The organism is Niabella soli DSM 19437, assembly GCF_000243115.2.
Classification (GTDB): Bacteria; Bacteroidota; Bacteroidia; order Chitinophagales; family Chitinophagaceae; genus Niabella; species Niabella soli.
On the sequence record NZ_CP007035.1, the window covers coordinates 3,055,917 to 3,113,587 of the forward strand.

Here is a 57,671-nt window from a genome sequence, read left to right on the forward strand (position 1 = left end):
TTATATTTTTTGATTTTAAGAAAGTATTGTTGCAGCAAAACCATTTTGCCGCATAAGATGGGTAACCTCCAGGACATTTACCGGCACGGAAGTTTCAATACGCAGTATGTTATCACAATCCTCCAGATCAAAGTTTATTTTAGACCCCGGCAGCAACTGCTTCAGGCTTCTTACTAATAATTTGGCAACGGGCGGTTCCAAAACATTGGTCTTAAATATTGCTACAGATGATTTCATTTTGACGAGGTTTAATGATCGTTTCCTGTACAAAATAAAACCAGGGTAGTGACAGCAGTGTGTCAGGAGTAGTTAATAGTGAACAGTGAATAGTCAATGGGCACATCACTATGCACTATTGCCTATTGGCCATTGCCTTTGATCTTCTGAGGGTTCTTTTTTATAAAATCTTCCCAGCCCTTAAACCCTGCTTTTTTTTGAAGGGGCGAGCTGATCTGGTAATGATGGCATAACGCCACCGCAAGCGCATCGGTAGCATCAAAATGCTCCGGAGCTTCTTTTAATGACAGGATCTGCTGCAGCATTTTCCAAACCTGTTCTTTGGCGGCGTTCCCGTTGCCTGTTACAGATTGTTTTACTTTCCGTGGCGAATATTCTGTTACCGGTATATGGTGCTGCATGGCTGCTGCAATGGCCACTCCCTGTGCCCGGCCCAGTTTGAGCATACTTTGCACGTTCTTTCCAAAAAAGGGTGCTTCGATGGCGAATTCGTTCGGTTGATGGGTGGTAATTAATGCCACTACCTGTTCATGAATCCGGCTCAGCCGTTCATAATGATCCAGGCGCGCGGAAAATTTTACAGCATGCATTTCGCGCAACTGTACCTTATTATGCCGGCATTCAATGATGCTGTAGCCCATAATCAGCGTACCCGGATCAATGCCCAATATTATTTTGTCGTCTGATTGATGGCCGGGTATTAATTTTGCGTTTGATTTCATGAAGATTAGCAAAAATATCAAATTATTTTTCAATTATTTTTTAGGCCCTCTGCTGTTTGTGTGGCTCTGCTGGTCTATTTACAAACAGGTGCGCAGCCAGGAGAATCTGGTGGCTTCCTGGCAACAGATTAAGGCTTCTTTAACAAGTTCCAAAATTATTTACCTGGCGGCAGTTATTGCGTTGATGTTTATTAACTGGGCAACGGAAGCCTATAAATGGCGATTGGCAATAAGGACGGTACAAAAAATTTCATTACCCCGCGCCTTCAAAGCGGTGTTATCAGGGGTATCCTTTTCGGTAGCAACCCCTAACAATATTGGAGATTATGTGGGGCGTATTTTATATGTGGAAGAGGGTAAGCGTATAAAAGCAGTCACACTCACTATTGTAAGCAATGCCAGCCAATTGCTGATAACCATCCTGATGGGTTTAATAGGGCTTTATTTTTTAAAGGATCCCATCGTGCAGTCGGGTATGATATCCCCCATATGGTTTGATGCGTTGTTTTATGGCATCGGGTTCTGTACGGCATTGTTATTGCTTCTTTATTTTCGCGTATCCTGGATGGTAAAATGGATCGACCGGCTTCCGGCCAGTAGGAAATTTTCCTGGTCTATTGAAGCGCTGGAAAATTTTAATGCAACGATACTGATCCGGTTGCTGTCTTTATCAGTAACAAGGTTTTTTATCTTTACCCTGCAGTATTATTTATTGCTTCAGTTATTTGAGGTTACTGTCAGTTTCTGGCAATGCTGGATGGGAATAAGCGTAATGTTCCTGATACTTGCAATTATACCCACTATTGCCATTTTTACTGATCTGAGTGTGAGAAGTAGTATAAGTTTACCTATATTAGGGTTGTTCAGCAGCAATCAGTTGGGCATCAGTTTAACCTCTGCCGGCATTTGGCTGATTAATATGATCATACCGGCACTGATAGGAAGCGTGCTGGTATTGGGAATTAAAAAAATATTTAAAAGCAAAAATGAAAACGCTTAGTTTATTTCTGGCTCCGTTTCTGTTTATGTTCCTGCAGGGTGAAAAAACACCGGTGGCACAGGAGGAGCACGCTACGGTTGAGGGAGGCTGCGCTATTCCTAATACTGCATTTCAGGCCGGAGAAAAAGTAGGGTTTACGGTGGGTTATAGCGTAGGCGGCGTTTTTGTTCCGGCAGGCACCGGAGCGTTTGTCACCACCTTAGAAAAATTAAACGGCCGGTCCGTTTATCATATCACCGGTACCGGAAAAACATTATCCTCCTATGAATGGGCCTACAAGGCCAATGACACGTATGAAACCTATATGGATGTAAATACGATGCAGCCACTCAAATTTATACGAAACATTAGTGAAGGGGGGTATAAAAAATACCAGAATGTAAGTTTTAACAAAACGGCGAATACTGCGGTAAGCGGCGATGGTGTTTTTAAAATTCCTGCCTGTGTACACGATGTGGTGAGTTCCGTTTTTTATGCGCGCAACATCGATTATAATTCCCTGAAACCCGGCGACCGCATTGCGTTTAACCTCTTTCTGGACAATGAGATCTTTAATATGTACATTCGTTACCTGGGCAAGGAAACCATCACTACCCGGTACGGCAAATTCAAAACAATAAAAATAAAGCCGCTTACCATAAAAGGAACCATTTTTGAGGGTGGTGAAAAAATGACGGTGTGGGTCTCTGATGATGCTAACAGGGTGCCGGTGCGCGTGGAAAGTCCGATCATTGTCGGTAAGGTTAAAATCGACATGACGAGCTTTGAGAACCTGAAAAACCCGATGACGGCGTTGATTAAAAAGAACTGAGCAAGTAGTTGTTAGTCTTCAGTTTTTAGTTTATCAGCTTTCGGTCTTTTGAACAACGCATATCCGGAATTTGCTTGCTGTCTGTTGACTATTCACTTTTCACCATTATTACCCTTTTTTTGGGAACCCTGTTTAAGAGTAAATTTTCTTAATGAATCTGATGACGGGCTATAAAGGCCTGCGTTTCCTGCCACCAGGGGCTATTTTCATCCCAACTGATCGTTGACCCACCGGCCGCCTTATTGCCGCTCCAGATCACTACACCATCCGTAAGCGGGTACAATGTTTCCAATTCAAACTTCCAGACAGCCGCCGGGACAAACTGCAGGTCCAGGCCGGTGCCTTCATGAAACTGGGGCCATATATAAGCGTAAATGTGTTTGCCGGTATTATATTTTTTTGCTTCAGATACTACTGCTGTAACAAAGTTCTTCCACGCCAGGGTGTCCGTATTAAAGGTATAACAAGCAGGAAAAAATATATCGACCACATTGGCCAGCGGCGTCAGGGCATTATTCGTTTTTTGCCAGTTTACATAGTTTGCGCTTCCCACAGGCTGAATATTGTTCCAGTTATATTTATTCTGTGGTATAGCCCCGTAGTAACCGACCGGGGATTGCGGGTTTGTCTTCTTAAAAATTTTCACTACCTGGATGTATCTTTCTATCGTGGTGGGGAGCTGTGCAGCGGCATAAGACCAGGATTCTATATCCAGCGTTACCGGCGTATTGGTATTTGATAAACTTTTTTTGGCCGCCGCAACTATTTTTGTTGAGTCCGGCAATTTATCCGTCGGGTTAGCAGGATCCGGAGTGATCAATGCGTTCTCATAAAAAATATTCAGGGCATGTACACCCTTACTGGTAAGATCCGGGGTATTCGAATAATGGATCGAATTAAAGATCTTAAATGAGGAAGCTGCGGGAGATTGAACCTGAGAAGCCCCTTTAGAACATCCCATAAAAAATACAAAAACGGAACATCCTGCTACGATCAGAAATAATGACTTATTGTGCACGGGAAGTAATTGTAATTCAAATAACCGCCAAAACTGCGCCGAATTTCCTTTGCTGCGCTTATTACCTGCTTATAAATCATTTTGCTTAAAATAGATTTTATCTCCAAGGTCCCGCAGATGGCGCTGATCTTGCGCAGAATAAATTGGGTTTTCAAAGCTCATTCAATTTAAAAAACTGGTCGGCCCGGATGCCACGTGGCGTTTCGCGCAGGGTACAGCATTCTATTTCTGGATCGTGCTCAAAAAAGAGCACGTAATTATTTGCAACAGCTTCTTTCAAAAAAGCTTCTTTTTCCGTCATAGTAATTAACGGTCGCGTATCATAAGCCATTACGTAAGGCAGGGGGATGTGCCCCGGGGAAGGCAGCAGATCCGCCATAAATACAATCGTTTTTTCTTTATACTGCACCTGGGGCAACATCATAGCATCGGTATGGCCGTTGGCAAACCGAATGGAAACATTTTCCAGAAACAATGCAGTATCGAACTGCACTGCATCACTGGTTATATCGTCAATGAACTTTAATCTGCCACTTTCCTGTATGGGCAGAATATTCTCCTTCAGGAAGGAGGCCTTCTCTCTTGGATTGGGGTACATCGCCCAGTTCCAATGTGCTTCATTGCTCCAGTAAACTGCATTCTTAAATGCAGGAACTAATTTATCATCTTCTTTTTTAATAGCCCCGCCACAATGGTCAAAATGCAGGTGAGTCAGGAACACATCAGTAATATCATCCCTATGAAAACCGTTCGCCGCCAATGATCGGTCCAGGTTGTCGGAGCCATGCAAGTAATAATACCCAAAGAATTTTTCACTTTGCTTATCGCCCATACCACAGTCCACCAGGATCAGCCGGTTACCCGTTTCAATCAATAAACTTCTGGTCGCCCAACTGCACATATTATTTTCATCTGCAGGGTTCAGCTCGTTCCAGATGCTTTTGGGCACCACTCCGAACATCGCGCCCCCATCTAATTTAAAATGTCCGCAATTAACTGTATATAGATTCATAAAACTGTGTTATAAGCTTATAATATTATAATAAATAATAATATACATAACTACTTTTGGGTTCAGAAAATGCCAAAAAAAATAATGAACCAAGTTAAACATATTTTGGTATTCTTCCTTCTATTGGTGGGAATTGCAGCGTGTCGCAAAAGAGACCCGGCTGGTCTCTTCCCGGCAAAGACGAACCCTGCGGCTACTCCAACTCATACCCCAACACCAACTCCAACCCCCAATCCTACTCCCAATCCTGGCACCGTTCCTACGCCTGATCATGTGGTAGTGCTGATAATGGAAAATCACTCCTACTCCCAGGTCATAGGTTCTTCGAGCGCCCCCTATATCACAGCGCTTGCATCGGCTGCAAACAGTACATCATTTATCAGTTCATATGCTATTGAGCATCCGAGCCAGCCAAATTATCTGGATTTGTATTCTGGCAACAACCAGGGCGTAACCGACGACGAGGTTCCTGCGGGAATACCTTTTACCACGCCCAACCTTGGAAGACAACTGCTGGATTCAGGAATGACCTTTACAACTTTTTCTGAAGATCTTCCCAGCGTAGGATACAACGGCGCCACTTCCGGACAGTATGCAAGAAAACACAATCCTGCTGCCAACTGGATGGGCACGGGAAAAAATCAGATACCGGCAACAACCAATCAGCCGCTCACCGCCTTTCCGGGCGATTTTACCAAATTACCCACCGTTGCCTTTGTTGTTCCAAACCTGATCAATGATATACATGATGGCACGGTGGCCCAGGGAGATTCATGGGTAAAGAATAATTTTGACGCCTATATTCAGTGGGCCAAAACGCATAACAGCGTTTTAATACTAACTTTCGATGAAGATGACAACAATCATAAAAATCAAATACCCACCATATTTAGCGGTCAACATGTAAAAACGCTCCAGGACGCAACGAATATCACCCATTATAGCGTATTGCGCACCATCGAGGAAATATACCATTTGCCCTATATAGGCAATGCGACAAATGCAACTACCATTGTGGATTGCTGGCAGTAAGGTAATCGTGAAACGTCAACCGATAAACGAGAAGTTCTCCCGCTTATCGGTTGACTACTCCCCGCAGGCTATCCTTTTTTGCTTTACCAATGCCGAATAGAGCCAGAAAAGGCCGATTACAAAAAAGAGCACTAAAGATAAAATAGAATTCTTCATGTTGCCGGTAACCTCCTCAATAAACCCGAAGCAGAAAATGCCAAATACGATGGCCAGTTTTTCGGTAAAATCATAATAACTGAAAAAGGAAGCCGTATCCCGCGTATCAGGCATCAATTTGGAATAAGTGGACCGGCTTAAGGATTGTATACCTCCCATTACCAGGCCTACGGCCGATGCCAGTGCATAGAAATAATATTCCGTATTCATTCCTTGTTCTGCCAACTGGGCGGTATAAAAAGCAGCAATACAGATCAGTATCCAGAAAACTACCACGGCCATCAGCACCACCAGGTTTCCCAAACGGGCAGACAGGCGCGACATAAACCAAGCGCCCAGAATGGCTACCAGTTGTATGACCACCACTGTAACAATCAGTTTGGTATCAGGAAGTTTTAGAACCTTGCTGCCAAACAATGTGGCGGCCAGCATTACGGTTTGCACGCCCATACTATAAAAAAAGAAGCCCCGCAAAAAGCGTTTTAATACCGGCAACTGTTTTACCAACAGGTACACTTTTTTTATTTCGGAGAACCCCTCTTTGAAAGCATTACCTTTAGTTACTGCTGGTCGTTTTATTTCCGGTACCCGGTTAAACGTAAGTTGTGCAAAACCCAGCCACCAGGCACCTACTAATAAAAATGTAATGCGTGTAGCCCATCCACTATCTTTCATGGTAACCACCAACGCAAAACCCACCAGTTGCATAATAACGCTGCCGATATATCCAAAAGAAAAGCCCCGGGCACTTACCCTGTCCTGGTCTTCCGGCGCCGCGATCTCCGGCAAAAAGGCGTTGTAAAAAACAAGGCTTCCTACATAGCCCATAGCAGCCAGCATAAAAGCCAGGATGCCCAACCCCAGCGTATCGCTTTTGAAAAAAAACAATGCGCTGCAACCCAATGCCCCCATATAGGTAAAAAAGCGCATAAAGTTTTTCTTGTTGCCCCGGGTATCTGCAATAGATGTTAATACGGGGTAGAGCAGTGCTATAAACAAGTAGGCTACCGACAAAGTGTAATCGTATAAAGAAGAGTTTACAAAATCCCTGCCCAGGAAATGCACTTTATGCCCATCTGCCGACCCGCCGGTAACGGCTAAAAAATAGATGGGAAAAAAGGTAGTGGTAATAACCAGATTATAAACAGAATTGGCCCAGTCAAACATCGCCCAGGCATTGATCACTTTCTTAGAAGCCGTTTGCATCCTTGTTTTGTTTCTATAAAAATAGAAAATACCGGGTAAAGAACAATCTATTTCATTTGACGAGTCTGCTCCTAGTACCCGCCTGTACCATTCACCCGCCTGTACCAAATGGCAGATTCGGGCGGGGCAGGCACGAATTAATAACACCGCCGCCCTCCAACATCGCTGATATTAGCCGCGGACAGGCATTTGGAAGGCCAACACACTAACAATAGGAACGGGGATATGATTGTTTTGTTGGTGATTTCGCTGCGCACCTGGCCACGCGCAACACCAACAAAGGAGAAAACGCCCATATAACCAATCAGGACGCGGTTTTTATCCTATTTTACCTTTGCGTTTTCGAAACCGGCGAGCACCAGTTCCCGTAATTTTTCAAATTCGATATGCAGGAATTTTCCCGAAATACCAATTGGCGTTTTATAGAGTTGATAATTCAATTCCATTGCCCTTTTCTTTAAAGGGTTAATCTGATTTTGGATATACTCTAATGGATTGGTTACCTCCAACATTAAAAACGGCTGAGCGGCTACCAACTCTGTGCGTATGCTTTTAATATCTTTCCATAAAACTTTTCCGGCGGCAATACCACTGGATTGATCGATAATGCCCTCTTCGCTAAGCAGCAGTCCTTCTTTTTTATTTAAAAGTGTTTTTGTTAAAAAGATACTGATGACTCCAAAAAAGGCAATGCACAAATACCCGATGGTGCGGATCATTGCCGGATCATCACTCCGGATAAACCAAAAGGGCTTTATAATAAATAATAGCCCCAATAGTACAATAAGCATGGAAGCAGCAAAATTGCGCGTTGTTTTTTTCTTGTCGACCGGAATATTGATGGGATAATTCATTGTGTATTACTTAAAAAGAGAACAGCCTTAGAATACCGACAAACGAAAAACGTGAGACGTTAAATAGCGCTTCTAAATTCATTTTTCTATCATTTTTGAGATCATCGCAAAACAACGGTTAAGCAGCACTCCGATATGATTAAGATCTTCTATTACAAAATAATTCAAATCGACTGCCGATTCAAGTGCAGCATCGATTTCAACTTCGGAACCCCTCGAAATTTCATAAAATCTTCTTCTTTCAGCTTCTGATTTTCTTGTAGACCCTTCTGCCAAATTTAGTTTGACTGAAATTGCCGCCCGGCGGATTTGCTGGATCATATTAAACCGCTCCTCAACAGGCAGAAGAATGTTTACTTTATACGTCTCTTTTACTAATTCCCTTATTACAAGATATACATCCAGCGATTTGTGTTTCAGGTTTAAAAACATAGAGGTGCTTTTTAGTATTAGAAAATAAACTTTATTAAAGATACCCTTTTATCGTTTATCGTCTCACCTCTGCCGCTTTTTAACCAACTATTTCCCATTCAATATCCGCACCGCGTCCTTTGCAAAATAAGTCGCAATCAGATCGGCCCCGGCTCTTTTGATAGAAGTAAGACTTTCAATAATCGCTTTATCTTCATCCAGCCAGCCCTTTTCCGCCGCAGCTTTGATCATAGCGTATTCGCCGCTTACATGATAGGCGCTTACCGGAACCGTAACTGCATTTTTTACTTCGCGGATTATATCCAAATAAGCCATCGCAGGTTTTACCATTACGATATCGGCGCCCTGCTCCACATCCTGCAGCGTTTCATTGATGGCTTCAATGCGGTTGGCATAATTCATCTGGTAGGTTTTTTTGTCGCCAAAGCCGGGTGCGCTATCCAGGGCATCTCTGAACGGACCGTAAAAGCAACTGGCATACTTGGCGGAATAACTCATAATGCCCACATCGGAAAAATTATTTTCTTCCAGCGCATTTCTGAAGGCACCAATGCGCCCATCCATCATATCGCTGGGTGCAATAAAATCGGCACCGGCAGCGGCATGGGAAAGACTCATTTTTGTAAGCGCTTCCACAGTGGCATCATTCAGTATCGTTCCTTTTTCAACATCAACAATACCATCATGGCCGTAAACAGAATAGGGGTCCAGGGCCACATCTGTCATCACCACCATTTCGGGCACTTTATTTTTGATCGCCTTAATGGCCCGCTGCATCAACCCCTCAGGGTTCCAACTTTCCCTGCCGGCGTTATCTTTAGTATCGTCGTTGGCTTTTACAAAAAGCAATACAGCCTTAATGCCCATTGCCCAGATTACCGCTACTTCTTCCAACGTCTTATCTAATGAACGACGGTAATAGCCGTGCATAGACGAAATTTCCTCTACAACACCGTTGCCTTCAGTAATAAAAATGGGCAGGATGAAATCGTCAGGAGTTAATACTGTTTCAGCCACCAATGCTCTTATTGCGGCGGACTTTCTTGTAATCCTGTTTCTTCTTTGTAAAATCATAATTTTATTATTTCTGATTTTTTGATGTCTGATTTATGATTTGTTGCGGTTCCATTTTGCCGTTTTATCTGTTGCAGCGAAAATTGCAGTCAAATGATTCGCCTCATCAGTTAAACGATCCAGTTCTTTCCCGCGCATTAATTCAGCTTCCTTGACAACTTCCAGCCAATAATGACTTTCATCTGCTTCCTCTAAAACGATTTCGATTTTATATATAAAGTCTGCGTTAGATTTCGCCCTTGCCGTCGCCCGGTAATTTGCCCCAACACTTCCCGCAGACCGAATCAACTGTTTCGCTGTTTCAAAACCTGCAGCATTTCTGGGAAAATCTTCACAAAGTTTAATAATATCCACATGAAATCTTTTTGTTCTTTGTTGGAGTTCATTTCGTGTCATAATGTTATCATTTAGGTTAGAGAATTAAGTCCCGCAAATTATATCGGAGATCAGACATCAAACATCCGGATTTACGCCCACTCCCTCGGATGCTTGCACGCCTGCAACAATTGATCTTCCAAACTGCCGGGCTCGGGTTCATAATTATATACAAAACGCACGGTTGGCGGCAGGCTCATTAAAATACTTTCGGTACGGCCATTGGTTTTTAATCCAAACAATGTGCCTCTGTCGTGGATCAGGTTGAACTCAACATACCGCCCTCTTCTGATCTCCTGCCATTTTTTGTTGGCAGCATCAAAACTTGTATTTTTTCTTAACCGCACTATGGGAAGGTAGGCTTCCAGAAAAGCCGCTCCGTTAGCTTTCTGAAAAGCCAGCAACCTGCTTGCCTCTTCTTCGTCACTTAAATATAAATGATCGTAAAACACACCGCCCACGCCGCGCATTTCATTGTTGCGGTGCGCATTGGTAAAGTAGGCATCGCATTGTTTTTTATATAATGGATAAAGGTGCGCCCCGAAGGGATCAATAGCCTTCTTAAAACTACCGTGAAAATGTACCACATCCTCCTCAAATAAATAATAGGGCGTCAGATCGGCTCCGCCGCCAAACCAGCGCCGGATAACGGTTCCATTGGCATCATGCGCCTCAAAATACCGCCAGTTGGCATGGGTGGTAGGCACAAAGGGATTAAAGGGGTGTAATACCAGGCTGATACCACAGGCAAACCAGGTGCCGCCTGCTGCACTGTTTTTTTCCGAATCGGGAAGCTCAGCAAAAAGCACTTTAACCATTTTTTCTGTTATAGCGCCATAAACCACCGACACATTTACACCTGCCTTTTCAAATACCGCGCCCTCCTCCATCACCCGGGAATGGCCGCCGCCGCCTTTTCCGTTTTCACCCCGCTGCCAGTTGTCTTCCCTGAATTTCGCTTTACCATCTTCCGCTTCCAGCGCGCTGCAAATAGTATCCTGCAGCCCATAAACATACTCGATCCATTCCTGCCTGAAAGCCTTTGTTGCTTCTACCTTCATAGTTTGTAAACATTATCATTGGGTGTGGCATCCATAAAAATGCCTCCGTCAATTGTTACACTTTCAATAGCCCCGCCAACAGGAACGGTAAACGAAACCTTTGTTTCACCTTGCTTCCAGAGCTCCGGGGTATAATGATATTTTTTTTCTTTGCCTTTATCCTGCCGGATGATCACATCAAAAGGCACCGCGAAGCCGCCGATATTTTCAAGCGTTATAGAAGTACGGTTATTGCCTGGCTGAACATTGTCGATCTTAAGATCGATATAGTTGTTACTAAAGAACCAATTCCTCCAAAACCAGCTTAAATCCTGTTTAGTAGCCGCATTGAAGGAATAAAAATAATCCCAAGGAGTGGGATGCCTCCCGTTCCAGGTATCCATATACGACAGCAGCGCATGTTTAAATGCCACATCGCCCAAGAGATCTTTCAGCGCCAGGTACGACAGGGAGGCCTTTACATAAGAATTATTTCCGTAGCCGGCGCCGCTTAACTGCGAGGACATTGTTATCAAGGGCTGATCATTTTCCGCAGCGGGGCTATTGATCCACCGTTTTACCCGGAAATTTTTATATGTTTCGTCAGCCAGTGTTTTCCCATTTTCCGCAATGCCGATCAGGTATTCAAAGGTGGTAGCCCACCCTTCATCCATATATGCGTAGCGGGTTTCGTTAATACCCATGAAAAATGGGAAATAGGTATGTGCAATTTCATGATCCAACACCAGCCGGGAAAAACTAAGATCCGATGTAGTGGCATCATTAACCATCATAGGATATTCCATATCTGCAAAGCCCTGTACCGCAGTCATAGTGGGATAAGGATAGGTAACGCCGGGCATATTATTGGAAAACCAACTGAGCGCGTCTTTGCCCCATTCCACTGCGTTCCTGAAATCTGCAGCCGTGTCTTTATACGCCGCCTGCACACTTACTCTTTTCAGCTCCTTTGCAGCCGCCAACGCTACACTGCCTCCATCCCAGACAAAATGGTTGCTGGTGGCAAAAGTGAAATCGGAAACATTATTTGCCGAGAACTTCCATTCATTCCATTCGCTGGAATTGGTTACGGCGCCCTGCTCCATGTCTTTTGCAGTAGCTACATGAATGATCTTATTGCTTGTCAGGGATTCCCGAAAACGTTTAAAGGCAGCGGGCTGCAACACATCTTTTGCGTTGTTGAGGGTGCCCGTAGCCCATACAACATAATTGGTTGGCACTTTAACCGAAACCGAATAATCGTTGAAGTCATTATAAAATTCACCTCCATCAGTGTGTGGCAGCCGATCCCAGCCATTATAATCATCATACACTGAAATACGCGGATAAAAATAGGCGCAGAAAAACGTATGGGGATCGATCTGCCCTTCCCTGCCACTCTGTTTTGAGAGCGGGTAACTCCATTCTATGTCAAAGACGGCACGGGCACCCGGCAGGATAGGGGTACGCAGCCTCACCGGATTCACCGTTCCCCAGTCGTTGCTGTTAACGGAATAAGCAGCACTGTCAACGGCAAAGGATTGGATCTGCAGCCCCGTGGTCAAAAAGTCTTTTGCTACCTGTCCGGAGCGCGGGGTCTCCGGCTTATGGATATTATTTACAAACCGGATAAAAACCACATGCAGCGTATCCGGGCTGTTGTTAGTATAAACAATTTGCTCCTTACCCGATACTGCTTTCTTAACCGGATCCACGGCAGCACTGATCGAATAGTTGCCCCGGTTCTGCCAATACTTCACCCCCGGAACACCTGTAACCGTGCGGGTTTCATTTTTTATGGCATTTTGAATATTACGTGGCATGTATAATGGTTGTCCAGCAATACTACCGTAAAAACAGATAAAGAGGACAGTTAAAAATGGTACTTTCTTCAAGGTAATCGTTTTTAAATGTTAGAAAATGAGTATTCTTTAATAGTGTTAACAAACGCTTTTGCATGATCAACCGGCACATTGGGTAAAATACCATGACCCAGGTTGGCAATATGCCTTTCTTTTCCAAAAGCCTTCAGCATTGCTTTGGCTTCTTTTTCAATTTGCGAAACAGGCGCTAATAATTTAGCGGGATCAAAATTGCCCTGCAGCGTTACGTTATTGCCTGCCAGCTTACGGGCCATTTCCGGTTCTATACACCAATCGATACCTAGCCCGGCCGCGCCGGTAGCTGCCATTTCTGACAAGGAACCCCACGCTCCTTTTGCAAAGACGATAACCGGGACCAATTCTTTTAATGCAGCAACGATCTGGCGGATATACTGAAGTGAAAAGGTCTCAAAATCCTGCTTGCCTAGCAAACCTCCCCAACTATCGAACAGTTGCAAGGTATCAGCACCGGCCGCCACCTGGCCCTTCAGGTAGGCAATCGTAGTATCGGTGATCATTTGCAGCAAGGCATGCGCCGTTTCCGGTTGCTGATAACAAAAGGCTTTTGCTTCATCAAATGTTTTACTGCCTTTACCCTGCACCATATAGCAAAGAAGCGTCCAGGGAGCCCCGGCAAAGCCGATCAGCGGCACGCGTCCGTTAAGCTCTTTTTTAATCAGTTTAATTGCATCAAAAACATAACCCAGCGTTTCGGCAACATCAGGAACCCGAACGCGCTGCAGGTCTTTACCCGATTGGATCGGTTGGGGCAGCAAAGGCCCCAGCTTTTCTACTAATTGCACTTCCAGCCCCATGGCCTGCGGCACTACCAGGATGTCGGAAAAAAGGATCGCCGCATCCACTCCAATAATATCCACCGGCTGCAAGGTTATCACACAAGCGAGTTCAGGGTTCTGGCATCTTTCAAAAAAAGAATATTTTTCCCGCAACTGGATATATTCCGGCAAATACCGGCCCGCCTGGCGCATCATCCACACCGGTGTACGTTCTGTAGCTTCTCCGCGAAGCGTTCTTAAAATTAAATCGTTCTTTATATTGGTCATACTCTTGTTTACAATCTAAATCCCCAAAACCAAAAGCCGGTTAATAATTACCATAGCTGTAAAACCGGCTATAATTGCCGGAACCATTTTATGCGTACCTGCGAAAAATGGGTTACCATCAATATTGCGCTGTTTTCTGTTCAACATCGCTCCATAGATCCACATCATTGAAAAAGGGCTGCATAACGGCGCTATCAGGCTTAACGTTGTGGGCACGGGAAGGTTGAGCAACGTAGTAATAATAATGCCGCCTAATAAAGGGTACAGGATCACTGCCTTTGTGTAGCGGCGGCGCTCCGCAATATCTTTTATCGTTTCTTCATCTGCAAAACGAATGAATAGTACGGCCAGTTGACGAAAAACAAGGAATAGTACGAAGGCTGCTGCCACGGCGATCACAATGATGAGCGCTACGGGAAAATGCAACTGGTTAAAAATAAGCCCCGTGTCGCCATAGGTAAAAAAAGGCGCTACCATCAGGTAACCTAAAAAGCCAATATACCCCGATGCAGACAGGTAGAGCAGGAACAAATAGCCATACTTCTTTACAGTGGCCTTTTTGCTAAATAAATGAAATGATATACCGATAAGCAAGCTCACTAAAGGACCTGCAGCTGCAATACATAACCGTTGCGCAAAGCCAATGGAATTTTCATCAAAATCGACATAGTTATGAAAAAGCTTAGCTCCGGCCGCATGAAAATAACGCGCCGTAACATAATGTCCGAATTCATGCAAGGTCATTTCCAAAATGGATGCAATGGAAAAAAGCAGGATGCTGTTTAGCGTGAGGGTTTTAAATGATCTTTTCATAGTTATGGCCGATTGAGGTTTAAATGTACTGCAAGTTGCAATAATTGTTTGAAGTCCGGCATCGGGCTTTCGATGATTTTATCCGTGTATTTTTTTAGCGCGCCGGTGGTAGACGGACCAATAGAGCAGGCAACCGTTTGAGCAGGAAGGGTATTGACTGAAAAAAAACTCTCTACGCCGCTGGGGCTGTAAAAAAGAACACCGTCATAACGCCCTTGTACCGGCTTTGGCGTTTCGATAGTATGGTATACGATAATTTCCCTGCAGGGAATATGATGCGCTGCCAATGACTCCGGAATCGTGTTCAGCCGCCGGTTACCGCAGAAGAACAATAGTTCTTTGGGTGCATGAGCGACGATCTGCTCCGCTAGCCGTGCGCCATTCGGGGCGGCAGCAATGATCGTTGATCCGGGGAAAGATACCTGTACCTGTTTTTTGGTGGCGGCCTCAATGCAAAATATATCCCAGTCGGTCTGCGATAAATTAGCTGCGGCAACGGCCTTTACGGCATTTTTGCTGGTAAAGATTATGGAGCGGGGAGCAGGAGCAATGGCTGCTACTGCACGTGCAATAGTATCAGGAGTTTCAGAACGGGTTTCAATAAAAGGAATACAATCGAGGTGGATTTGCCCCTCAACTGATGTTACCAGCTCTTCATCTAACAGGCCGGTGCTCAGGATATGAAGCGGTTTACCTGCCATCGTTCATTTTCGAAAGGACTGCCTTGGCTCCTTTTTCCAGGATTGATTGTGCGGCTTGCGTCCCGGGTGTCCTTGTTTCGTCAAGCCGGTACCATTCGTTCACTTCGATCTTTTCTGTTCCGTCCGGACTTACCACGCTTCCCCGGAACCGCAGTTGATCGTTCTCAAAAGCGGCCAGCGCGCTGATCGGCGTGCTGCAACCACCCATCAGCTCACTCAAAAATTCCCGTTCTGTCTTTACGCAAAAAGCGGTTTGCAGGTGATTGATCCGGTTGCAGGCCCTTAGCACACTGCCGTCGCCTTTTCTTGCCGTAACCATTATAGCTCCCTGGGCTGGCGCGGGCAGCATCCAGTCCAGATCGATGCTGTTGGCGGGTCTCAGCCCGATGCGTTCCAAACCTGCCGCGGCAAAAATGGCCCCAAACCAATTACTTTCCGACAGTTTTCTTAACCGGGTGTTTACATTGCCCCGGATATTTTCAATGGTGTGATTGGGAAAACGATTTAACCATTGTGCCTTACGACGCACGCTGCTGGTAGCAATGATCAGGTTTGAAATTTCTGATTTCTGATCCCGATAGCTATCGGAACTGATTTCTGATTTTTCGTCTCCGGCAATGAGATGTTTTAGGTCTTCCAAACTATAATCCGCCCCTGAAGCTTTCCAGTTTTCATTTAATACGAGAATATCTTTATACGAAGCGCGTTCCAGCACGGCGGCTTCTACAATGCCTTCCGGCAATTGCACCGGCACGTCCTTCATGCTGTGCACGGCAATATCGATCTGGTTATTCAGCAACGCAATATCCAATGCCCTTGTAAATACTCCCTGAACACCCATGGCATACAAGGGGGTAACCAGGTCAACGTCTCCATCGCTCCTGATCGGCGTTAAAGACGCCGGAACACCAAAATTTTCTAAAAGATTTTTAACCTGGGTGGCCTGCCACAGGGCCAGTTGGCTCTCTCTGGTACCGATACGGATCATAGTTGATGCACCCGCTTAGGGTATTTGCAGATAATCATTGATGCTGCTGATAAACTGACATCCCTTGTCGTGTTTCACTTTCAGGTTTACTGCCAGTTGCTTTACCGCTTTTTGTGCACGGGTGATGCGTTCCGTTTCGCTGATCAATGTTTTATCCTTATAAAATTCGCAAACGGCTGTTTGCGTTAAATCAATTTCACAAAGTTTGTTTTTCCAGGTTTTGAGGTGGTGTGCGTAATGGTGCTCTCTCAGCCAGCTCAGAAACTCATTTTTAAAGTGGTCGATAATAGCACTGGCCTCGGGCACTTCTGCCTTACGGCGGGCAAGGGTTTTGTCCAGTATGGTGCTGGAAATGGCATCCACGTCAATCACGGTAATGCCTTCCCTGTCCTTTATTAACGGGTGCACATTCACCGGAACGGAAAGGTCCAGCAGTAATTTTTGCTTCCCCGCTTTTATATGCTCCGGCAACACGGTGGGCTCACTGGAATTGGTGCATACAATGATGATATCCGACGCATCAATAACCGCAGCCTTGTCATTATAGGGCGCAAAATTTATATTATTGGCGAGCGCTACCTCCCGGGCCACCTCATCTGTGCGATTCATCAGGGTAATATTTGTTCCGGCTAAATAGGTATTAAGGTTCTTACAAACATTTACACCAAATTTCCCGGCCCCGATGATCAGGATCTTTTTTGCGGTAATGTCCTTTATATTTTGCAGCAATTCAATGGCTGCAAAGGAAACCGATACCGTACCATCGCTCAGGTTGGTTTCGGTCTTTATTTTTTTTGATGATTGAAAGGCGAAGTTCAGCATACGGTCCATCACCGGTCCGATCATATGCTGGCTACGGGCGGTATCCACCGCGCGTTTCAACTGGCCCAGGATCTCATAATCGCCCAATATCTGCGAATCCAAACCTGCGGCAACGTCAAACAAATGCCGGAGGGCCTCCTCCCCGTTTTTAAAATAACCACATTCATACAACGCTGCCTTATCTCCGTTGGTATGCGGTACAAGCAATTCTACCAGTTGCATTACTGATTCGGCAAACCCATAAATTTCGGTACGGTTACAGGTTGAAACAACGAAAACACTTTTTAATCCGGCTTCCTTTGCAGTTTTGCCCAGTGCAGCAAATGCATCATTATTTATAGAAAACAGGCCTCTCGTAGCAGCGTCAGCTTTGTGATAGTTAATACCTGCAATGCAAAAGCGATCTAAAACCTGTTTTGAAATATGGAACTCCTCTATTGCCATGATAACTGCGCAAATGTAAGAAGGATACGGCGCAGTAGCGTCATATTATTGTCACCGGATGATCATAAAAATATGATTTTTATCATTCAAAGTAGCATCCCCCGTCAGTAGCTTCGTCTTGGTTTAACCTATATCTTTGCCGGTTGTTATAACTGCTGATCAGTTACAACAACGCCCGGTTGGCAACGGGTAAAAATCTTAAGCGAACAAACGAATATTAGTTATACAATGCGTAAAACCGGAGTGATTTTAATGAACCTGGGCTCTCCCGATTCAACATCCGTAAAAGATGTAAAAAAGTATCTTGACGAGTTTTTAATGGATGAGCGGGTGATCGACAAACCCTGGCTTTTACGTTTTTTATTAGTAAGGGGTATCATCAACCCTTTCCGCGCTCCCAAATCTGCTGAGGCCTATAAAGCCATCTGGTGGGATGAGGGTTCGCCGTTAATTGTTTTATCAAAGCAATTGCAGGAAGCGCTTCAACAGAAAACAACACTCCCTGTTGAACTCTCTATGCGTTATGGTACGCCTACTCCGGAGGCAGCTTATACTGCTTTACTAAACCGGATGCCGGATGTGGAAGAAGTGATCCTGGTACCATTGTACCCACATTATGCTATGAGCAGTTTTGAAACAGCAGTGGAACATATGAAAGCCGCACATAAAAACAACAATTATGCTTTCAGGCTGAAAGTTGTACCGCCCTTTTATAAACACCCGGCTTATATAAACGCCCTGGCGGAAAGCATGCGCCCTTACCTGCAGGAAGATTTTGATCAGTTATTATTTAGCTATCATGGTATTCCCGAGCGGCACATATTAAAAGCAGACCCCACAAAAAAGCATTGCATGCAGGTAGAAAATTGCTGCTTTAAGGCAAGCGATTCCCATCCCACCTGTTACCGGCACCAGGTTACGATTACCAGTGAACTGGTGGCAAAAAAACTGGGGTTGAAAAAAGAGCAATGGCAGCAAAGCTATCAAAGCCGGCTCGGGCGCGATCCCTGGCTGTTGCCCAACACCCAGGTCCGTTTGCCACAACTGCCAAAAGAACAGGTTAAAAAACTGGTAGTGGTCTGTCCTTCCTTTGTGAGCGACTGCCTGGAAACCCTTGAGGAAATTGAGTTGCGCGGAAAGGAAGATTTTATGGCCCACGGGGGTGAACAATACACGTATATACCTTGTATGAATACCCATGCACTTTGGGTGGATGCCCTGTTACAACTGATTGAAGAAACAATGGATAAGGACCGATAAAACAGGCGTGTTCAATCGGGTTAATGTATACTTGCTACCGGTATATCTTAATAAGCCGGCATCAAAATTGTTTTTAAGGGGTGTACCTATAGCACACCACATGATCTGCGGCCGAATCAGTCTACCAACAGGTTGTTCCTATGGAACAAAACAGTTTTGGTCTCCACAACACTTTATATCGGCAGCTTGTTGAATAATGCCTTCGGCATTACCCATTTTTAGAACCTTATAGTATAATGATTGAACCTGCCGCGTAGTGGCTACCCATTGAGAGGAAATAATATTAATTTTGAGGCAGTTCAGTATCAGACGATCGGCACTACAGTCATCTTTATAAAGCCGAAGCCAGGGGCAATACGATCCAGTAGCTTAAAACAATACGCCGCCGCTCGTCTGTTGGCTTATAGTCAGTGATCGTTGTAGAAGGATAGGCTTCCCCCTTCCCATATCCCATATACCCCAGTGTTAATGAATTAAAGTTCTCAAATTTTGACGAGCGGGCATTTATTACCAGTTTTATATTCCTTACCATTTCCTTTGCCCGCAAATCCGAAAGAATCTGGTTTAATTCTTCTTGCGTCGGATTTTCCTTGTTAAGGATCCCGCTCAGTTCCTTGTAAAGCGGCCCGGATTCCAATACGGGTGTATCATCAGAGTATCCAACAAATACAATCCGGGCCTCCCGGGCAATTCCGGCATATTTATTTGAAAGCTGCGCAATAGAATCAATTACCGGTGCAAACTGCGTCGCAATAGTACCGATCGCTGCAGGGGGAATTTTATAAACCCCCGGATCAAAAAATGCTGCCAGGTGGTACATCCGGTATTTTGCTGTGCTTACCGACTCTTTCAGCATAGTATACACTTCCTCGCGCCGCTTTCGCGCAGCATTGAATGAATCCAGCACAATCAGTTTCGTAAGAATATCAGGAGTTTCTTTTCGAAACCTTGCTTTGTCAGCCGCTGTAGCATCCAATAACAAAGCGAGCTGCTGTGCGCTATTGAGGCGGCTGTTCAATTTTCCTAATATCGTTTGTATGGCACTGTTGACAATACTATCAACCGCCAGGTTTTCCGTTTTTCCCTGAAGCATCCGCTGTATAGTGTCCAGTGCGGCTGACTCTTCTCTTACCATTTTTTTGGTGGTTGTACTGGCATTCCGGGTGGCGGTCATTTGTTTTTGCAAACCGCAGGAAACAAACAGCACCATACAAAAAAAGAACAAATAAAATTTCATAGTCAACTATTGAGGCACCTGTTTAATCATAAAACCCGTATGCCCGGCAGGTTCCGGTATTTTTGTTTTTTCTTCCAGCAAACGACGGTATATTTTTTTTCGCTGATCGGCAACCGCTTGCTGGTTAATGTCCCCGTTATTATTCAACAGGGAAGCTTCTTTTAGCTGCAAATTAATAAGGGTCACTTTATTGTTCTGCTTCACATCACTAAAAGATAGAAGCATACGATCCAGCGACAGGTGTTTATAGCCGGCTTTTTCGTACCGGGGCGAAAACAGCGCAAAAATCAAAATTCCAGAAACAAACCATAGCCCGCACAAGAGCAGCAGAATGGTTCTGTAAAACCGGTCCGTTGTCTTAGTGTTCTTTTTTGATTGGTTGCGCATAATTAATTCTTTTCAAAAATAAAGCTCATTTCTTTATCAATACCCTTAATAACCCGGTCGCATTCTTTAATTATATCCCTGTCGTTTACAGATGCAATGTCGGTATTCAGCAATACCAGAACAGAATTCCCCGGTCCAAAAACAGAAAAAGTGGATTTTGCCCGGTGCAGGATCCGCCCGGCTTCCTCCCTATTTCCCGTTTTGATCGCGGCTTTCAGTTCCAGCTTGTCTGCGCTCCACTGGGTTTTTATTTCGGCGAGCAATTCCTGCATGATCGATTCGTCTCCATTGGTCAGCTCCTTTAAAAAATCGATGCCGCTATTGCCGGCAGCGGTTCCTGCTAAATTGTTTTCCAGCGGCGGATAAAGGTACTTTGTAATCATAGCCACCAGCTCTTTTTCCTGTACCGGTTTCGAAATATAATCATTAAAACCGGAAGCGAAACAGCGCCTGATCTCGTTTTCCATCACATAGGCCGTCATTGCAATGGCCGGCGTATGCAACTGCAGCTCCTGTCGCATTGCCGTAATAGCGCTGTATCCGTCCATTTGGGGCATTTGAATATCCATTATAATAAGATCATAAGAGCGCTCTTTAACTTTTTCCAAGGCTTCCCTGCCATTTTCCGCCAGGTCGATATCCAGCTTATGCTTTCGCAGCAGCAGCTTAATTAATTGGCGGTTGGCACGGTTATCCTCTACCACCAGCACGGTGAAGCCGGAAAAATCCGCCGTTACCGCGGCGGCTTCTTTAGCAGTATTTTTTGCGGCAGCGGCAACTTCTTCAAATATAGCGGTAAAGGTAAACTCAGAGCCCTGCCCAACAATGCTTTGCACGGCAACCGCTCCGCCCATACGCTCCACAATGCTTTTTACAATACTGAGTCCCAGGCCTGTTCCCCCGTGCTGGCGAATGGTAGAATGCTCCAATTGCTCAAAACGGTCAAAAATAAGATGAAGCTTCTCTTCAGGGATTCCTTCCCCCGAGTCTTTTACGGTAAACAAAAGACGATGGCTGCCGGTCTTTTCACAGGGGAGCAGACCTACCTGAATGGCCACACCGCCATGAGCTGTAAACTTTATGGCGTTATTAATAAGATTTACCAGCACCTGCTTCAGCCGTTGCGGATCTCCTTTAAGGCTGCCGGGAACCTGGGCATCAATTGTCCATTGATAAAAAAGACCCTTCTCCCCTACAATTGCAGCAAACATATGCTCCAGATCATTAAAGAGCTCCTGTAAATTAAAGGGAACATTTTTTATACTGAGCTTCCCTGCCTCAATTGAGGAAAAATCCAGCACATCATTTACAAGATGTAATAAGTTGTAGCCATTGGAAACAATTGTATTGGTATATTCTTTTTGCTCTTTATTGAGCGGCGTATCGGCAAGCAAATTTCCAAATCCGATAAGTGAATTAAGGGGCGTACGTAGTTCATGGCTCATATTTGCCAAAAACTCATCTTTTGCATTCTTGCTTTTAACCGCCACTTCCCGGGCAATGCTTAATTCTTTTATCAGTACCCGCTGTTGCCATTGACGTATTACAATTATCGTGGTAAAAATAAGCACCACAATTACAACGGCAATTGCCAATATGCGGTTGTAAACGGAGAGCTTATCAGAGTGTTTTGTATTTGTTAGCAAGGTTTGCTGCAAATGCTGCTGCAGGAATTCCTCCACCTGCACACCATATTGGTAAACTGCTTCTCCGGGCTTATACTTTTTCAGCGCTTCAATGTTTTTTGCCAGCAGCCCTTCATCTTTTTTTTGACTAGCCGCTAAAACTGCGTAAGAAAGATCCAGTTGTTTATTTACAGCCCCCATTAGCCGGTCCATGTCCGGAACCTGCCCTTTCTTACTAACCACATCATTCAGCACGTTCGCATTATATCCTAATACCGTAAGAGAGTCCTCCAAAACATTCAACGAATCCTTATCAGCCTTACTGATCCGCAGCAGCCGGGACTGCAATGTAAAAGAAAGATTAACCAGTTGTTGCACGGCGTCATTGGTCTTAAATGTTTCAACCGCTTCTATATTTCCGTTTTGCAGGGCATCAGTAGCCCGATCAGTAAGTTTTTGAGCAAAAACAATGCTTACGACCAGCACGAATGCAAAAAAGATAAGCAAAAAATAACTATACCTTTTTTGCATAAGCTGACTTGTATTTTAACATGTAACAAGGGTTTTGAAAACCCTCCGGAGGCCTGTTTGCTTCTTTCATAAAACATACGGTTAGTAAAAGGTATTTCATTCAGAAGGGTCAAAAATATATATTCTGGGCGGAACATAAAAATATGTATACAGCACTGCTGATCCGGGTTGTTCTTTTTCGGGACTGTGCCAACGGTGAAAAGGGCTGGTAACGTTGGTGCACAGGCAACTGAAATTTTATTATTTTTGAACTCAAATACAGCATTTTTATTAATGCTGGTTATTCTTTTGAAGTAAACCTATCACTTTGGCGTATTTATATTTAAAAGCAGTTCACATTATCTTCGTGGTTACCTGGTTTGCCGGTCTTTTTTATATGCCCCGGCTTTTTATATACAATGTGGAAGCCAATGATAAACCACAGCCGGAACAGGAGCTGCTCCACGCCCAGTTTAAAAAAATGATGAAACCCCTGTGGTATGGCATCACCTGGCCTTCGGCAATCATTACGCTTATTATGGGGCTGTCGGTGCTTTACAGCAGCGGCCTGTATGCTATTCTTTTTAAACCGGAAGGCTTTTGGCTGCTTTTGAAATTATTGCTGGTGATATTGCTTTACGGTTATCATTATTCCCTGCACCGCATTTTTAAACAGCAAATGGCAGGTATTTATAAATATACATCTGATCAATTGCGGATGTGGAACGAGGTGGCCACCATCTTTTTAGTTGCCATTGTGCTGTTGGTGGTGGTAAAAAAGGAAATAAGTGTGATCTGGGGCCTGGCGGGAATGATCCTGCTGATCTTTGTACTGATGATCGCTATCCGTATTTATAAAAGAGTGCGTACGAAGAAACAATAGAGAGTATTGGCCTGCCGGAAAGACGGTGAGTTTTTGAACAATTTTTTCTGTCTTTCCGCGTTCCCGGCGAATGATTAGTACGTGGCTTTTTGATCGCCCCGCAGCTATGTTCCATTCCTGTTTTTCTGCGACAGTCTTCCCTGGCGGGCACACCCGCAAAAATCCTCAGCGTTTTTATAGTGAACCGGCATCAAAATTATCATAATGAGCGTAGGCTCCCCGCTTCCATTGCTATCAATTGGGTATGGTGGCAGACAATTGAGAAAAGAGGTAGGGTTCCTGCAGCCCGGCATTACTTTCAAACGCAAATGGGTCGTGCCGATGGCACTTAATTCTCGGCTCAGCTCTTCAATCCGGAATAAATTCCGGATTTACCTGATGAACAAGCCTCTGGCTTTCTGTGGCATAAGGAATGTCATTGTACCGGACCAGAACTCACCCCCACCCATGAACATACAAGAGGTATGGCCTCGGTTTAACAGGTTCTTATTATGCCGCTGTGGAAAAAGGGGCAAAAAAAAGCTGCTCCAAAACCGGAGCAGCCCTTTTCAAAAAATTATACCTATTCTTTATTGCCGCTGACCCTTCTGAATAGTGTTATACCGATGCGTATCAGAAGGTATATCCGGGTACCCGGCTGGCGTTGTAGACTCCTTAAAATAAGGATCATATTTATTCCTTAAGTTCTTGTAGGAATCACCATCCGCCAGGAAGGCGATAATAAACCAGATGAACAACATCAGAGGAATTAAAATGGTCATCGTAAAATTGCGGATCTCATCGCCCAGGTGCATAAATATGGAAACAATGTAAAATGCTTTCCCCAGGGTTAAGATGCAAATCACTCCTTTTATCAGTAATAAAAATCCCTGGCTGGGCATTCCCTTGTGCAATACATAAAGGGTAAACCCAAGGGCCAGTTCTATAAGCGTGAATACAGAAAGGATAATGGTGGTTCTAATTATACGACGTTTAAAAGTAGCATCATCCATATGATGTTCAAAAGTGATCTCGGATGATGTTGCTGTGTGTGGATCGTGACTCATTATTATAGCTTTATAATTCGGTTAAAGTTAAGATTAAACATCAGATAAGGTAAAAGGCAAGGAATACAAATACCCATACCAGATCCACAAAGTGCCAGTACAAACCGATTTTTTCGATCATCAGGTAATGCCCCCTGCGCTCAAAAACACCCATTTTTGTTTGTATTAACATGATAATCAAAAGTATAACACCTATAGATACATGGAAACCATGAAAACCGGTAATGCCGTAAAAGAAGCCTCCAAATGCTGTAGGACCTGCCTTGCGCACCACCATTTCACTATTGGATAACATTTGCACCAACTGCTCCTTAGGTGTTTGCAGTAACTGCGCATAAGAAAGATGCGAGGCATGTTCCTCCTGAACCAGTTTTGCCAGCGTTTCGGGGGAAGATTTCAACAAGGCCGGTGTTACTTCATGTGGCAGTACTAATTCGCCCCAGGGGTTTGATCCGTTCCTTTGTGTCAGTAATTCAATATGATCGCCCACCAAAGCCGGATGTCCTTCTGTAAGCAGGTGATGCCATTCCCAGGCCTGGCAGCTCAGGAAGATCAAACCGCCGATGATGGTCAGGATCAGATACTTTTCAACGCCTTTTTTATCCCGGTTATGCCCTGCGTGTACCGCCAGCACCATGGTAACGGAGCTGATGATGAGCACGAAGGTCATCACACTCACAAAGGCCAATGGTAAATTAGCATGCCCTGCAAAGGGGAAGGTGCTAAATACAATACTGGGTTCCGGCCAGTAGTTCAAACCAAAACGAACGGTACCTAATGAGATCAGGAAGGCTCCAAAAGTAAAGGAGTCGCTCAATAAGAAGTACCACATCATTATTTTCCCATACTCAATATTAAATGGGCTTTTTCCGCCGCTCCACCATTTGGTTTTATGTGTTACTGTTTGTTCCATATTGATTACATCAATTTATAAAGTTGTTTATCCCAGAATTAAGAAAAAGATCATTAAATAGAGCCATAATGCGTCCACAAAATGCCAGTAAGTACTCATTACTTCTACCGGCACCGGGTTGTATGCTTTTGTTTTCCCGAATACAGACCGGAAAAAAATAACCAATAAGGCAACGATACCGCCGATAACGTGTATGGCGTGCAATCCGGTAATGGGCCAGAAGAACTGACCGGCGCCGGATGCCCCCTTAAATCGTACATTATTGTCCCACAGCGCTATAAAACCAAAGATCTGTGAAACCACAAAGCACATCCCCAGCACAAATGTTACACCCAGCATTGCCCGGTATTGCTGCATATTACGGTTCTTAAAGGCCTTTACTGCCATTTGCATGGTAATACTGCTCACCATAATAATTACCGTTGACACCCAGAATATCTTAGGCATCACAAAACCGCGCCAGCCGGTTTGATTACTTTTAACGATATAAGCGCTTGTAAGGCCTGCAAACATCATTAAGATACTGGCAATTGCCACCCACAAGGCAAATTTGTGCGGGTGTAACTTATTATGTTGCGGTCTGCTCACTATACTTGTACTCATACTAATTTAAAATTCATTTGGCTTTATGCTTTGGCCAGCAACAGCGCCAACAGCACAACCGGGAGGTGAATGTAGCTGCCAAACATTACTTTTCTTGCGGAAGGCACATCCATTTTTGAATAAAGCGTAATTGATCTTGCTATTAAAAAAATATTCGCAAGAACAATAAGCACTACCCCCACCACTCCTTTTACATTGCCATAATTACAAATACCCACAAAAAACGGGGCGATGGTAATGGGCAGCATCAGGAGTGAATAGATCACCGTTTGCAGGGCAGTAAATTTTGTCGGTCCTTTTTCACTGGGCAGCAATTTAAAGCCCACATTGCTGTAGTCTTTATGCGCCACCCAGGCAATAGCCCAAAAATGGGGAAATTGCCAAAGAAACTGGATGCCAAACAGCACAAAACCGCCCAACCAGTTAATCGGCTGCCCCGGAACAAAACCCGCTACCCAGCCAATTAAACAGGGCAACGCACCCGGAAACGCACCTACCAATACGGCAATAGAATTGACCTTTTTTAACGGGGTGTAGATAAAGGCGTATAAAAACAGACTAAACGCTGCCAGTATAGCTGCCGTCCAGTTGAAATAATAGCCCAATATAAACACGCCCAGGGCGCCGGTAAAAATCGCAAAGCCCCAACCCTGCTCCGGGCTCATCCGTCCGGAAGCTATCGGGCGCTTTGCTGTTCTTTTCATTTGCGCGTCTGTGTCTTTTTCCACTACCTGATTGATGGTGTTAGCACTGCCTGTTACTAACATGCCACCTGCAAAGAGCAAAACGATCCTCCACCAGTCATACATCACATCGGGCACCAGCAGGTAACTGATCACACTGCTGAAAACCACCATTATACTCAAAGAGGGCTTCATTAACTGAAGAAAATCTCGTATGCCACCCTCTTTTGAACTTTTCAATTTATACTATTTAGTTTACAGTTAATGGCAAATGAGGTACTCCGCATTTCCCTGTTAACCGTACTATTTCATTTGCGACTGATGATCAACATCCAGGCTTTCATTTTCACCAATAGGCTCGGTTTGAGGAATAAAATCCCTGCCATCCTTGCCATAGTCATACGCCCAGCGATGTACTTCGGGGATCTCTCCTTCCCAGTTACCATGTCCCGGGTGAATAGGAGTAGTCCACTCCAATGTAGTAGCGCTCCAGGGATTCTGAGAACGCACCCTTCTTCCCTTGTACATTGAATAGAAGTAGTTAAATACAAACATCAATTGTACGGCGAATGCGATAATGGTAACAACACTGATCATAGCATCCAACCCATGGAACTGGCTGAAGCTTGCCCAACTGCTTTTATCCAGGTAACGGCGAGGCATACCTGCCAGCCCCTGATAGTGCATAGGCCAGAAGATCAGATAAGCGCTGACAAGGGTTACCCAAAAGTGGATATAGCCCAGGGTATTATTCATGAAACGGCCAAACATTTTGGGATACCAGTGATAAATTCCCGCAAACATCCCAAAGAAAGCCGATACCCCCATCACAATATGGAAGTGCGCGATCACGAACATAGTATCATGCAGGTGAATATCGATAGTAGAGTTACCCAGCCAGATACCGGTTAAGCCACCGGAGATAAAGATGCTTACGAAGCCGATGGCAAAAAGCATGGCCGGCGTAAAACGGAGGTTCCCTCTCCAGATAGTGGTGATCCAGTTGAACACTTTAATGGCTGAAGGTATCGCGATCAAAAGCGTTAACAGAACGAATACCGACCCCAGGAACGGATTCATACCCGTCACAAACATATGGTGCGCCCATACCAGGAATGCCAGTACGCAAATGGCCATCAGTGATGCGATCATTGCCATGTACCCAAAGATGGGTTTCCGGGCATTGATGGCCAGTATCTCTGAAACGAGGCCCATCGTGGGCAATATGATAATGTATACTTCCGGGTGGCCCAGGAACCAGAACAAGTGCTGGTACAGGATTGCGCTACCTCCTTCATTGGGCAAGGCCTGACCCGCTATATAAATATCGCTCAGGTAGAAACTGGTACCCAGGTGACGGTCAAACATCAGGAGCACCAAACCGGATAATAATACCGGGAAGGACAATACACCGAGGATAGCGGTAAATAAAAGCGCCCAGATCGTAAGTGGCATACGGGTCATAGACATACCCCGGGTACGCATATTCAGGATCGTTGAAATATAGTTCAATCCGCCCAATAACTGAGAAGCCACAAAGAGCGTCATTGCTATGATCCACAGATCCATCCCGCTTTTAGATCCCTGCGACGCCTGCGACAGTGCGCTCAGCGGCGGATAAACCGTCCAGCCCCCTGCTGCTGGTCCTGTTTGGGTAAACAGAGAAGAGATCATCACAATGCTTCCTGCAAAGAAGAACCAGTAAGAAAGCATGTTCATAAACGGAGAAGCCATATCACGGGCGCCCAACTGCAAAGGAATAAGCAGGTTGGCAAAGGTTCCGCTCAGGCCGGCTGTTAATACGAAAAAGATCAGCACTGTTCCGTGCATGGTGGTTAAGGCATAGTAAAATTCAGGTTTTATTTTACCCCCCTCGGCCCAGCGGCCAAAGATCGTTTCCAGGATCGGGAAGTTTTGATCAGGAAAACCTAATTGCAAACGGAAAAGCACCGAGAATAAACCACCGATAATTGCCCAGATAATCCCCGTCACCAGGAACTGCTTGGCAATCATTTTGTGATCCATACTAAAGATGTACTTAGAAATAAATGTTTCCTTATGATGATGCACATGCGGCTCCCCTGAATGGCCGTGGCTGGCAACTTCATGCTGTATATGTAACGTATCGCTCATAATAATTTTTTTAAAAAACCTGCTTATTTCAATTATACCCGTTCAACACTATTTTGCTGTAATATCTTTTTTTGCTGCTGAATCTTTAACAGCAGCGGCGCCTGTTGAGTCTTTTGCTGCTGGTGCGGCGGCCGGTGCCGGCGCTGCATCCTCCTTCATTTGTACATACTTGGGCTTTTGAGAAGCCATCCACTGATCAAATTCTTCCTGGGTTTCCACTACAATCTCTCCGCGCATTCCTGTATGCCCCTGTCCGCACATCTGATCACAGGCTATTTCATACACAAATTTACTATTTCCTGTTTCTTCCGCCATTTGCTTGGTGGTTTTTATCGGCGTAAACCACAAGGTAGTTGGTGTGCCGGGTACCGCATCCATCTTTAAGCGGAAATGAGGCAGCCCCACACTATGTATAACGTCCTTAGAACCAATGATCAGCTTCACCGGCTTATTTACCACCAGGTGCAATGCCTGGCCTGCCGGAAGGAAAATATCGTCATGATTCGCTTCGTCATCCCAGATCTGTCCTAACGGATTATCGTGGGCTTCATCTATATTTTTATAATATTTTTTACCGAAAATACCGTCTTTCCCCGGGTAGCGGAACTCCCATTTAAACTGGCTTGCGGTAATTTCCACCTGCATGGCATCCTTCGGAGCCGCGCCCGTGATCCGGTACCAATACACTAAACCAAACCCGATCAGGATGGTGAGCACAATTGCAGGAACCACTGTCCACAACAGTTCCAGCTTATTGTTATGCGGAAAATAATAGGCGGTTCTTTTATCAGACTCCTGGTATTTGAAGGAGTACCAGAACAATAAGATCTGCGTTGCAAAAAATACGATACCGGTTGCGATAATAGTATACAGCATCATATTATCTACCAGGCGCCCGTGATCAGATGCAGAAGTACCGATTTTCAGGATTTTATCGCCCAGGGTATGATGCGTCCAATACACACCAAATAAACCCAGTATTAAAAAAACCAGCAACAGGGCACCATTGATCTTATTGGACTGCTTCCTGGTTTTTTCCTCGCCCCTGATTACTGACACAAATTCACTTGCCCTCGCAATCTGAAAGGTGATGATAAACCCTAAAATCAAAATGGCGAATATTAAAAAGTTTTGCATACGCTATTGTTCTATTTTTCAGTTCAAAGTTTTAAAGTTCAACATTTGCGGTCCGGGATCCGATGCAGGGTGCAACCTCAAACATCATCCCGATAGCCCGGATAGCTGTCGGGGGGACAAACCCCAAACACGCTTATGTGTGATGTATTACTGCTTCTTTTATAAAAGGATGGTTCCTGGCCGTTAACGGATACTTGCTCAGGGTTCTTCCGGTAACATACATAATAATACCTACAAAGCCCAGGCCCACACCCATATCAAACAGCATCATGGGCATTTTATCAGGAGAAACCCCGGGGAAAACCATTTGGTAATAATCCAGCCAGTGACCAAACAATACTATAACCGACACGACCGTAACCGTGGTATAATTTCTTTTCGAATCGCGGCTCATAAAAATCAGGATCGGCGCCACAAAATTGATGGTCAGCATGATCCAGAATACGCCGGCATAAGGGCTAAAATGATAATCGTTGCCAATGCGGTTAATAAAATAGATCGTTTCTTCCGGCTGGTTACTATACCAGATCAGCATAAACTGTGCAAACCACAAATAGGTCCAGAAGATCGAGAAGGCAAAGATAAATTTACCCAGATCATGCAGATGCTCCTTATTCACCAGCGGTAACGCCCCGTTATTTTTAAGGAATACCACGTATAATGCGATCAGCGACAGCCCTGCCACAAACGTACTGGCGAAGTTATACCAACTAAACATGGTACTGTACCAATGTGCATCAATGCTCATTATCCACAACCAGGGAATAGAAGAGGCTACTGTTAGCGCAAACACCACAATAAACAAGGCGGCTATTACCGTATTATTCCAGATAAATTTCTTTCTTTTTTCGAGCGTGCTTACCACATCGCCTTCATCGGTTTGCAGCGACATCTGGCGCATCTTCCAACCCAGGAAGGACCATAAAACATACGTTAATATTGTTACCACCGCAAAAAAGCCTTTGTTCAAAAAACCGCTTTTATGCTTCAGCGCTGCATCATGAGCTACATGCTCGGTATCGGTCCAATGGTAAATGGTGTGATGATCGCCAAAACACAGCGCCAATAAAATAACCACGGTAATGAAGCCCACAACAGGAACACAGGCCGCAATGGCTTCTGTAACGCGGGTAAAAGCGATCTGAAAACCACCCCAGGCCAGCGTAGTAGCACACATAAAAAACATTGCCGCGTTCACCACTAATAAAAAGTAAACGCTGTTCTGTAACAGGCTGGCCCAAAAACGCGCACGATTATCATGATTACCGTCACCGCCTGTAACTACAAATAAGGAAATAGCGGCAATAACACCCACTACCATTAACGCCAGGGCTATTGTGTTATACTTTTTTGTAGGTATGAATTTTTCCGTAGTTGACATTCGAATCTTTTATTAATAGTTCTGAGAATTTATTATTTCTTACTTTTTAGCTGTCGCTTTTGCATCAACCTTCGTTACTGTTTTTGCTGCTGCACTATCCGTTTTAGCCGCACCCGGAGCCGCCGCCGGTGCGCCGCCGCCTTGTTTCGATTTTATAAAGGCGATGATTTCCCAGCGCTGTTTAGGGCTTATTTGCGAAGCATAGCTTCCCATTTGTCCTTTACCATATGTAACAGAATAAAACATTGTGCCGGGCGCCATTGCCTTCATATCCGCCGCCATAAAGTTTTTAGGTGCCGCAGTAAAAGGACCGTCGCCGCCTTTAAACAGCGGACCGTTACCATCCAGCTTTGCACCATGGCAAATACCGCAGTTCACCAGGTACAGCCGCTCTGCTTCTTTCATATCAATAGCGGTACCAGCCGAATCCAACGGGCTCTTCAACTGCGCAGACTGGGCGTAACCGGCTGAATCATGCGCCAAAGTGAACATATACTCGGCATCTTCGCCTCTTGCCACCGTTCCCGGAACCGGTCTCCGGTTATAAAAAACACCTTCTTTTGTAAGGTCACTTGTAGAAGCGTAGGTTTCATAAGCCTGGCTATAGGTCATATCCGGCATATAGGAATGCCCCGGCTGTTTGTCTGCGCCGCAACCAACCAATATTGCGCTAAAAACTGCTATTGTCGTAAAATATTTATTCATGTTTTCTTTTATCATTTGTTTGAGGTTTGAGGTTTGATGTTTGATGACCACATCAAACAATAAACATCGAACGATAAACTTTATACTGCAGCTACTTTTTTACCAAAAACAACAGACTCCCGGTCGTACCGGCCAAACCACCATCCGGTTTCTCTTTCCTGCACCTGTACTTCTTTAGCTCCGGCACTTTCCAAAAAAGCGATGGCTTCTGCTTCATTTGTTTTGTCGGTACATTCTACAGCCATTACAAATGTATCGTCCGTGCTGCGGGGGTTAAAATGATCCTTTTTTACAAAAGGCGCCAGTTGGCAAAGCCAGCAAAAAGTAAGCGTCATACCCACCGCCGAAAAAAGTACCGTCAGCTCAAACATAATAGGAATCCAGGCCGGCAGGGAAAAGAAAGGCTTTCCGCCAAAATTGATCTGCCAGTCGAGCGCCAACATCCAGCCAATAAAGCTGATGGCTACCGTAGTTCCGGTGATCCCGTAGATGAATCCGGCAATATGCAGGTCTGTGTCCTTCATTCCCAACTCCTTATCCAGGCCATGAATGGGGAACGGCGTGTACACGTCCTGTATTTTGTAACCGGCACGGCGCACTTTTTTCACAGCAGGAAACAACACTGCTTCATCGTAAAAATTGCCTGTTATAAACTTCTTGATTGCCATATTTATTTTTTGTTTAAGGTTCAAAGTTTAAAGTATAAACTGCGTCCCTCATTATTTCTTTCTGTTTATTATTTCAAATCGTTCAACGGTTAACGTTGAACTTTAGAACTGCTGTTAGTGATGCGCGTTTTCGTGCTCAAATGCTTCCAGCGTTTCATTTTCATCTTTCGCCATGTTATCCTTAAAGGTATCCCCGCTGCGTTTCAGAATATGCTTGATCTCTGCCATAGCAATAACCGGGAAGAACTTGGAGAACAGGAAGTAACAGGTAAAGAACAGCCCGAACGTACCCAGGTAGAACCCGATTTCCCAAATGGAGGGGGAGTAATAGGTGCTCCAGGAGCTGGGAAGATAATCACGGTAGATAGAAGTAACGATGATCACAAAACGCTCGAACCACATACCAACGTTCACCAGGATACTCATAAAGAAGGTCACCAAAAGATTTCTCCTCATTTTGCGGAACCAGAAGATCTGGGGCGACAATACGTTACAACCCATCATCAGGTAGTAGGCCCAGCCATAGGGGCTTGTCAGGTTTACCCTGTTTTCTTTAAAGGCAAACCACTCATATTCCACGTGGCTGTACCAGGCAATGAATAACTCTGTTAAATAAGCGATGCCCACAATAGAGCCGGTTAATACAATAACCTTATTCATTACATCAATATGCTCAAGAGTAATATATTCTTCAAGATGCAGTACTTTTCTTGTTACCAGCAACAGTGTTTGCACCATTGCAAAGCCGGAGAATACTGCACCCGCCACGAAGTAGGGAGGAAAGATCGTTGTATGCCATCCGGGAATAACCGATGTGGCAAAGTCGAAGGATACGATGGTATGTACCGAAAGTACCAGCGGTGTAGCCAAACCGGCCAACACCAGTGATAAGGCCTCGTGCCGCTGCCAGTGCTTGGTGCTGCCGGTCCATCCGAAAGAAGCCACACCATAAAAGAATTTACGCCATTTCAGTTTAGCCCGGTCGCGCAGTGAGGCCAGGTCGGGCAATAAACCGGAATACCAGAATAATAAGGAAACGGTAAAATAGGTAGAGATCGCAAACACGTCCCAAAGTAAGGGCGAGTTAAAGTTTACCCACAACGGACCGCGGGTATTGGGATAAGGCATCACGAAGAAGGCATTCCATACACGTCCCATGTGCCAGATCGGGAACTGCCCCGCGCACATTACCGCAAAGATCGTCATCGCCTCAGCCGCACGGTTTACCCCAGTTCTCCATCCCTGGCGGAACAGCAACAAGATGGCCGAGATCAGGGTTCCGGCGTGACCAATACCCACCCACCATACGAAGTTGGTAATATCCCATCCCCAACCGATCGTCTTATTCAGGTTCCACTGGCCGATACCGTACGTAACATCCATGTAAATAGAAACTACGCCGAATATTAAAAGGCCCACAGAAATGATAAACCCGATCCACCAGAGTTTGCTTGGCTTGTCTTCTACCGGGCGGCAAATATCTTCCGTGATCTGATGATAATCCTTACCTCCTTCTACCAGCGGTCCCCGTACTTGCGATTCGTATCTGTTTAATGACATACTTATTTATATGTTTTTGGTTTGATGTTTATAGTTTGCTGTTAACACCCTGTAAACCCTTCAACCTATTAACTTTTAATACTTCTTTTTCTGCCTATATGTTACGGCTTTAAACCCGTAATTTTCAACTCTTATTAATGATGTGCATTTTCTTTAGCCGGCTCCATCAATCCTTTCTTCCTGTCTTCCGGATCCACTACGTCATCTTCACCACCGGCGATGATCTCATCGGTATTCCTTATTTTGGAGAAATAGCTTACGTTAGGCAACACGTGCAGTTGTTCTAAAGAATAGAACAAACGCTGCGGATTGTTCAACCGTACCTGGGCGATCGCGCTTTCCTTATCCCGTACATCACCAAAAACGATTGCGTTAGTAGAACAAGCCTGCTGACAAGCGGTTTTTGCTTCGCCATCTTTAAGCGGACGGTCGGCTTTCTTTGCTTCCAGTTTTGCATACTGCAAACGCTGCACGCAGAAAGAACATTTTTCCATTACGCCTCTTGAACGAACCGTAACATCCGGATTTAATACCATCCGGCTTACCGCATCATTCATCTGATGTACTACGGGATCCAGCACGCCTACCACTTTTTGATCCTGGTTGTTCGGGAAGGAGTCAGCCCCTGTATAATCGGCCCAGTTAAAGCGACGTACTTTAAACGGACAGTTATTGGCGCAATATCTTGTACCGATACACCGGTTATAAGCCATCTGATTCAATCCTTCGGAGCTATGGTTGGTAGCTGCCACCGGGCAAACATTCTCGCAGGGGGCATTATCGCAATGCTGACAAAGCATGGGCTGGAACACCACTCCTTTTAAATTATCCGGGTTGGCATCATCGCTTACAAAATAGCGGTCAATGCGCAACCAGTGCATATCATGAAACCGTAATACTTCACTTTTACCTACAACCGGAACATTATTTTCGGCATGACAGGCCACCACACAGGCGCTACAGCCGGTGCAGGCATTCATGTCGATATTCATGCCCCACTTAATACCGGGTTTATCATGTTCTCCATAAAGGGTTCCTTCTCTTCTGAAGTCACCGGTGGTACGGGCATAAGTGGCCGCAAGATGTTTCCTGAAATCCAACACCTCGTTGGGTGTTTTACGATACGTAGCCAGCGTGGTTTCGCGCAGTACTTCCACCCGTCCTTCGTAGGAATTGTGGATCTGCATTTGTGCGATCTTTTCTTTTCTACCGGCATTCTCGATAGTGATATTCGGAACAGAGTAGCTGATGCTGCCGCTTTGTGATAAAGAAGTGAAGGGGAAGACGTTTTTACCAACACCAGCCGCCGTTTTTCCTAATTTTTCATTTCTTCCGTAACCCAACGCTACCGCGATGGTGTTGGCGTTCATGCCCGGGATTACCAGTATCGGCAATTCGATAGTCGTTTTGCCATTGCTGATCTTAATCACCGGTTTATCGGGATAATATTCATAATCCACGCCCGTATCGATTCCCAGTTCTTTTGCCTTGGGTATGGAAATTAACGCGTAGCTTCCCCAGCAGGCTTTTGATATGGAATCCGGAAGCTCCATCAACCAGGGATTTGTTGCCCCGGAGCCTGCGCCAATCGCAACGGTTTGGTACAACGCTAATTCATCTTTACCGCCGATGGCAGTATGTTGAATTGCTATTGATGCTGCTGCCACCGCGCCGCCGTTATAGGTGCCGGTACCGGAAGCCGCGTCTTCCAACACGCCGTTTTCCAGCGCTTTGTGATAGGCTGTTTCGCCCCCTGTTTTCTGGCTCCAGTACGCTCTGGTATATGCCTCATAATCCTGGGCGTTACCAAACCATTTCAATAAGGAAGTTTGATAGTCACGGGTCTTAAACAGCGGGAAAATAGTAGGCTGTATAAAGCTGTATACGCCGGTTCTGGGCTCCGCATCACCCCAGCTTTCCAGGTAGTGATGAGAAGGGATAATATATTTGCACAGTTGGGTGGTTTCGTCCATCCGGTATCCAAACGACACTGTTGTTTTTACATTTTTCAATGCATTGGCAAAACGGGCGCCATCAAAATAATCATAAACGGGGTTGGCATCATGTACCAGTAAAGCGCCTACCTGTCCGCCTTCCATTTGGGTCAGCAGGTCTGCAAACTCTTTATCGGTTGCTTTATGAGCATTATCTGCTCTTGACCAGTCGATAGTAGTACCATAAGCCCCGATAGCGGCATTGATCGCATTTACAAAAATCTGTATATTGACATCATTGCTGCCGCAAACCACCAGGGCCTTGCCCGATGCGGCTTTCAGCTCATTGGCAACTTTGGTGATGCCGGCATTCAGTTTAGCGTCTTTAAATAGCGGCGCAGGCGGAGTAGGGCTAGTATTAGTTAAAGCGGCTAAAAGCGCGCCCGCCACAAGACCGGTTTCTGATGGACGATGCGTAAAACGCTCATCTGCATTAGAACCAGTAAGGCTCAGGAAGGATTCAAACTGGTAATGTTTGCTCATTGCCGGGCTGGCTTCGTTAATTCTTCTGCCCACGGCATAACCGGCGGCATTTTGTTCGCCATTCAGCCAGGTGCCCAGGAAATCGGCGCCAAGGCTTACAATTACTGAAGCCTGGTCAAATTTATAAGTAGGTATCTTTCTTCCAAAGCCAGAAGCTTCATTGGCTAAAAGCATCCCGTTATAGCTGATCGCATCATATTGTACGTGGCGGATCTTGGGGTTTTTAGCAATAATATCCAGTGTGGTGGGAGAATTGATGGTGCTGGTCAATAATACGATGGAACCTGCGCCCGCCAATTCAGCAGTTATGGCTTTATCAATAAAATCAAAAGTGCTTTCTTCAAATTTGCCGGCTACCTGTCTTTGCGGAAAACGCAGGCGGTGCATATCATACAGGTCCAGCACAGAAGCCTGTACTCTTGCAGAAGTACCGCTGTTAGTAGTAGACAGGTAATCGTTCCCCTCTATTTTGATCGGGCGTCCGTCCCGCACTTTGGCAACAACGGGCACGGCATCACCACCCTCAACGAATGTGGTGGCATAATATTTCGCTTCACCGGGGGTCAGGTTTTCCGGCTTATTGCCGTAAGGGATCGCCTCGCGCAATCTTGTTTTACAGCTTGCAGCCAGGGTAGCCGCGGCGGTACTGAAACCCAGATATTTTAAGAAATCCCTCCGGGGAGCTTTTGCATCCAGTAAACTGGTATTATCGAAATCTTCAAAGGGGAGCTCATCACGAAACTCATCCTGAACCCGCTTTTGAAATTTTTCGGATTTATTAAATTCGCCGAAACCTTGCCAATATTTACTCATACTAATGTGATAAATGTGTTATAATGTGTAAATGTGCTGAATGTGTTAATGTGCAAATAGGATAATAATTAAAAACTGATGATCCCTACATTCTCACATTTCCATATTCCCAAATTTCCTAATTTCTAATAGTGACATTTCTGACACTCCGTTCCACCAATGTCTTTTACTGTTACGCTATCCATTTTTCCAGACTTAATATCGTCATGGAATTTCTCATATATGCTGTAAAATTTATTGCCGCTGGTAGAATCCACGTTAAAGTTCACTTTTGTATTCCGGTGACAGTTGACGCACCATCCCATGCTTAATTCTGCAAACTGATGTACTTCGTCCATCGCAGTAATTTCACCATGACAGGTCTGGCACTGTACGTTCCCTACCCTGATGTGTTGGCTGTGGTTAAAATATACGTGATCGGGCAGGTTGTGGATCTTGGTCCATTCGATGGGCTTGGCATCATTAGGGTTCCATGCTTCGGGCGCCTGGGGATTAAACCCGGCGTATTTGTACAGTTTTGCAATTTCAGCCGTACCGTCAATTACATTGCCTTCCTGGTCTTTCAGTTCCGGACCGCTATATTTCTGGATGTTTTTATGACAGTTCATACAAACATTTACAGAAGGAATGGCCGCTGTTTTGCTTTCCCAGGCATTGCCGTGGCAATATAAACAGTTGATCTGGTTAATGCCTGCGTGCACGCGGTGCGAGTAGAAAATAGGCTGCCGGGGTTCGTAGTTCTTCTGGCGGTTCATGTTGATCATGGCCTTGGTATTAAAATACCCGCTCACAATAAATAACAGGATGGCAATAGTTGCCAGGTACACTTTATTTCTAAGGAATGGAACCGCAGCGGGTGTTTTTTTGCCATCTGCTTCGTCGGCAATTTTTTTCAGGCTGCTGTTTACATAAAGCAGGATCACGGCGCCAAGGGCCAAAATCAATGTAATGATTCCATATAATAAAGGGTGTTGTTTGGTGCTGTCTTCCTCTGCAGCTTGTCCGGCAGCAGCGGCTGCACCGCCTTTGGCATCCAGCTTACCACTTCCTTTATCGTCTATATATTTTAAAATAGCATCGATCTGCGGATCTGTAAGATCCTGAAACACAGACATTACGTTCGGTGTCAGTTTGGAGGTTTCCACCGCCTGCGGGTAACCCGAAGCTATCAGCTTTTGGTTATTCCGGATCCACTCATGCAGCTTTCCCTGATCGGACCATTGCGCCTGTACGCCAAAAAGACCCGGACCGGTGCTCATTGTTTTCATATCGCCGGAGTGACAACTCTGACATTTGCTGATAAACAACTGCTTACCTTCCGCATCGTCCTGCGCTATTGTAACATTAAACTTGGAAAAGGTAAAAAGCGTTAGTATGATTAAGAAAAGCCGGTTACTTATATACTTAGAAATAGTCATAAACGCATTAAATCTAAAAATGTGGATAAATGTCTCTGATCGACTGCAAAAATAAGGCTCGGGCTTAACAAATCAGCAACATTTTAAAAATTTTTTAAACCCGCTCCCACACTGCGTTTCAGCCGATTTCAATGGTCAAAAAAATTTTTGCCAAAAATGTTTGTCATTAAAAAGTCATTGGTTTTCATAACACTAATAGTTGTTAACAAGTGGTTTAGGAAACTGATACGAGATACTGGATGCTCGATACTCGATTTCAGAATCCAGCATCCAGTATCCAGAAACTAGTAACCAGAATCTGTTCCAAAAACATTTGGAAGCTTGGTTATTTTGTAAAATCTTTGATCCCTTATTATGAGCAAAAAAAATATAGCCCTATTCGCCAGTGGCGCCGGCTCCAACGCACAAAAGATCATTGATCATTTCCGCCACCATGCTTTTGTTTCGGTTGGGCTTATTGTGTGCAATAAACCGGACGCAGGAGTTACCAAAATTGCTGCAACCGAAGGCATTGAACTGTTGCTGATTGACAAGGCCGAACTGCAATCATCCTCGTTTCCTTCACTTTTACAGGAAAAAGGAATAGATTTTATTATTCTTGCCGGTTTTTTACTAAAAATACCAGCCTCCCTGGTTGAAGCATACCCCAGGCGCATTATTAATATTCACCCGGCCCTGCTGCCAAAATATGGTGGAAAAGGAATGTATGGCCATTTCGTACATGAGGCAGTTATTAACGCGGGGGAAAAAGAAAGTGGCATTACGATTCATTATGTTGATGAGCAGTATGACCATGGCGCTACTATTTTCCAGGCTACCTGCGCCGTTTTACCAGCCGACACCCCTGATCTACTGGCGCAAAAGGTTCATTTACTTGAGCATCAGCATTTTGCAACGGTAATTGAGGAATTGATCGCTGGTAAATAAATTAGTATACAGACGATACTATTTTCATAGAAACAAAAAAGAAGGTGTCTGAAAACAGACACCTTCTTTTGTATTGCATTGAGACCCCGCAATTTTCTGCTAACACAAACCCGTTATTGCTATTTAGGATAGCTCACTTCTTTATAGGGGGTATAAAAATAATCTATGACGGTTGGGGTAGGTTTGTATACGGTGCGATATTTTATTATACTTGGATTTTTGATGCCCCCCATTTGTGCAACTTCCTCATAAGGGGTGATCCGAACCGTAACCGTATCTCCGATGGTAGTAACATAATTAACCTCTGTAAACTGCATAGGGTAAAAATTGCCCAGTCGCGGCAGGTTAGGCTCCCTGGCAAAAACGGCATAAGGAACATTTACGGTTGCGTCCGGACCGGCAAATTTCAAAAAAGACCGGTTCGTTAAAGTGCTTATATAACTCTGGCCATAAATAAACTGGCTTGCTGTAACGGCCCTTGAACTATCCTTTTCACTGGCAAATGTCCGGATGTCGATAGTATAAGTAGCTTCTTCAAGGTTATCAAGTGCATACTCTTTTATTTTACCGTAGTCGCCCTGTGTCACCGGAAAAGTAAGAACGGTTTGATTGGGAGAAAGGCTGTTCCGTACGAAGGCTTTAATCGTTTGTATTTTGGGGTCCGTTGTCATCCGGAAGCGGAGGACCGCTTTCCGGTCTCCCGGGATAATAGACAAAGAATCGATCCGCCCGGGGTAATAAATTTCTCCGTTTTTAAGATAATCCCTGTAATATTCATCTGACCGGGTACATCCGAATAATACCAATATTACAGATAAAATGACTATTATATTGTTCAATAATTGTTTCATAACTAGTTGATGTATTTGCCAAATAATTTTAATTCAGAAATAGCCACTGTAAGGGCATTGCCCAACTCCTGCTCGCGAATGCCGTTCCAGGTACAGTTTATTTTTATTCTTATATACCTGAATCCGCCCGGTAGTTCCCAATCCACTTCATAATCTTCACCCTTTCTTGCATATTCCTGGTCTTCAGCTGTAGCATTTACTCCAAATGCCAGGCCCGAAGGGCGCACTCCTTCATAAGTGCCGATATAGGTCCAGGAATCCCAGGATCCGTCTGCCGCAGGGCTATTACTGCCGTATACTTCAAATTCCTTTGGGTGCGTAGCCTGGAAGAGCAACGAATAGTTGTCATTACGGCCCCACATTTTTATCCGGCTCAATTGCACTTTTTTCCCCAGGTCCATTGTAAACTGCAGGGGAACAGGTGCAGCTTTCCCCCACCATTGTTTTCCGGTATTGTAAAAAGGCTGTGCATCAAACCCATCAAACAAAGACACCTGCATTTCGGCGCTGCCGCTTTGAGAAGACCAGTTAGCGATATAATCTCCATTCCGGTTTGCGGTGGAGTAGGTTTCTATTCCGCGGTAGATAAGGATATTCTTAAATTCCAGCTCTTCCAGTGGGGTCAATGTGCGCACAATGGTATCCGATGTATTTTTCCACTGATCCCGAACCACGATCCCATACCTGGTTGCCACGGGCTTTTCTCCCCGCACCCGTATGATCCCTTCCCTGGCCTTTGTGTACGTTTCATTAACCGTATTCCAGGCCCACTGATTTTTTGCTGTATCCAGCTCATACTTATACAGCCTTAGTATAATGTTGGCCGCATTGTCATTTTTGTAAAGCAGGTTGATGCCTCCAAAAGTGCTGAAAAAGTTGCTGTCGGACTTAAAGGATTCCGCCAATACCTGGTAGGTCGGCTTTCCGGTAGTAATTTTCAGGTGCACCGGGTCTGACTCCACATCGCCTACGCTCACCGCTTTTAACTCCACATCATACTCACCGATTTTTGCAAAACCTTCCACGAGCAGTTTATTATCATACATACTGCCTTTGGTAGTCATTTTACTGCCATTATCTAATGTATAAACGGCGCTTACATAACGCAGGTCGGGGGTAGTAGGCAGATCATAAGAGATCAGCGCCCCCCCGGGTGTTGGCTCGAAGCTAAGATTCGTTAATGCGGTAGGCTTTTGGCCCATTCTTGCCGGCTGGATGCCCAGATCCTGTTTGCAACCAACCAGTACCATAAGCTGCACGAGGAGGATGCTGCATATTGCGTTGAGAGATATTTTATTTAAATTTTTCATATTCTTCCTGTTTTTTGAAATCGCATATATAGTTTACCATCCCGCGCTTTGAACCAGGTTGGGGTTTCTTCTTCTTTCGTTCAGGCTGATGGGCCAGAAGTAATCCCGGTCCATAAAAGATCTTGTATAGAACAGCGTAGTCCTGTAATAAGAGCCGGGGGTAGATTGATTGATGTCCCAACCCAGAATGGGGCTGTTCAATTCCTTTACGGCATCCTTCCATCTCCGCAAGTCCCAAAAACGCACGCCTTCCAGCGCGAACTCACTTGTTCTTTCGCTTTTAATGATCTCCCTGAGGCCTTCTTTTGTAGCAGGTTTGGTAGGGTTAATTGAAAAATTGGCCCAGGACTCAACGACTCCTTTAAGACCTACTCTTTGCCTTACCCTGTCAATATATGAGTACGCTTCAGGTGTTGGTCCGCTTATTTCGTTCAGGGCCTCAGCATAATAGAGATACAAATTAGCCAACCGCATGATCGGGAAACCAAAAGATCGTGCAGTATAGGCGCTGCTTGCCCCCACGGTGTTTTGGTAATTATAGAATTTTTTTGCCGCATAGCCCGTCCAGTTATAATAGTTTGGGTCAACCTTTCCTGAGGGGCCGGCATATTTCATATCGATATTATAGGCATTAGCATCTGATCCGGCCTGATTCATGTATAAACGGCCGGCATCAAAAATCAATGTGCCATAAAAGCGATTTTCCCGGTCCATATTCATCCGCACGGTTGTAGCGCCGGCAACCAGGTCATATTTATACGCATCGGTGCTGGGTACGGTTACCAGGTCGAACCGGGTGGTATAGGGATAAGATTTATCTTCTTCTATGGGCACCCCGTTTTTGGAGTAAAATTTCTCTACAATATTCAGTGTGGCAGACATAAAACCTAAAAGGGAGCCAGAGGTAGCATTAGCGGTATACCTGGGCAGCATAAATTGTCCCTGCACTCCGCCTGTTGCAATAGACCGGGTATCCAGCCACAGAATTTCAGGATTATCCGAAGATTCGCTCACAGCGGCCCGGATATTCATTTGATATTTTGTGCTGGTTTGAGGAGCGCCTGCTGGTGTCCAGTAATAGAGTTTTTTACCTAATCCTTCTGCATAATCAATAGCCTCCTTACAAGCGGTAGCCGCCAATTGCCACTTATCCGCTGCATAGGTATGATTAAACAGTTCTTTTCCATCGGCATTCTTAAGGGCGGCTTCCGGCCCGTTATTGCCATTAAATAAAGGGCTGGCGGCATACATCAGTATTTCGGCTTTCATCGCTTTCGCTACCAGCTTGGTAATCCGCCCGGTTTCCTGGTTGGCGGCCGTAACATCATCCATGAGATACTCCATACCCCCATCAATTAACTTAATAATATAGGCAAAACACTCATCAACAGCGTTTCTGGGCAACTGGCTGGAGCCCGGGGCATCATAAATAGGAATATTTTTATCCATAATGGGAATGGGCCCATAACGCTTTAACAATTGAAAATGGTAATACGCTTTCAAAAAATTCACCTCTGCCGTCCAGGTTAATTTTTCCGCATCACTCATGTCAGGTACTTTCTGAATGTTCTCTAAAAAAGTATTACAGTTGGTGATACCCACCCAAAAACTGGGGGCGGTTGGATTATTGCCATCCCAGGTATTTAACAGCGGGCTGTCGCCGTTTTGGCCACCCAGCGCAATCTTCCAGTTATTATAACCCGAATAGGTCGATTGAGAGCTTAGCCAGAATTCATCGCCCGAAAGAAAGCCCGGGTTACTGGAAATAGAAAAATTTTGAGGCAGGGTGCTGTAACAGGTAACAAGATAGCGCTCGGCCATGGTACGCATGGCAAAAGCCTGGTCCAATACCGGTGCATTATCCGGAACCACATCCAGAAACTTATTGCAGGAAGTGAGGGAGATCCCAATTAACAGGCCTAATATAGTTTTTTTAAAATTCATTTTTATAAGCATTATAAAGTTGCATTAATACCAATATTCAATACCTTTTGCAGCGGATAATTCAATGCATTTCCGCCCATTTCCGGATCCCAGAGTTTAAAGGAGCTGACCTGAAAAAGGTTGGTAGCACTTAGATATATCCTGAATGTTTTGAATTTATAGCGTTGCATTAAATGTTTGTTCAAGGTATACCCCAGTTCCAACTGTTTCAGGCGTAGAAAGGCTCCGTCCCGCATCCAATACGTACTTTGCACGGTATTGTTCGCCATGGGGAGCACGCTCAACCGGGGCCATGCGGCATAAATATTTTTATTACTTTCAGACCAATAATTGTCTGCCCATGCCTGCAGCACCGCATTGGGCGCAAACTCATTTCCAAAAGGAGCTACTCCTTTTTCACTAGTTGTATTATTGGTCGTTGGATTAATAAACAAGGAAGTTCTGCCCACGCCGCTGAAGAAGAAGGAAAAATCTACTGATTTATACCCGGTGCTCAGTCCAAAACCATAATTGACTTCAGGCGTTGTGGGGTACCCGATCGGCATTCGGTCGTCGTCATTAATTACTCCATCGCGGTTAACATCCAGGTATTTAATGTCGCCTCCCAGCACTACCGAACCGAACTCCTGGCTGGGGGCATTATAAACTTCGTTATCATCAATAAATAACCGCTCCGCTACGTAGCCAAATACCTGTTTAGCGCTGGTACCAAAGCGGGTACTATAGGCATTTGCATATTTAGGTTCTTCATAAAATACGTATTTGCCCGTAGCGAAAGTAAAGGTTGACCGTCCCTGGAACCACAGGTTGGCATTCACATTTTTATTATACACCAGTTCCCCGTCAAACCCTTTACTTCTGTACTTGCCCACATTCGCATATACGCCGGCGGTGAGGCCGTTAATATTGGCTATTGACCTTTGCTGTACGATATTGCTTCTTAGCTGATCATAATAATCACCGGTAAAAGTCAGCGCCCCATTAAACAAGGACAAATCAATTCCGTAATTCGTTTGCCGGGAAATTTCCCAGCGAATATCGGGGTTTGCATATCGGTTCACCACCACCCCGTTCACTGTATAGCGGCTGGCATCTGCAGGAAGGCCAAAGGTATAACCATAGTTGGCGGAATTAAGATTTACGTCCGACAAATAAAAGAAACGGGTATCCAATATTTGATCATTCCCCAAAAGACCGCGGGTGAAGCGGAACTTCAGGTTACTGATAGTGGGTTTAAGCGGCTCAAAGAATTTCTCGTTTGAAACATTCCATGCCACGCCCACAGAGGGAAAGAATCCCCAACGGAACTTTTCTGAAAACCGCTCGGAACCGTTGTATCCAAATGCAAATTTGAAAAGGTACCGGCTGTCGTAGCCATAATCAAAGCTGCCCGAAAAAGAAACGTTTCTGGAAGGCAGTGTATTAATAAGGGAAATATTATTATCTACCGGTGTACTAACGTTATCTCTGATGGTATTGATCACCATTGCAGATACATTGTGCACGCTATTAAATATCCGTTGATAGGTCAACTGGTTTTCCATATAAAAAACAGACGCCTGCTTTCTTTCTCCGGGAACAAAATTCAGGTATTCCGTTCCTGTAGCGGGGTTCAGCTCCTGGTACATATAGGTGTTGGTGGCAGGATCCAAACCAATCGGCTGATAGTAAAAGGGGTTATAAACCCGGGATTGATTGAAGTTTGAATTTCTTTGGAGGTTAACCATTCCGCGATAGCTTAACCCTTTGGTAATAAAGGGCGCCAGGTCTTGTTTCAACTCTACCTGAACCTGCACATCGCTTCGTCTTCTTTCAGAATAACCTCTCATAATTTCCGCATAAGGGTTGAGGTAGCGGGCATCCTGTCCAAAGTTTCCAAATAAAGGGTGTTGAAGATAAGATTGTGCAGCCCCAACCTGATACACGGGTAAAAACAATACAGGGTTGGCTCTTAAAGCCAGGTTATAGGCTTCTGCACCATTGGTAGGCGGCCCGGAATAGTTTTGAAAATTGGCAATCGTGCGGATCATAGCAGTTGTGGTGTTGGTTAAATTAATACCCACATTGCTTCGAAGGTTTATTACTTTAAAATTTACATTGTTATTAAAGTTATTCAGCTTATCCATTTTCAGCAACCCGTTATCATTGGTATAGTTAACGCTTACGTTATAGGTAGCCAGCTTACCACCGCCGGATACTCCGAAATTGTAGTTTTGAGTGGTGGTCGTTTTCTTGGTAAGCGCATCCAACCAATTAACTGCAGGGTACAGCATGGGATCTGCTCCTTCGGCTGTTTTATCGATCTTTAACTGGCTGTAAGGTTCCTGGTCCAAAGGGTTACGGGTAAGCCCCGCCTCGTTCCTCATTTTCATCCAGGTTACGGGGTCTGCAAATTTCAGTGTTTTTGTAGGGGTCGAAACCCGTTGTTCCGCTCTCACTGATATAGTTGCAGGCCCTTCCTTTCCTTGTTTGGTGGTTACCAAAATTACGCCATTGGCGCCTCTTGATCCATATACGGCGGATGCCGTGGCATCTTTTAAAATAGAAAAATTCTCAATGTCATCCACCGGGATCCTCGCCAGCGCGTCGGCGTCCACTTCCATGTTGTCCAAAAGGATCAGCGGTTTCTGGTTCGAGCCAAATGTGCCAATACCCCTGATAAAGAAGTCAGCATTATCTGCTCCGGGTTCCCCGCTTCGCTGAAAGGAAACCACTCCCGCAACCTTTCCCTGCAGTGCCGCCGTAAGGTTGCTTACCGGCGCCCTGAGCTCTTTGGGGCTTAAAGTAGTTACAGAACTGATCAGGTCAGATTTTCGTCTTTTCTGACCAAAAGCGGTAACCACCACTTCATCCATTTTCCCTTCTGCAGGAGTTAACATAACCACCACCGCGCTGCTATCTACCGTTCTTTCCGCCGGGGTGTAGCCTACCGCAGACACAATGATTACATTTTTCCACTCTGGTAATTCCAGTTTAAATTGACCGGTAGAATCCGACATGGTCCGGGTAACGGCATTTTTCACCGAAATAGTGGCACCTGCCACCGGATCTCCTTTGTCGTCCTGAATGACGCCCTTTATCGGTCTGCTTTGGGAAAAGCCCCTTAATGAAAACAGACAACAGCAAATTGACAGAATCGCTAACGTTTTTCTCATATTTGTTTAATAAAAATTATAGGTTCATATACATCACAAAAAACCGCAGCCCCTTTACGGTTACATGCATAAAGGAGATATGTTATAAAAAATCAATCGGGCTAATTGGCAGCAACTATTGATCTCAAACAGTTAAAACGAAGTTAAAGGGATTGAATACTTATATTTTTCAAATGCGGCGTGCAATCGATTGACTTACATTTTAAAAAATACGAAAACGTTTTAGACAAACGTTTGCATAAAAAGGAAAAGCCATTACCAAGAGCCGCGGCATTTTTTATCGCTTGCCGGAAAGGCTACTTTAATAGCTGCTCTCATTATCTATTGGTTTAAAATCCCATATTGCGCTACTTTATCATAGTTTTTACAAATTGTTTCATTGCTTTGTCGTCCAAATACATTGGAAATCATAAAAATTTGAAGTTTTTTTCGTTTATATTAACCATTAGTCTGCTTATTTTCTGTTTTAGCGCAAAAGCGCAGATCCGGATCAAAGGCAATGTATACGACAGTTTGGGAAGGACCCCCGTACCTTCTGTATCGGTACTTACCAGTTCCGGGCGGGGCACCATTACCGCCATGGATGGGAGTTACAGCATTATGGTTGACCCAAAAGATTCCATCTGGTTTAGCTATCTGAATAAACCCACGCACAAATTCCCGGTCGATAAAATAAATACCCCCTATGCTTTTGACATTTCACTGCGGATAAATATTCCCGATCTGCCCCTGGTAAAAGTGCGGTCGCGCGATTACCACCTCGATTCTTTAGAGAACCGGGAGAATTACCGAAAATATTTTGATTTTGAAAAACCCGGCTTAGCCACCACCGCCACCCACGACGCATTTGGGGCTGCCTTTGACCTGGATGAGCTCATCAATGCCTTCCGCTTTAAGCGAACCAGGAAAATGACCAATTTCCGGAATAAGCTCATCAGCGACGAACAGGAAGGTTATGTGAAGTATCGCTTCAGCAAGGCATTGATCCGCCGGATCACCGGTATGACGAACGACAGCCTGATCAATGATTTTATCATGGCCTACTCCCCCAGCTACTTGTTCACAACGCGGGTAAACGACTATACGTTCCAGGAATACATTAAAAGATCCTATGAGCGCTACCGCCAGGGACTGCTTCCTTCGCCTATGTGGCGCGAAGGTTTGTACCGGAATGAGAGAATGGAGTATTGAGTCAATCGTGAAACGTCAAAAGTGAGATGAGAACGGCTCCTGTTTATCATCCGCCTGACCGGACGGGCAGGTTTCACTTCTTACGAAAAAATGAATTTTAAGCTGAAACTGCAGTTTTCCCCGCAGAAGAAAACGGTTTACTCCCGCCTCCTACAGAACGCTTTAGACAATCGTTTGCATGCAATGCCGTCCGCACAAAAAAGCAGCAGATCCATTCCTTTTATAATTTATTCCTGTAAGTTTGGCCCAATGGGCCCGGCTGATTCATGGTATACCAACTATAAAGCAAGGCTATTTGCCCTTGCCTGCCACTTCGGGTACACTACCGAAGAAGCAGAGGATATTGTGCACCAGTTTTTTTTGGACCTGCTGCAAAAGGAGCTCCCCAACGATATTAAGAACCCCGAAGCTTACCTGGTAACGGCCTTTAAAAGAAGGCTCATTGATCTGCACCGGGCAAACCGGCGCAAGGGGCAGGTGTCGGACATCGAAAATTTTTACCTCCCCTCCGCCCAGGACATTATTGAACAATTGGAAACGGATGAAGTATTGATGCACCGGATCACTGAGGCCTATAAAAAACTGCCTGCCCGGTACCGCCGGGTTATTTACATGAAATACTACCAGGGGTACTCTACCGAAAAAATCGTTTCCCTTACCGGGTTCACCCAGCAAACGGTTTATAATAATCTGTCGAAAGGTATCCAGCATCTGCGGCAACATTTAAAAAAGGAGCGGCTGTTTGCCAAACTGGCCAATTTCATTTTCCTGCCCTTTATTTAAAAATAAGTTAAAAAAAGCGGTTAGATTTTTTTCGGTTATCCGTCTATAATAAAAAGGATATCCGGATATGGTCTATACAGTTGAAGAGCTTGCAATTAATGACTCGTTTATTGCCTGGTGCACGGGACAAAACGAAAAGGATATTGCCTTTTGGAATGATTACCTCTACCAGCATCCTGAGCAATTATTAATCCTTGAAGAAGCGCGGAAGCTGGTACTGGGGTTGAGCTATATGCTTCAAAAAAAGCAGAATGAGCTATCGGCTGATAAAATCCGGCCCCAGCACGACCTCTATGTAGTTCCGGGAAAAGCCCATGCAGATCCTTTTAGTAAACCCTACGCCCCCAACTTTTCCCGTACGGGAAGGCGAAAAGTGCGGATGGCGGCGGCAGCCGTGTTACTGCTGCTGGGATCCGGCGCTTGGTTTTTGCACCAAGAATCCATTCGTCAGGACAAAAGGGCCGGCGGCACGGCATCCACCCTTTCCATACCCGCGCCAGGGGATAATATCCGTGCTAAAAACGGTGAATACAAAACACTGATACTCGCAGACGGCACAAAAGTGACGCTCAATGCGCAGTCTGAATTATCGGTTTCAAAGGCATTTGGAACAAAAGACCGCAATGTGCGTTTGACCGGGGAAGCCTTCTTTGAAGTGGCGCATAACCGGCAACTACCGTTTATTGTACAGGTGGCTAAGTATAAAATAAAAGCGGTGGGAACCAAGTTCAACGTGAAAGCCTATTCGAATGATGGCTACAGCGAGACCTCACTGCTGGAAGGCAAAGTACAGATCCTTGTTAATAACCGTGGGCAGGATGAAGTGTACAAAACGTTACAGGTAAATCAAAAATTTGTGTTGAACAATCCGGCAACGGCAGACGCGGCTCAGCCGGAGCAACAGGAGGTTGTGCCCTTATCTTATGATGACGCCAACCAAAATATAGAAACAGCCTGGGTAGACCATTTCCTGACTTTTGACAATACCCCGCTTACTGAAATTAAGAATATTCTGGAGCGGAAATATAATACCACGATCGTTATCGAAAATACCGACGTGTCAAAATACCATTATACTGCAAGCTTCCAAAACGAAAATATCGACGAAGTGCTAAAAGCCTTACAGCTTTCTTACCCATTCTCTTATAAAAAAGACGGAACAAAAATCATCATCACTAAATAAAAAAGATATGTAAACAAAAAAGGTACCCGGGTTCACAAAAAAAGGGAGAAACGGATTGCAGCCATTTCCCCCCACAGTAAATGGAAGAAAAAGGTCTTCCACTTGATTAATAAAAACCAATTAAAAGTATGAAAAAAAGCGTTTACGTAAAAAAGTGGCCGGGAAGGCTGCTTAAAAAACTGTTGTTTATGAAATTATGCATTGCCCTGGTGCTTATCACCGCTTCGCAGGTGGCAGCACGCACGGGTTACAGCCAGGAGTCCATCAGTTTAAAAATGGAAGATGCCTCATTGTCTGCAGTTTTAAAAACGATCCAGAAAAAGAGCGATTACCGGTTTGTGTACAGCAATAAAGTTGTTGATGATATTGGTACTATAAATATCAAAGTAGTAAATACCCCTGTATTAGATCTGGTATCGAGGATCTTAAATGGCTCCGCGCTGGAGTTTCAGCAGATGGACAATAAATTAATTGTAATACGCGAGAAAGCCGGGGAAAGAAAAAATATTATGGTGAAGGGTGTTGTCACCAATGCCAAAGGAGAACCCGTTGCCGGAGCCACAGTATCGTCAAACAAAGGAAAAGCCACTATCACAAATGATGCCGGAGCCTATAGCATCGAAGTAAGCGAGTTTGATGAGCTTACCTTTAGTTACGTAGGCTATACTACCCAGGTTATAAAGGTGAACAGCCAGGGAACTATTAATGTGATTTTGCAGGAAGCCAACCGGGCCCTGGAAGAAGTGGTGGTAACTGCTTTGGGTATTAAACGCCAGGAGAAAGCATTGGGTTACGCCACACAAAAAGTGGGCGGCAGTGCCGTTCAGGCTGTAAAAACCGTTGACCTGGGAACATCTTTAACGGGACAGGTTTCCGGTTTGGTTGTAAAAAATACGACAGAATTCAATAAAACACCCGGCATCCAGTTAAGAGGAGAAACACCATTGCTCGTAATCAACGGCGTACCTTATGGTAATATGTCGCTAAGGGATGTTCCTGCAGATGACATAGAAACTATCGATGTGTTAAAAGGTGCTACTGCATCCGCATTATACGGAAGCAGGGGTGGCGCGGGAGCCATTATGATCACTACAAAATCTGGCAAGGGAAAAGGGTTTGCTATTGACGTAAACAGCAACAATATGTTCACGCTGGGCTATACGGCGATTCCCAAAGTTCAAACCTCGTACGGACATGGGCTTGACGGAAAGATAGCCACCGACTATGTATGGGGGCCTAAATTAGATAGGGGTGACAGCGCCCTGCAATGGAATCCTGTTACCAAGCAAAGTCAGATGATGCCCTTAGTTTCCAGCGGCCGCGATAATCTGAAGAACTTTTTGCAGACAGGTGTCATCAGCAATAATAATATCAGTGTTACACAAAGCGGAGACAATGGCTTTTTCAGGGCAGGCCTGAACTATATTTACAATAAAGGGGAATGGCCGAATGCCAGGCTTCAGATAATAAACTACACCATGAGCGGGCAGATGAAACTCGGCAAAAAATTTGACCTGTCGGCTTCAATGGGTTATACCTGGCAACAATCACCGCAAAACGTTGGGGGTGGCTATGATAATCAGGGATATTTATATCAAATGCTGATGTGGACGGGCCCCGACTACGATATAAGGCAATACAGGGATTATTGGGTAACCCCTAACCTGAAACAAAACTGGTTGTATGATGCCTGGTACGACAATCCCTGGCTAATCGCTTACGAAAAACTGCTTTCCAACCAAAATAACAAACTAAATTCCAGCCTTACCGCAAACTACAGCTTTACTCCACATCTTAAGTTGATGTTTAGAACGGGCTATGATTATTATAGTAACGAGACGACACAGCGGAATCCTGCGAACGTTAACTCTGACAGAGGCGGCTTTAGTACATCCGGCTTGTTCAGGGACAATTTGGCCTGGGGCTTTAGTACCAACAACGACCTGATATTAACCTATGACAGAAACTTCGGCAAATTTGGACTAAATGCTTTGGCTGGCGGAAGCGTTTATTACTACGAAGATAGGATGCAAGGCGCCGCTACTGCTAACGGGTTAAGTATTCCGGGCTGGTACTCACTGGCGAACGCAGCTCCTTCTACCGCGGTAGGTGTAAACTCAATAAATAACAGCTACTCATTCTATCGAAAACAAACCAATGGCGCTTACGGGAAGGCTTCATTTTCTTACGACAATGGCGTTTACCTGGATATCACCGGAAGAAATGACTGGGCCTCCACACAACAGGCATCGCAGCGTTCCTACTTCTATCCATCTGCCGGTCTGAGCTTTATTCTTTCCAGATATCTGAAGTTGCCTGATTGGGTGGATCTTTTAAAACTCAGGGGATCATGGACAATCAGTAAAAATGTGCTGGATGTTTATAGTACGAACCGCAGCTTCTCCTCGGGCACCAGCTTTGGGCTGATATCTAACAGTTACCCGTCTAACCTGCTGGGAGAAAGCCTGTTGCCAAGCACCAACAGAACCTGGGAAACAGGGATTGCTTCCTATTTGTTTAAAAGCCGTCTGCATGTTGACGCAACCTATTTTGCAAAGCTGTATTACAACCGGCAGGTTTCCGCATCGGTTTCCGGTGCTTCAGGATTTACGTCAACCCTCGTAAATACAAATGAAACTTATGCAAGGCGCGGCATGGAAATAACCGTCGATGGAGACGCCATAAAAACCGGGAAATTCAAATGGCACTCCACTATAAACTGGTCTTATGATCATAAGTACTGGGTAAACCTGGATTCAGTATATACTACGGATGACAATTGGCACAAAAAAAATATTCGCCTTGATGTATATACCACCAAAGAATGGGCCCGTGACCCCAGCGGCAATTACATAAACGTAGGGGGAAAACCGATTAAAAATCCTTATAATACCCAGATAGGCTATGGAGATCCCAATTACTCATTTGGTTTTATTAATGATTTTACATGGAAGGATTTTGTTCTCGGCATTAACATTGACGGCCGGATCGGAGGCCTGATGTATGATTATATCTGGGATAAAATGTTTGATACCGGGTCCAACCCAGAAACAGATAACCAGTTCCGTTATAACCAGGTTGTAAATAAAGACAACACCTACACTGCTCCGGGAGTAAAAATAGCATCAGGAAAAGCCAGCTATGATAAATATGGCAACCTCATCAGCGACACCCGTACGTACGCACCTAACGATGTGCCCATCGGATACCAGACCTACGCACGGAACTTCAGAGACGGCCATTATGGTATTATGAGTGAATCCTTTGTGAAGCTGCGCCAGGTATCTATCGGATATAACCTCCCGAAAAATGCAATAAAATCTGTTCGCGGGCTGAGATCTGCATCCGTATCTGTAACAGGACAAAATCTATTGTTAATTACCAAGTTTAAATTTTCTGATCCAGACATAGATACAGAAGATCTGAATGCACCATCACAGAGAATGGTCGGCTTTAACATTAAACTTGGATTTTAAAAATCATGTTCATGAAAATTATTACTCGTTATACATTATTCGCAATATCATTTCTGATGCTTTGGGGCTGTACGAAAAAGTTTGATGCAATCAATACAAACCCTAACTCATCATTGGATTCCAGGGCAGACTGGCTGGCCACTTCAATGCTCAATTCTGTCACCGCCGGTGATATCAGCAGTACCAAAAGTTTTATGCAACCTTTCATGCTTGGGAAATATATCTTATGGTCAGAAGATCAGGAATCTTATCAGTATAATTCTCTTGGTCAGGCAGGCTTTGGCAGAATCGTTGTCTTAAGAAATGTAGCGCCTATGCTGAAATATGCAAAGACATTGGGTGATCCGGCGCAATATTCTTCTTACCTGGGATTAGCACATTTTCTGAGAGCATGGCAGTTTTTCCAAACAACCATGCAGGTAGGCGATATTCCCTACACCGATGCATTAAAAGGAGAAACTGATAAGGACGTGAGGCCGGCATACGATGCGCAAAAAACGGTATTCCTCGGCATTCTGAAAGAGTTGGATCAGGCAGACAGTGCCTTTGCGAACGGTGGCACTTTTGCCGGTGATTTTATTTACAATGGAAGTGCCGCCAAATGGCGCAGGCTTTCCAATAGCTTTCAACTTTACGTTCTGATGAATTTATACAAGAAAACGAATGACAATGACCTAAACGTTATTCAAAGATTCAAGGACGTTGCATCCCGCCCGCTAATGCAAAGCTACGCCGATAATTTTGCGGTTACATATATCGATGCAAAAGGCTCCAGCTATCCCTGGAGTAAAACTTCAAAACAAAACAACAGTTTTACTATTTATCCGATGGTTTCCTCAACGTTGATTGATTCATTGAAAGCCAATAATGACCGGAGATTATTTTATTACGCTGAACCATCTGATTCTTTAAAAAAGAAAGGTTTTACAGCAGATAACTTTAATTCATATCTTGGGATTGAGCCGTCTGACGCTTATTCCAAAACCACAGCAAGCCGCTCTAACGGCGCCTTTTCAGACGTGAATAAACGTTATGTAGACTTGTACAATGCCGAGCCGGTGGGCCTGTTTAATTATTGGGATCAGCAGTTCATCCTAGCAGAAGCTACAGTAAGAGGTTGGATAACTGGTGGCACGGCGCAGAGTTATTATGCCGCAGGTATCCAGAGCTCTATGAATTTCCTGGCAAACTTTACGCCAGCAAACTACACACATGGAATGGCGATGGACCCTGCCTACATTACTGCTTATCCGGCAACCGTTGCCCTCACCGGCACTGCCGAAAACCAGATAAAGCAGATCATCACTCAAAAATTCCTTGCAGGGTTTCTCCAGGGAGCAGATTATAATGCCTGGTACGAGTTCAGGAGAACGGGGTACCCGCTGTTTAAGTTGAATACCTCCACTAATCTGAATACCCCCAGTAACCAGTTCCCAGTAAGATGGACCTATCCACAAACGGAGCTCAACAACAACGCAGCCAATTACAAAACAGCCATTCAATCTCAATATAGTGGTATTGATGATGTGAATCAGGTGATGTGGCTATTAAAGTAGATTCAATCGAGCCATAAACAAGTTCTTTTTTCGGGCGGTGATCACAAGTCGCCGCCCGCTTGTTTATATACTATATGTGATGTACATTGTACGTCGTACATCAGACATTCGTAAATCATTAAATTTCCTATACCATGCCCATAGATTTCTCCCGAAGGGATTTTTTAAAAAATACCGGTCTGCTCGCCGGCGGTGCAGGCGTTTTTTCCACCCTCCCGGCATCCATACAAAAAGCCCTGGCCATCAATCCGGCTAAAGGATCCGGTTTTGAAGATGCCGAGCATATTGTGTTGCTGATGCAGGAGAACCGCTCGTTCGACCATTGTTTTGGTTCCTTAAAAGGCGTTCGGGGGTTTAACGACCCGCGGGTTTTAAAACTCGCGAACGGCAGCCCTGTATGGTTGCAGACCGATCAGAAAAAAAACAGCTATCTCCCCTTCCGGCTCAATATGCAGCAAACAAAGATCACCTGGATGGGCGGCCTGCCCCACTCCTGGAAAGACCAGGTGGATGCACGTAATAAAGGACAATACGATCAATGGCTGATCGCCAAAAAAACAGGGTACAAAGGCTTTGAAGGACAACCCATGACGATGGGCTATTATACCCGTGAAGACATTCCTTTTAACTATGCCCTGGCTGATGCCTTCACCGTTTGCGATCAGCATTTTTGCTCTTCTTTAACCGGTACCACACCCAATCGCCTGTATTTCTGGACTGGTGCACTGCGGAAGGACGGGGCGGCACAAAACCCTGCTTTGGTGCGTAATGAAGAATCGGATTATGGCGCTGAATCGGAATGGAAGACAATACCTGAATTATTGCAGGATAATGGCATCAGTTGGAAGGTATACCAGAATGAGATCAGCCTCCCTTCGGGTCTTGATGGCGACGCCGATGCCTGGCTAAGCAATTTTACGGATAACCCGCTGGAATGGTTTACGCAATTTAAAGTACGCCGCTCCACCAAATATGAAAGTTACCTGGTACAGCACCTGGCCCTGTTGGATAAGAAGCTGACCGGGCTGGAACAACAGGCAACACAACATCCGGAAGATCCCAAAAAACAAAAAGCGCTCGACGAAATGCGCAGGCAAAAAAAATACAAAACAGCCGAGCTGGAACGCTGCCGTAAAGAACTGGCTACTCCGCTCAGCGACTATGACCAGGTACTACATAACAATGCTTTTGCCATCAATGATTTTGACCCCGATTATCGCCACACCGAAACATTCGAATACAACGACCATGGCCAGCAACGGAAGATGCAGGTACCCAAATCGGATGTGCTGGCCAATTTCCGCAAAGATGTAAAAGAAGGGAAACTGCCTGCCGTTTCCTGGCTGGTAGCCCCGCAGTATTTTTCCGATCATCCTTCTGCACCCTGGTTTGGCGCCTGGTATGTTTCAGAAGTGTTAGATATACTAACACACAATGAAGACCTTTGGAAAAAAACGATCTTTATTCTTACCTATGATGAAAATGATGGTTATTTTGATCATGTGCCACCCTTTACGGCACCGGACTACCGCAATCCGGCCACGGGCGCGGTGTCAGCAGGAATTAAAAACATTGATAAGGAATTTGTAACAATGGATGATGAGCTCCGGCAAAAGGGCATACAAAAAAATAATGCCCGTGAAGGGTCCATTGGTTTGGGCTATCGCGTGCCTTTTGTAGTGGCCAGTCCTTGGACAAGAGGCGGCTATGTAAACTCCCAACTATTTGACCACACTTCTGTAGTGCAGTTCATTGAAAATTTTGCCTCCCGCAAAACAGGCAAAAAAATACAGATCTCCAATATGTCTGAATGGCGGCGGGCCGTTTGCGGCGACCTGTCTTCCGTTTTCCGGCCCTATAACGGCGAACCCATCCGGCAGCCTGAATTTTTAAAACGGAACGCTTACCTGCAGCGTATTGATGAGGCAAAATATCGCCCCATTCCAAAGGACATCCGGCCGCTTGCTACAGGTGAAATTGAAACCCTGCAAGCTGATTTTAAAAAGACTGCTGCTTATTTCAAACAGGAACCGGGAGCTAAGCCTTCCAATGCACTTCCTTATGAACTTTATGCCGATGGCAACCTGGATGAAACCAAACAAAATATGCTCATCCGGCTCGAAGCGGGCACCGGTTTTTTTAAACGCCGGTCAATGGGCAGCCCCTTCTCTT

General features: G+C 44.9%; 47 protein-coding genes (1 of these 47 only partly in view). 12 read left to right on the forward strand and 35 right to left on the reverse strand.

The features are described from left to right. Positions 1 to 15: 15 nt before the first annotated feature. Positions 16 to 237, reverse strand: a complete 222-nt coding sequence (locus NIASO_RS13080) for a hypothetical protein (RefSeq protein WP_008586500.1) — start codon at positions 235 to 237, stop codon at positions 16 to 18. A 122-nt stretch (positions 238 to 359) separates the two neighbouring features. Continuing rightward, positions 360 to 959, reverse strand: coding sequence for a crossover junction endodeoxyribonuclease RuvC (gene ruvC, locus NIASO_RS13085; RefSeq protein ID WP_008586501.1), 600 nt, complete (start codon positions 957 to 959; stop codon positions 360 to 362). Here ruvC and NIASO_RS13090 point away from each other — a divergent pair. Together NIASO_RS13090 and NIASO_RS13095 are read left to right on the forward strand one after the other, a co-directional pair. Next, entirely contained in the window at positions 958 to 1,959 is a 1,002-nt protein-coding gene (locus NIASO_RS13090; protein ID WP_025298956.1) for a lysylphosphatidylglycerol synthase domain-containing protein, read from the forward strand. The genes ruvC and NIASO_RS13090 overlap by 2 nt on opposite strands. Then, positions 1,946 to 2,770, forward strand: coding sequence for a DUF3108 domain-containing protein (locus tag NIASO_RS13095; protein ID WP_008586505.1), 825 nt, complete (start codon positions 1,946 to 1,948; stop codon positions 2,768 to 2,770). Before NIASO_RS13090 ends, NIASO_RS13095 begins: the two co-directional genes overlap by 14 nt. 148 nt (positions 2,771 to 2,918) lie before the next feature. Here the strand turns inward: NIASO_RS13095 and NIASO_RS13100 are convergent, their stop codons facing one another. After that, on the reverse strand, positions 2,919 to 3,731 hold the full coding sequence (locus tag NIASO_RS13100) for a hypothetical protein (RefSeq protein WP_025298957.1): 813 nt from the start codon (positions 3,729 to 3,731) through the stop codon (positions 2,919 to 2,921). Positions 3,732 to 3,939: 208 nt separating this feature from the next. Beyond that, positions 3,940 to 4,800 carry an MBL fold metallo-hydrolase gene (locus tag NIASO_RS13110; RefSeq protein WP_008586509.1) on the reverse strand — a complete coding sequence of 287 codons (861 nt, stop codon included), beginning with the start codon at positions 4,798 to 4,800 and terminating at the stop codon, positions 3,940 to 3,942. Between the two features lie 84 nt (positions 4,801 to 4,884). Here NIASO_RS13110 and NIASO_RS13115 point away from each other — a divergent pair, with 84 nt between their 5' ends. After that, entirely contained in the window at positions 4,885 to 5,832 is a 948-nt protein-coding gene (locus tag NIASO_RS13115) for an alkaline phosphatase family protein (protein WP_008586511.1), read from the forward strand. Positions 5,833 to 5,886: 54 nt separating this feature from the next. On the opposite strand, the gene NIASO_RS13120 is transcribed toward NIASO_RS13115, so the two are convergent. The 12 genes from NIASO_RS13120 to hemA all read right to left on the reverse strand — a co-directional run bounded on the left by NIASO_RS13120 (position 5,887) and on the right by hemA (position 17,684). Further along, positions 5,887 to 7,194 (reverse strand): MFS transporter, encoded by a 1,308-nt coding sequence (locus NIASO_RS13120; RefSeq protein WP_008586513.1) that lies wholly within the window; start codon positions 7,192 to 7,194, stop codon positions 5,887 to 5,889. A 323-nt stretch (positions 7,195 to 7,517) separates the two neighbouring features. Continuing rightward, the gene (locus tag NIASO_RS13125; protein ID WP_008586514.1) at positions 7,518 to 8,048 is read right to left on the reverse strand and encodes an STM3941 family protein; all 531 of its coding nucleotides are present in this window, start codon (positions 8,046 to 8,048) and stop codon (positions 7,518 to 7,520) included. A gap of 78 nt (positions 8,049 to 8,126) precedes the next feature. Further along, positions 8,127 to 8,480: a four helix bundle protein gene (locus NIASO_RS13130; RefSeq protein ID WP_008586517.1), complete on the reverse strand. Its 354-nt coding sequence runs from the start codon at positions 8,478 to 8,480 to the stop codon at positions 8,127 to 8,129. 87 nt (positions 8,481 to 8,567) lie between these two features. Beyond that, complete coding sequence (gene hemB, locus NIASO_RS13135; protein ID WP_008586518.1) at positions 8,568 to 9,554, reverse strand: porphobilinogen synthase; 987 nt, start codon at positions 9,552 to 9,554, stop codon at positions 8,568 to 8,570. A gap of 33 nt (positions 9,555 to 9,587) precedes the next feature. Then, the gene (locus tag NIASO_RS13140) at positions 9,588 to 9,950 is read right to left on the reverse strand and encodes a four helix bundle protein (RefSeq protein ID WP_008586520.1); all 363 of its coding nucleotides are present in this window, start codon (positions 9,948 to 9,950) and stop codon (positions 9,588 to 9,590) included. A gap of 71 nt (positions 9,951 to 10,021) precedes the next feature. Then, positions 10,022 to 10,990 (reverse strand): oxygen-dependent coproporphyrinogen oxidase, encoded by a 969-nt coding sequence (hemF, locus tag NIASO_RS13145; protein ID WP_008586522.1) that lies wholly within the window; start codon positions 10,988 to 10,990, stop codon positions 10,022 to 10,024. After that, on the reverse strand, positions 10,987 to 12,792 hold the full coding sequence (locus tag NIASO_RS13150; protein ID WP_168128490.1) for a M1 family metallopeptidase: 1,806 nt from the start codon (positions 12,790 to 12,792) through the stop codon (positions 10,987 to 10,989). Before NIASO_RS13150 ends, hemF begins: the two co-directional genes overlap by 4 nt. Positions 12,793 to 12,875: 83 nt before the next feature. Further along, positions 12,876 to 13,916, reverse strand: coding sequence for a uroporphyrinogen decarboxylase (gene hemE / locus NIASO_RS13155; RefSeq protein ID WP_008586526.1), 1,041 nt, complete (start codon positions 13,914 to 13,916; stop codon positions 12,876 to 12,878). Positions 13,917 to 13,931: 15 nt separating this feature from the next. Beyond that, entirely contained in the window at positions 13,932 to 14,729 is a 798-nt protein-coding gene (locus tag NIASO_RS13160; RefSeq protein WP_008586528.1) for a hypothetical protein, read from the reverse strand. A 2-nt stretch (positions 14,730 to 14,731) separates the two neighbouring features. Continuing rightward, on the reverse strand, positions 14,732 to 15,430 hold the full coding sequence (locus NIASO_RS13165) for a uroporphyrinogen-III synthase (protein WP_008586530.1): 699 nt from the start codon (positions 15,428 to 15,430) through the stop codon (positions 14,732 to 14,734). After that, the gene (locus tag NIASO_RS13170; RefSeq protein WP_008586532.1) at positions 15,420 to 16,418 is read right to left on the reverse strand and encodes a hydroxymethylbilane synthase; all 999 of its coding nucleotides are present in this window, start codon (positions 16,416 to 16,418) and stop codon (positions 15,420 to 15,422) included. The genes NIASO_RS13165 and NIASO_RS13170 overlap by 11 nt, the downstream gene beginning before the upstream one ends. Before the next feature lie 15 nt (positions 16,419 to 16,433). Then, entirely contained in the window at positions 16,434 to 17,684 is a 1,251-nt protein-coding gene (gene hemA / locus NIASO_RS13175; RefSeq protein WP_008586533.1) for a glutamyl-tRNA reductase, read from the reverse strand. A gap of 228 nt (positions 17,685 to 17,912) precedes the next feature. Between hemA and hemH the strand changes: the two genes are divergently transcribed. Further along, entirely contained in the window at positions 17,913 to 18,944 is a 1,032-nt protein-coding gene (hemH, locus tag NIASO_RS13180; RefSeq protein ID WP_025298960.1) for a ferrochelatase, read from the forward strand. A 331-nt stretch (positions 18,945 to 19,275) separates the two neighbouring features. Here the strand turns inward: hemH and NIASO_RS13185 are convergent, their stop codons facing one another. From NIASO_RS13185 to NIASO_RS13195, 3 genes are read right to left on the reverse strand one after another with little or no spacing between them, the layout of a single operon-like run. After that, positions 19,276 to 20,181, reverse strand: coding sequence for a hypothetical protein (locus NIASO_RS13185; RefSeq protein ID WP_008586537.1), 906 nt, complete (start codon positions 20,179 to 20,181; stop codon positions 19,276 to 19,278). A gap of 6 nt (positions 20,182 to 20,187) precedes the next feature. Beyond that, on the reverse strand, positions 20,188 to 20,568 hold the full coding sequence (locus NIASO_RS13190) for a hypothetical protein (protein ID WP_008586538.1): 381 nt from the start codon (positions 20,566 to 20,568) through the stop codon (positions 20,188 to 20,190). A 2-nt stretch (positions 20,569 to 20,570) separates the two neighbouring features. Then, positions 20,571 to 22,724 carry a response regulator gene (locus tag NIASO_RS13195; RefSeq protein WP_008586540.1) on the reverse strand — a complete coding sequence of 718 codons (2,154 nt, stop codon included), beginning with the start codon at positions 22,722 to 22,724 and terminating at the stop codon, positions 20,571 to 20,573. 307 nt (positions 22,725 to 23,031) lie between these two features. Between NIASO_RS13195 and NIASO_RS13200 the strand changes: the two genes are divergently transcribed. After that, entirely contained in the window at positions 23,032 to 23,586 is a 555-nt protein-coding gene (locus NIASO_RS13200) for a CopD family protein (RefSeq protein ID WP_008586542.1), read from the forward strand. Between the two features lie 569 nt (positions 23,587 to 24,155). Here the strand turns inward: NIASO_RS13200 and NIASO_RS13210 are convergent. The 12 genes from NIASO_RS13210 to NIASO_RS13265 form a co-directional block, all read right to left on the reverse strand. After that, positions 24,156 to 24,632, reverse strand: coding sequence for a cytochrome C oxidase subunit IV family protein (locus tag NIASO_RS13210; RefSeq protein WP_008586544.1), 477 nt, complete (start codon positions 24,630 to 24,632; stop codon positions 24,156 to 24,158). Positions 24,633 to 24,672: 40 nt separating this feature from the next. Continuing rightward, positions 24,673 to 25,545, reverse strand: a complete 873-nt coding sequence (locus NIASO_RS13215; RefSeq protein WP_008586546.1) for a cytochrome c oxidase subunit 3 — start codon at positions 25,543 to 25,545, stop codon at positions 24,673 to 24,675. Positions 25,546 to 25,572: 27 nt separating this feature from the next. Further along, the gene (locus tag NIASO_RS13220; protein WP_008586548.1) at positions 25,573 to 26,148 is read right to left on the reverse strand and encodes a cytochrome c oxidase subunit 3; all 576 of its coding nucleotides are present in this window, start codon (positions 26,146 to 26,148) and stop codon (positions 25,573 to 25,575) included. 23 nt (positions 26,149 to 26,171) lie between these two features. After that, positions 26,172 to 27,071 (reverse strand): heme o synthase, encoded by a 900-nt coding sequence (gene cyoE / locus NIASO_RS13225; RefSeq protein ID WP_008586549.1) that lies wholly within the window; start codon positions 27,069 to 27,071, stop codon positions 26,172 to 26,174. A 63-nt stretch (positions 27,072 to 27,134) separates the two neighbouring features. Further along, complete coding sequence (locus NIASO_RS13230; protein WP_008586551.1) at positions 27,135 to 28,964, reverse strand: cytochrome c oxidase subunit I; 1,830 nt, start codon at positions 28,962 to 28,964, stop codon at positions 27,135 to 27,137. Between the two features lie 48 nt (positions 28,965 to 29,012). Then, positions 29,013 to 30,101: a cytochrome c oxidase subunit II gene (locus NIASO_RS13235; protein ID WP_008586553.1), complete on the reverse strand. Its 1,089-nt coding sequence runs from the start codon at positions 30,099 to 30,101 to the stop codon at positions 29,013 to 29,015. A gap of 133 nt (positions 30,102 to 30,234) precedes the next feature. Further along, positions 30,235 to 31,482: a hypothetical protein gene (locus NIASO_RS13240; RefSeq protein ID WP_008586555.1), complete on the reverse strand. Its 1,248-nt coding sequence runs from the start codon at positions 31,480 to 31,482 to the stop codon at positions 30,235 to 30,237. A gap of 39 nt (positions 31,483 to 31,521) precedes the next feature. Further along, complete coding sequence (locus tag NIASO_RS13245; protein ID WP_008586557.1) at positions 31,522 to 32,187, reverse strand: c-type cytochrome; 666 nt, start codon at positions 32,185 to 32,187, stop codon at positions 31,522 to 31,524. Between the two features lie 80 nt (positions 32,188 to 32,267). Then, the gene (locus NIASO_RS13250; protein ID WP_008586559.1) at positions 32,268 to 32,855 is read right to left on the reverse strand and encodes a DUF3341 domain-containing protein; all 588 of its coding nucleotides are present in this window, start codon (positions 32,853 to 32,855) and stop codon (positions 32,268 to 32,270) included. A 114-nt stretch (positions 32,856 to 32,969) separates the two neighbouring features. Further along, on the reverse strand, positions 32,970 to 34,415 hold the full coding sequence (gene nrfD / locus NIASO_RS13255) for an NrfD/PsrC family molybdoenzyme membrane anchor subunit (RefSeq protein ID WP_008586562.1): 1,446 nt from the start codon (positions 34,413 to 34,415) through the stop codon (positions 32,970 to 32,972). A gap of 134 nt (positions 34,416 to 34,549) precedes the next feature. Then, positions 34,550 to 37,705: a TAT-variant-translocated molybdopterin oxidoreductase gene (locus NIASO_RS13260; protein WP_008586563.1), complete on the reverse strand. Its 3,156-nt coding sequence runs from the start codon at positions 37,703 to 37,705 to the stop codon at positions 34,550 to 34,552. A 125-nt stretch (positions 37,706 to 37,830) separates the two neighbouring features. Continuing rightward, entirely contained in the window at positions 37,831 to 39,123 is a 1,293-nt protein-coding gene (locus NIASO_RS13265) for a c-type cytochrome (RefSeq protein ID WP_008586565.1), read from the reverse strand. A 354-nt stretch (positions 39,124 to 39,477) separates the two neighbouring features. On the opposite strand from NIASO_RS13265, the gene purN reads away from it, so the two are divergent. Continuing rightward, positions 39,478 to 40,050, forward strand: a complete 573-nt coding sequence (gene purN, locus NIASO_RS13270; protein ID WP_008586567.1) for a phosphoribosylglycinamide formyltransferase — start codon at positions 39,478 to 39,480, stop codon at positions 40,048 to 40,050. Between the two features lie 119 nt (positions 40,051 to 40,169). Here purN and NIASO_RS13275 read toward each other — a convergent pair whose 3' ends face one another. Genes NIASO_RS13275 through NIASO_RS13290 form a run of 4 tightly spaced genes read right to left on the reverse strand, consistent with a single transcriptional unit; the run spans position 40,170 to position 47,310 of the window. Further along, the gene (locus tag NIASO_RS13275; protein ID WP_008586568.1) at positions 40,170 to 40,901 is read right to left on the reverse strand and encodes a DUF4998 domain-containing protein; all 732 of its coding nucleotides are present in this window, start codon (positions 40,899 to 40,901) and stop codon (positions 40,170 to 40,172) included. 2 nt (positions 40,902 to 40,903) lie between these two features. Beyond that, positions 40,904 to 42,211 carry a DUF5000 domain-containing lipoprotein gene (locus NIASO_RS13280; protein WP_008586569.1) on the reverse strand — a complete coding sequence of 436 codons (1,308 nt, stop codon included), beginning with the start codon at positions 42,209 to 42,211 and terminating at the stop codon, positions 40,904 to 40,906. Between the two features lie 33 nt (positions 42,212 to 42,244). Next, the gene (locus tag NIASO_RS13285) at positions 42,245 to 44,155 is read right to left on the reverse strand and encodes a RagB/SusD family nutrient uptake outer membrane protein (RefSeq protein ID WP_008586570.1); all 1,911 of its coding nucleotides are present in this window, start codon (positions 44,153 to 44,155) and stop codon (positions 42,245 to 42,247) included. Between the two features lie 11 nt (positions 44,156 to 44,166). Then, positions 44,167 to 47,310, reverse strand: a complete 3,144-nt coding sequence (locus tag NIASO_RS13290; RefSeq protein ID WP_008586572.1) for a SusC/RagA family TonB-linked outer membrane protein — start codon at positions 47,308 to 47,310, stop codon at positions 44,167 to 44,169. 417 nt (positions 47,311 to 47,727) lie between these two features. On the opposite strand from NIASO_RS13290, the gene NIASO_RS13295 reads away from it, so the two are divergent. From NIASO_RS13295 to NIASO_RS13320, 6 genes are all read left to right on the forward strand, one after another. After that, a complete protein-coding gene (locus tag NIASO_RS13295) occupies positions 47,728 to 48,501 on the forward strand; it encodes a hypothetical protein (RefSeq protein ID WP_245605182.1) in 774 nt (257 codons plus the stop codon). Positions 48,502 to 48,591: 90 nt separating this feature from the next. After that, the gene (locus tag NIASO_RS13300) at positions 48,592 to 49,284 is read left to right on the forward strand and encodes an RNA polymerase sigma factor (RefSeq protein ID WP_245605183.1); all 693 of its coding nucleotides are present in this window, start codon (positions 48,592 to 48,594) and stop codon (positions 49,282 to 49,284) included. Positions 49,285 to 49,351: 67 nt separating this feature from the next. Then, entirely contained in the window at positions 49,352 to 50,467 is a 1,116-nt protein-coding gene (locus NIASO_RS13305; protein WP_008586578.1) for a FecR family protein, read from the forward strand. A 128-nt stretch (positions 50,468 to 50,595) separates the two neighbouring features. After that, positions 50,596 to 53,943, forward strand: a complete 3,348-nt coding sequence (locus NIASO_RS13310; protein WP_008586580.1) for a SusC/RagA family TonB-linked outer membrane protein — start codon at positions 50,596 to 50,598, stop codon at positions 53,941 to 53,943. 11 nt (positions 53,944 to 53,954) lie between these two features. Then, positions 53,955 to 55,499 carry a SusD/RagB family nutrient-binding outer membrane lipoprotein gene (locus NIASO_RS13315; RefSeq protein WP_008586582.1) on the forward strand — a complete coding sequence of 515 codons (1,545 nt, stop codon included), beginning with the start codon at positions 53,955 to 53,957 and terminating at the stop codon, positions 55,497 to 55,499. Between the two features lie 134 nt (positions 55,500 to 55,633). Beyond that, positions 55,634 to 57,671, forward strand: the 5' portion of a protein-coding gene (locus NIASO_RS13320) for a phosphocholine-specific phospholipase C (RefSeq protein ID WP_008586584.1). 506 nt of this gene lie beyond the right edge of the window; 2,038 of the gene's 2,544 nt are visible here — the first part of the coding sequence; it begins with the start codon at positions 55,634 to 55,636; its stop codon lies beyond the right edge, outside the window.

Excerpts from the sequence above, each read along its gene's own strand:
- hemA (WP_008586533.1), bottom strand. The coding sequence starts at position 17,684 with ATGGCAATAGAGGAGTTCCATATTTCAAAACAGGTTTTAGATCGCTTT.
- hemH (WP_025298960.1), top strand. The coding sequence starts at position 17,913 with ATGCGTAAAACCGGAGTGATTTTAATGAACCTGGGCTCTCCCGATTCA.
- NIASO_RS13245 (WP_008586557.1), bottom strand. The coding sequence starts at position 32,187 with ATGAATAAATATTTTACGACAATAGCAGTTTTTAGCGCAATATTGGTT.
- NIASO_RS13080 (WP_008586500.1), bottom strand. The coding sequence starts at position 237 with ATGAAATCATCTGTAGCAATATTTAAGACCAATGTTTTGGAACCGCCC.
- NIASO_RS13190 (WP_008586538.1), bottom strand. The coding sequence starts at position 20,568 with ATGCGCAACCAATCAAAAAAGAACACTAAGACAACGGACCGGTTTTAC.
- NIASO_RS13100 (WP_025298957.1), bottom strand. The coding sequence starts at position 3,731 with ATGGGATGTTCTAAAGGGGCTTCTCAGGTTCAATCTCCCGCAGCTTCC.
- NIASO_RS13235 (WP_008586553.1), bottom strand. The coding sequence starts at position 30,101 with ATGCAAAACTTTTTAATATTCGCCATTTTGATTTTAGGGTTTATCATC.
- nrfD (WP_008586562.1), bottom strand. The coding sequence starts at position 34,415 with ATGTCATTAAACAGATACGAATCGCAAGTACGGGGACCGCTGGTAGAA.
- purN (WP_008586567.1), top strand. The coding sequence starts at position 39,478 with ATGAGCAAAAAAAATATAGCCCTATTCGCCAGTGGCGCCGGCTCCAAC.
- NIASO_RS13120 (WP_008586513.1), bottom strand. The coding sequence starts at position 7,194 with ATGCAAACGGCTTCTAAGAAAGTGATCAATGCCTGGGCGATGTTTGAC.
- NIASO_RS13130 (WP_008586517.1), bottom strand. The coding sequence starts at position 8,480 with ATGTTTTTAAACCTGAAACACAAATCGCTGGATGTATATCTTGTAATA.
- NIASO_RS13150 (WP_168128490.1), bottom strand. The coding sequence starts at position 12,792 with ATGCCACGTAATATTCAAAATGCCATAAAAAATGAAACCCGCACGGTT.
- NIASO_RS13305 (WP_008586578.1), top strand. The coding sequence starts at position 49,352 with ATGGTCTATACAGTTGAAGAGCTTGCAATTAATGACTCGTTTATTGCC.
- NIASO_RS13215 (WP_008586546.1), bottom strand. The coding sequence starts at position 25,545 with ATGGAACAAACAGTAACACATAAAACCAAATGGTGGAGCGGCGGAAAA.
- NIASO_RS13165 (WP_008586530.1), bottom strand. The coding sequence starts at position 15,430 with ATGGCAGGTAAACCGCTTCATATCCTGAGCACCGGCCTGTTAGATGAA.
- NIASO_RS13220 (WP_008586548.1), bottom strand. The coding sequence starts at position 26,148 with ATGAGTACAAGTATAGTGAGCAGACCGCAACATAATAAGTTACACCCG.
- NIASO_RS13140 (WP_008586520.1), bottom strand. The coding sequence starts at position 9,950 with ATGACACGAAATGAACTCCAACAAAGAACAAAAAGATTTCATGTGGAT.
- NIASO_RS13160 (WP_008586528.1), bottom strand. The coding sequence starts at position 14,729 with ATGAAAAGATCATTTAAAACCCTCACGCTAAACAGCATCCTGCTTTTT.
- NIASO_RS13170 (WP_008586532.1), bottom strand. The coding sequence starts at position 16,418 with ATGATCCGTATCGGTACCAGAGAGAGCCAACTGGCCCTGTGGCAGGCC.
- NIASO_RS13210 (WP_008586544.1), bottom strand. The coding sequence starts at position 24,632 with ATGAGTCACGATCCACACACAGCAACATCATCCGAGATCACTTTTGAA.
- NIASO_RS13090 (WP_025298956.1), top strand. The coding sequence starts at position 958 with ATGAAGATTAGCAAAAATATCAAATTATTTTTCAATTATTTTTTAGGC.
- hemF (WP_008586522.1), bottom strand. The coding sequence starts at position 10,990 with ATGAAGGTAGAAGCAACAAAGGCTTTCAGGCAGGAATGGATCGAGTAT.
- NIASO_RS13125 (WP_008586514.1), bottom strand. The coding sequence starts at position 8,048 with ATGAATTATCCCATCAATATTCCGGTCGACAAGAAAAAAACAACGCGC.
- NIASO_RS13290 (WP_008586572.1), bottom strand. The coding sequence starts at position 47,310 with ATGAGAAAAACGTTAGCGATTCTGTCAATTTGCTGTTGTCTGTTTTCA.
- NIASO_RS13240 (WP_008586555.1), bottom strand. The coding sequence starts at position 31,482 with ATGTCAACTACGGAAAAATTCATACCTACAAAAAAGTATAACACAATA.
- NIASO_RS13095 (WP_008586505.1), top strand. The coding sequence starts at position 1,946 with ATGAAAACGCTTAGTTTATTTCTGGCTCCGTTTCTGTTTATGTTCCTG.
- NIASO_RS13275 (WP_008586568.1), bottom strand. The coding sequence starts at position 40,901 with ATGAAACAATTATTGAACAATATAATAGTCATTTTATCTGTAATATTG.
- NIASO_RS13265 (WP_008586565.1), bottom strand. The coding sequence starts at position 39,123 with ATGACTATTTCTAAGTATATAAGTAACCGGCTTTTCTTAATCATACTA.
- NIASO_RS13260 (WP_008586563.1), bottom strand. The coding sequence starts at position 37,705 with ATGAGTAAATATTGGCAAGGTTTCGGCGAATTTAATAAATCCGAAAAA.
- NIASO_RS13230 (WP_008586551.1), bottom strand. The coding sequence starts at position 28,964 with ATGAGCGATACGTTACATATACAGCATGAAGTTGCCAGCCACGGCCAT.
- NIASO_RS13315 (WP_008586582.1), top strand. The coding sequence starts at position 53,955 with ATGAAAATTATTACTCGTTATACATTATTCGCAATATCATTTCTGATG.
- NIASO_RS13250 (WP_008586559.1), bottom strand. The coding sequence starts at position 32,855 with ATGGCAATCAAGAAGTTTATAACAGGCAATTTTTACGATGAAGCAGTG.
- NIASO_RS13285 (WP_008586570.1), bottom strand. The coding sequence starts at position 44,155 with ATGAATTTTAAAAAAACTATATTAGGCCTGTTAATTGGGATCTCCCTC.
- NIASO_RS13280 (WP_008586569.1), bottom strand. The coding sequence starts at position 42,211 with ATGAAAAATTTAAATAAAATATCTCTCAACGCAATATGCAGCATCCTC.
- hemE (WP_008586526.1), bottom strand. The coding sequence starts at position 13,916 with ATGACCAATATAAAGAACGATTTAATTTTAAGAACGCTTCGCGGAGAA.
- NIASO_RS13310 (WP_008586580.1), top strand. The coding sequence starts at position 50,596 with ATGAAAAAAAGCGTTTACGTAAAAAAGTGGCCGGGAAGGCTGCTTAAA.
- NIASO_RS13195 (WP_008586540.1), bottom strand. The coding sequence starts at position 22,724 with ATGCAAAAAAGGTATAGTTATTTTTTGCTTATCTTTTTTGCATTCGTG.
- NIASO_RS13110 (WP_008586509.1), bottom strand. The coding sequence starts at position 4,800 with ATGAATCTATATACAGTTAATTGCGGACATTTTAAATTAGATGGGGGC.
- NIASO_RS13185 (WP_008586537.1), bottom strand. The coding sequence starts at position 20,181 with ATGAAATTTTATTTGTTCTTTTTTTGTATGGTGCTGTTTGTTTCCTGC.
- hemB (WP_008586518.1), bottom strand. The coding sequence starts at position 9,554 with ATGATTTTACAAAGAAGAAACAGGATTACAAGAAAGTCCGCCGCAATA.
- NIASO_RS13300 (WP_245605183.1), top strand. The coding sequence starts at position 48,592 with ATGAATTTTAAGCTGAAACTGCAGTTTTCCCCGCAGAAGAAAACGGTT.
- ruvC (WP_008586501.1), bottom strand. The coding sequence starts at position 959 with ATGAAATCAAACGCAAAATTAATACCCGGCCATCAATCAGACGACAAA.
- NIASO_RS13115 (WP_008586511.1), top strand. The coding sequence starts at position 4,885 with ATGAACCAAGTTAAACATATTTTGGTATTCTTCCTTCTATTGGTGGGA.